Annotated in this window: 54 protein-coding genes (2 of these 54 only partly in view); 30 read left to right on the forward strand and 24 right to left on the reverse strand. The window is 59.1% G+C overall.

Annotated features, from left to right (window positions below):
* The 3 genes in view from rfbC to rfbF are tightly spaced (at most 18 nt apart) and all read right to left on the reverse strand, a layout consistent with a single transcriptional unit that may run on beyond the window.
* On the reverse strand, positions 1-529 hold the 5' portion of the coding sequence (gene rfbC / locus OK142_RS15700) for a dTDP-4-dehydrorhamnose 3,5-epimerase (RefSeq protein WP_498683766.1). 38 nt of this gene lie to the left of the window's left edge; 529 of the gene's 567 nt are visible here — the first part of the coding sequence; the start codon lies at positions 527-529; its stop codon lies off the left edge, out of view.
* An 18-nt stretch (positions 530-547) separates the two neighbouring features.
* The gene (locus OK142_RS15705) at positions 548-1,597 is read right to left on the reverse strand and encodes an NAD-dependent epimerase/dehydratase family protein (protein ID WP_498683925.1); all 1,050 of its coding nucleotides are present in this window, start codon (positions 1,595-1,597) and stop codon (positions 548-550) included.
* A 4-nt stretch (positions 1,598-1,601) separates the two neighbouring features.
* The gene (gene rfbF, locus OK142_RS15710; protein ID WP_498683768.1) at positions 1,602-2,372 is read right to left on the reverse strand and encodes a glucose-1-phosphate cytidylyltransferase; all 771 of its coding nucleotides are present in this window, start codon (positions 2,370-2,372) and stop codon (positions 1,602-1,604) included.
* A 740-nt stretch (positions 2,373-3,112) separates the two neighbouring features.
* Here rfbF and OK142_RS15715 point away from each other — a divergent pair.
* Positions 3,113-4,876: an ABC transporter ATP-binding protein gene (locus OK142_RS15715; protein ID WP_498683771.1), complete on the forward strand. Its 1,764-nt coding sequence runs from the start codon at positions 3,113-3,115 to the stop codon at positions 4,874-4,876.
* Positions 4,877-4,961: 85 nt separating this feature from the next.
* Here the strand turns inward: OK142_RS15715 and OK142_RS15720 are convergent, their stop codons facing one another.
* Positions 4,962-5,732, reverse strand: coding sequence for an IclR family transcriptional regulator (locus OK142_RS15720; protein WP_498683773.1), 771 nt, complete (start codon positions 5,730-5,732; stop codon positions 4,962-4,964).
* Between the two features lie 113 nt (positions 5,733-5,845).
* Positions 5,846-6,655, reverse strand: a complete 810-nt coding sequence (locus tag OK142_RS15725; RefSeq protein ID WP_498683774.1) for an ABC transporter ATP-binding protein — start codon at positions 6,653-6,655, stop codon at positions 5,846-5,848.
* A gap of 133 nt (positions 6,656-6,788) precedes the next feature.
* On the opposite strand from OK142_RS15725, the gene OK142_RS15730 reads away from it, so the two are divergent.
* From OK142_RS15730 to OK142_RS15755, 6 genes are all read left to right on the forward strand, one after another.
* Entirely contained in the window at positions 6,789-7,592 is an 804-nt protein-coding gene (locus OK142_RS15730) for an ABC transporter permease (RefSeq protein ID WP_498683775.1), read from the forward strand.
* 31 nt (positions 7,593-7,623) lie between these two features.
* The gene (locus tag OK142_RS15735; protein WP_498683776.1) at positions 7,624-8,613 is read left to right on the forward strand and encodes an ABC transporter substrate-binding protein; all 990 of its coding nucleotides are present in this window, start codon (positions 7,624-7,626) and stop codon (positions 8,611-8,613) included.
* 62 nt (positions 8,614-8,675) lie between these two features.
* On the forward strand, positions 8,676-9,425 hold the full coding sequence (locus OK142_RS15740) for an SDR family NAD(P)-dependent oxidoreductase (protein ID WP_498683778.1): 750 nt from the start codon (positions 8,676-8,678) through the stop codon (positions 9,423-9,425).
* Positions 9,426-9,433: 8 nt separating this feature from the next.
* Positions 9,434-10,120, forward strand: coding sequence for a hypothetical protein (locus OK142_RS15745; RefSeq protein ID WP_498683780.1), 687 nt, complete (start codon positions 9,434-9,436; stop codon positions 10,118-10,120).
* A 10-nt stretch (positions 10,121-10,130) separates the two neighbouring features.
* A complete protein-coding gene (locus OK142_RS15750; protein WP_498683781.1) occupies positions 10,131-10,979 on the forward strand; it encodes a fumarylacetoacetate hydrolase family protein in 849 nt (282 codons plus the stop codon).
* Positions 10,980-11,003: 24 nt separating this feature from the next.
* Complete coding sequence (locus OK142_RS15755) at positions 11,004-11,783, forward strand: 2-keto-4-pentenoate hydratase (RefSeq protein WP_498683784.1); 780 nt, start codon at positions 11,004-11,006, stop codon at positions 11,781-11,783.
* A 64-nt stretch (positions 11,784-11,847) separates the two neighbouring features.
* Here the strand turns inward: OK142_RS15755 and OK142_RS15760 are convergent, their stop codons facing one another.
* From OK142_RS15760 to OK142_RS15780, 5 genes are all read right to left on the reverse strand, one after another.
* Entirely contained in the window at positions 11,848-12,798 is a 951-nt protein-coding gene (locus tag OK142_RS15760) for a bile acid:sodium symporter family protein (protein WP_216332130.1), read from the reverse strand.
* A gap of 107 nt (positions 12,799-12,905) precedes the next feature.
* Entirely contained in the window at positions 12,906-13,862 is a 957-nt protein-coding gene (locus OK142_RS15765) for a hypothetical protein (RefSeq protein ID WP_498683786.1), read from the reverse strand.
* A gap of 99 nt (positions 13,863-13,961) precedes the next feature.
* On the reverse strand, positions 13,962-15,647 hold the full coding sequence (locus OK142_RS15770) for an ABC transporter permease (protein WP_498683788.1): 1,686 nt from the start codon (positions 15,645-15,647) through the stop codon (positions 13,962-13,964).
* Positions 15,644-16,729: an ABC transporter ATP-binding protein gene (locus OK142_RS15775; RefSeq protein WP_498683789.1), complete on the reverse strand. Its 1,086-nt coding sequence runs from the start codon at positions 16,727-16,729 to the stop codon at positions 15,644-15,646. The genes OK142_RS15770 and OK142_RS15775 overlap by 4 nt, the downstream gene beginning before the upstream one ends.
* Positions 16,730-16,841: 112 nt before the next feature.
* Positions 16,842-17,834 (reverse strand): ABC transporter substrate-binding protein, encoded by a 993-nt coding sequence (locus OK142_RS15780; protein WP_498683791.1) that lies wholly within the window; start codon positions 17,832-17,834, stop codon positions 16,842-16,844.
* Positions 17,835-18,125: 291 nt separating this feature from the next.
* Here OK142_RS15780 and OK142_RS15785 point away from each other — a divergent pair, with 291 nt between their 5' ends.
* Positions 18,126-19,259 carry an ROK family transcriptional regulator gene (locus OK142_RS15785; protein ID WP_498683792.1) on the forward strand — a complete coding sequence of 378 codons (1,134 nt, stop codon included), beginning with the start codon at positions 18,126-18,128 and terminating at the stop codon, positions 19,257-19,259.
* A 153-nt stretch (positions 19,260-19,412) separates the two neighbouring features.
* On the opposite strand, the gene OK142_RS15790 is transcribed toward OK142_RS15785, so the two are convergent.
* Positions 19,413-20,693, reverse strand: a complete 1,281-nt coding sequence (locus tag OK142_RS15790; RefSeq protein ID WP_498683794.1) for an ABC transporter substrate-binding protein — start codon at positions 20,691-20,693, stop codon at positions 19,413-19,415.
* A gap of 196 nt (positions 20,694-20,889) precedes the next feature.
* On the opposite strand from OK142_RS15790, the gene OK142_RS15795 reads away from it, so the two are divergent.
* The 6 genes from OK142_RS15795 to OK142_RS15820 are packed head-to-tail and all read left to right on the forward strand — an operon-like array spanning position 20,890 to position 29,033.
* Positions 20,890-23,412 (forward strand): hypothetical protein, encoded by a 2,523-nt coding sequence (locus tag OK142_RS15795; protein ID WP_498683796.1) that lies wholly within the window; start codon positions 20,890-20,892, stop codon positions 23,410-23,412.
* A gap of 13 nt (positions 23,413-23,425) precedes the next feature.
* Positions 23,426-24,520: a beta-galactosidase BglB gene (bglB, locus tag OK142_RS15800; RefSeq protein ID WP_498683798.1), complete on the forward strand. Its 1,095-nt coding sequence runs from the start codon at positions 23,426-23,428 to the stop codon at positions 24,518-24,520.
* The gene (gene pglB, locus OK142_RS15805) at positions 24,517-25,869 is read left to right on the forward strand and encodes a polygalacturonase PglB (RefSeq protein WP_498683800.1); all 1,353 of its coding nucleotides are present in this window, start codon (positions 24,517-24,519) and stop codon (positions 25,867-25,869) included. Before bglB ends, pglB begins: the two co-directional genes overlap by 4 nt.
* A complete protein-coding gene (locus tag OK142_RS15810) occupies positions 25,869-26,975 on the forward strand; it encodes an ABC transporter ATP-binding protein (protein WP_498683802.1) in 1,107 nt (368 codons plus the stop codon). Before pglB ends, OK142_RS15810 begins: the two co-directional genes overlap by 1 nt.
* Position 26,976: 1 nt before the next feature.
* Positions 26,977-27,972, forward strand: a complete 996-nt coding sequence (locus OK142_RS15815) for a carbohydrate ABC transporter permease (protein WP_003499272.1) — start codon at positions 26,977-26,979, stop codon at positions 27,970-27,972.
* A gap of 2 nt (positions 27,973-27,974) precedes the next feature.
* A complete protein-coding gene (locus OK142_RS15820; protein WP_137039676.1) occupies positions 27,975-29,033 on the forward strand; it encodes a carbohydrate ABC transporter permease in 1,059 nt (352 codons plus the stop codon).
* A 240-nt stretch (positions 29,034-29,273) separates the two neighbouring features.
* On the opposite strand, the gene OK142_RS15825 is transcribed toward OK142_RS15820, so the two are convergent.
* The 9 genes from OK142_RS15825 to OK142_RS15865 form a co-directional block, all read right to left on the reverse strand.
* Positions 29,274-30,320: a LacI family DNA-binding transcriptional regulator gene (locus tag OK142_RS15825; protein ID WP_498683805.1), complete on the reverse strand. Its 1,047-nt coding sequence runs from the start codon at positions 30,318-30,320 to the stop codon at positions 29,274-29,276.
* 219 nt (positions 30,321-30,539) lie between these two features.
* Positions 30,540-31,325, reverse strand: a complete 786-nt coding sequence (locus OK142_RS15830) for a TIM barrel protein (RefSeq protein ID WP_498683807.1) — start codon at positions 31,323-31,325, stop codon at positions 30,540-30,542.
* Between the two features lie 7 nt (positions 31,326-31,332).
* On the reverse strand, positions 31,333-32,343 hold the full coding sequence (locus OK142_RS15835; RefSeq protein ID WP_498683808.1) for a Gfo/Idh/MocA family protein: 1,011 nt from the start codon (positions 32,341-32,343) through the stop codon (positions 31,333-31,335).
* Between the two features lie 10 nt (positions 32,344-32,353).
* Positions 32,354-33,253 (reverse strand): sugar phosphate isomerase/epimerase family protein, encoded by a 900-nt coding sequence (locus tag OK142_RS15840; RefSeq protein WP_498683809.1) that lies wholly within the window; start codon positions 33,251-33,253, stop codon positions 32,354-32,356.
* Between the two features lie 141 nt (positions 33,254-33,394).
* The gene (locus tag OK142_RS15845; RefSeq protein WP_498683811.1) at positions 33,395-34,336 is read right to left on the reverse strand and encodes a sugar ABC transporter substrate-binding protein; all 942 of its coding nucleotides are present in this window, start codon (positions 34,334-34,336) and stop codon (positions 33,395-33,397) included.
* A 281-nt stretch (positions 34,337-34,617) separates the two neighbouring features.
* Positions 34,618-35,646: a LacI family DNA-binding transcriptional regulator gene (locus OK142_RS15850; protein ID WP_498683814.1), complete on the reverse strand. Its 1,029-nt coding sequence runs from the start codon at positions 35,644-35,646 to the stop codon at positions 34,618-34,620.
* Positions 35,647-36,056: 410 nt separating this feature from the next.
* On the reverse strand, positions 36,057-37,262 hold the full coding sequence (gene pcaF, locus OK142_RS15855; RefSeq protein WP_498683816.1) for a 3-oxoadipyl-CoA thiolase: 1,206 nt from the start codon (positions 37,260-37,262) through the stop codon (positions 36,057-36,059).
* A gap of 10 nt (positions 37,263-37,272) precedes the next feature.
* Positions 37,273-37,968 carry a CoA transferase subunit B gene (locus OK142_RS15860; RefSeq protein WP_082184838.1) on the reverse strand — a complete coding sequence of 232 codons (696 nt, stop codon included), beginning with the start codon at positions 37,966-37,968 and terminating at the stop codon, positions 37,273-37,275.
* Positions 37,965-38,672: a 3-oxoacid CoA-transferase subunit A gene (locus tag OK142_RS15865; RefSeq protein WP_498683818.1), complete on the reverse strand. Its 708-nt coding sequence runs from the start codon at positions 38,670-38,672 to the stop codon at positions 37,965-37,967. Before OK142_RS15865 ends, OK142_RS15860 begins: the two co-directional genes overlap by 4 nt.
* A 138-nt stretch (positions 38,673-38,810) precedes the next feature.
* Between OK142_RS15865 and OK142_RS15870 the strand changes: the two genes are divergently transcribed.
* Complete coding sequence (locus tag OK142_RS15870; protein ID WP_498683819.1) at positions 38,811-39,572, forward strand: IclR family transcriptional regulator; 762 nt, start codon at positions 38,811-38,813, stop codon at positions 39,570-39,572.
* Here the strand turns inward: OK142_RS15870 and OK142_RS15875 are convergent.
* Positions 39,542-40,465 carry a helix-turn-helix domain-containing protein gene (locus tag OK142_RS15875; RefSeq protein ID WP_498683820.1) on the reverse strand — a complete coding sequence of 308 codons (924 nt, stop codon included), beginning with the start codon at positions 40,463-40,465 and terminating at the stop codon, positions 39,542-39,544. The two genes, OK142_RS15870 and OK142_RS15875, sit on opposite strands and share 31 nt — an antisense overlap.
* 121 nt (positions 40,466-40,586) lie before the next feature.
* Here OK142_RS15875 and pobA point away from each other — a divergent pair, with 121 nt between their 5' ends.
* Positions 40,587-41,759 (forward strand): 4-hydroxybenzoate 3-monooxygenase, encoded by a 1,173-nt coding sequence (pobA, locus tag OK142_RS15880; protein ID WP_498683822.1) that lies wholly within the window; start codon positions 40,587-40,589, stop codon positions 41,757-41,759.
* A gap of 220 nt (positions 41,760-41,979) precedes the next feature.
* Here pobA and pcaQ read toward each other — a convergent pair whose 3' ends face one another.
* Complete coding sequence (gene pcaQ / locus OK142_RS15885) at positions 41,980-42,921, reverse strand: pca operon transcription factor PcaQ (RefSeq protein WP_313610260.1); 942 nt, start codon at positions 42,919-42,921, stop codon at positions 41,980-41,982.
* A 94-nt stretch (positions 42,922-43,015) separates the two neighbouring features.
* Here pcaQ and pcaD point away from each other — a divergent pair, with 94 nt between their 5' ends.
* From pcaD to aroQ, 11 genes are all read left to right on the forward strand, one after another.
* Complete coding sequence (gene pcaD, locus OK142_RS15890) at positions 43,016-43,813, forward strand: 3-oxoadipate enol-lactonase (protein ID WP_313610258.1); 798 nt, start codon at positions 43,016-43,018, stop codon at positions 43,811-43,813.
* A 3-nt stretch (positions 43,814-43,816) separates the two neighbouring features.
* On the forward strand, positions 43,817-44,251 hold the full coding sequence (gene pcaC / locus OK142_RS15895; RefSeq protein WP_498683824.1) for a 4-carboxymuconolactone decarboxylase: 435 nt from the start codon (positions 43,817-43,819) through the stop codon (positions 44,249-44,251).
* Positions 44,248-44,988: a protocatechuate 3,4-dioxygenase subunit beta gene (gene pcaH, locus OK142_RS15900; protein WP_082184844.1), complete on the forward strand. Its 741-nt coding sequence runs from the start codon at positions 44,248-44,250 to the stop codon at positions 44,986-44,988. The genes pcaC and pcaH overlap by 4 nt, the downstream gene beginning before the upstream one ends.
* Positions 44,989-44,990: 2 nt before the next feature.
* A complete protein-coding gene (pcaG, locus tag OK142_RS15905) occupies positions 44,991-45,611 on the forward strand; it encodes a protocatechuate 3,4-dioxygenase subunit alpha (RefSeq protein WP_498683826.1) in 621 nt (206 codons plus the stop codon).
* An 18-nt stretch (positions 45,612-45,629) separates the two neighbouring features.
* Positions 45,630-46,691: a 3-carboxy-cis,cis-muconate cycloisomerase gene (locus tag OK142_RS15910; protein ID WP_498683828.1), complete on the forward strand. Its 1,062-nt coding sequence runs from the start codon at positions 45,630-45,632 to the stop codon at positions 46,689-46,691.
* 366 nt (positions 46,692-47,057) lie between these two features.
* A complete protein-coding gene (locus tag OK142_RS15915) occupies positions 47,058-47,726 on the forward strand; it encodes an amino acid ABC transporter permease (RefSeq protein ID WP_082184847.1) in 669 nt (222 codons plus the stop codon).
* Between the two features lie 10 nt (positions 47,727-47,736).
* Positions 47,737-48,387 (forward strand): amino acid ABC transporter permease, encoded by a 651-nt coding sequence (locus OK142_RS15920; protein WP_498683830.1) that lies wholly within the window; start codon positions 47,737-47,739, stop codon positions 48,385-48,387.
* A 42-nt stretch (positions 48,388-48,429) separates the two neighbouring features.
* The gene (locus OK142_RS15925; protein ID WP_137039661.1) at positions 48,430-49,269 is read left to right on the forward strand and encodes a transporter substrate-binding domain-containing protein; all 840 of its coding nucleotides are present in this window, start codon (positions 48,430-48,432) and stop codon (positions 49,267-49,269) included.
* Between the two features lie 13 nt (positions 49,270-49,282).
* Complete coding sequence (locus OK142_RS15930; protein ID WP_137039660.1) at positions 49,283-50,044, forward strand: amino acid ABC transporter ATP-binding protein; 762 nt, start codon at positions 49,283-49,285, stop codon at positions 50,042-50,044.
* Positions 50,045-50,205: 161 nt separating this feature from the next.
* A complete protein-coding gene (locus tag OK142_RS15935; RefSeq protein WP_498683832.1) occupies positions 50,206-51,075 on the forward strand; it encodes a shikimate dehydrogenase in 870 nt (289 codons plus the stop codon).
* The gene (gene aroQ / locus OK142_RS15940) at positions 51,072-51,515 is read left to right on the forward strand and encodes a type II 3-dehydroquinate dehydratase (protein WP_498683833.1); all 444 of its coding nucleotides are present in this window, start codon (positions 51,072-51,074) and stop codon (positions 51,513-51,515) included. The genes OK142_RS15935 and aroQ overlap by 4 nt, the downstream gene beginning before the upstream one ends.
* Here the strand turns inward: aroQ and OK142_RS15945 are convergent.
* Positions 51,490-52,182, reverse strand: coding sequence for a TetR/AcrR family transcriptional regulator (locus tag OK142_RS15945; RefSeq protein ID WP_003499210.1), 693 nt, complete (start codon positions 52,180-52,182; stop codon positions 51,490-51,492). The two genes, aroQ and OK142_RS15945, sit on opposite strands and share 26 nt — an antisense overlap.
* Positions 52,183-52,303: 121 nt before the next feature.
* On the opposite strand from OK142_RS15945, the gene OK142_RS15950 reads away from it, so the two are divergent.
* The gene (locus tag OK142_RS15950; RefSeq protein WP_498683835.1) at positions 52,304-54,205 is read left to right on the forward strand and encodes a bifunctional sugar phosphate isomerase/epimerase/4-hydroxyphenylpyruvate dioxygenase family protein; all 1,902 of its coding nucleotides are present in this window, start codon (positions 52,304-52,306) and stop codon (positions 54,203-54,205) included.
* Between the two features lie 2 nt (positions 54,206-54,207).
* Here the strand turns inward: OK142_RS15950 and OK142_RS15955 are convergent, their stop codons facing one another.
* Positions 54,208-54,501 (reverse strand): putative quinol monooxygenase, encoded by a 294-nt coding sequence (locus OK142_RS15955; protein WP_082184852.1) that lies wholly within the window; start codon positions 54,499-54,501, stop codon positions 54,208-54,210.
* Positions 54,502-55,084: 583 nt separating this feature from the next.
* Here OK142_RS15955 and OK142_RS15960 point away from each other — a divergent pair.
* Positions 55,085-56,905, forward strand: a complete 1,821-nt coding sequence (locus OK142_RS15960) for an ABC transporter ATP-binding protein (protein ID WP_498683836.1) — start codon at positions 55,085-55,087, stop codon at positions 56,903-56,905.
* 43 nt (positions 56,906-56,948) lie between these two features.
* A protein-coding gene (locus tag OK142_RS15965) for an ABC transporter substrate-binding protein (RefSeq protein WP_082184854.1) crosses the window boundary here: on the forward strand, positions 56,949-56,961 show its 5' portion. Its footprint extends 1,523 nt past the window's final position; only the first 13 of its 1,536 coding nucleotides appear in the window; the start codon lies at positions 56,949-56,951; its stop codon lies off the right edge, out of view.

A 56,961-nucleotide genomic window follows, 5' to 3' on the forward strand; every position in this document is an offset into this window, starting at 1 on the left:
CGGCGTTGAAATCAGGCCAAGCTTTATCTTTTTCGGATATTTCAACCGGTTCTATCGGCCATTCTATTCCTATCGCAGGATCATTGTATCGCACACCTCGCTCGCACTCAGGTGCATAAAAATCGCTGACGAGATATAGAGCTTCAGTGTCATCGGTAAGTGTGATGAATGCGTGCGCAAAACCTCTCGGTACATACATCATCAACCGGTTTTCGGCCGACAACTCCGCACCAAACCATTTACCGAACGTTGGCGACCCGGCTCTCAAATCGACGATAACGTCGTAGAGAGCACCACGAATGGCACGTACAATCTTAACTTCACCCGACGGAGGAAGTTGGTAATGCAACCCACGAAGGGTGCCTTTCTTAGAGCTTAGAGAATTGTTGATTTGAACGAAGCGAGTCTCCAAACCTTCAGCCGCAAACTCTTTCTCGCAAAAGAATCGTGCAAAAAAACCGCGGTCATCACCCCTTTTTTCAAGCTCGATAACTCGTGCCCCATCCAGTGGAGTTTTATGAAAAATCATTTTTAAATCTCCAATGTCTCAGGCGCGCTGCCAACGCAGGTCTTTTCCAAGCCGGCCAGACTCGATGTGACGTTCGAGGGTCTTGAGCCGAATGAATGGAGAATTCCGAAAATCACGGTCACGGAACCCCATTCGTGTCAGGTTAACAATAAGCCGCTCAATCGACTTATCGAGAGAGACTTGCGGAATAAAATCGGGCGCCAACGACTTGAAAAGCGTAAAATCTACTTTGTAGGAGCGCTTGTCAGGCGGGGCATTCGTGTTGATACTGACTTTTGTTCCAGACACCTGCCTTGCGACAGCCTCTGCAAGATCGCGAACCTGATAGTTGTTCTCATCTCTTCCCGCATTAACAGCGAGAAATTGTCCACCGTTAGAGGCTTGCCTTACAACTGCCCAAGAAATAGCACGCGCCATATCCTCGACGTCTATCAGCGGTCGCCACGGAGAACCATCACTAAGCACCGTAATTTCGCCAGACGTAAGCGCTCCCGCGACAAAGTCGTTGAGGACAAGATCAAGACGAATTCGGTCAGAGGCACCGCACGCCGTTGCGAAACGAAGACTCGTCGTGGTCATTCCCTTCAAATCAGTTTGCTTCAGGCGTTCCTCGGTTCCAATTTTAGAACGCGCGTAAGCAGTAAGCGGATTTGTAGGGTCGGTCTCTTTTCGCGCGCCGCCCTCAGCGAAACCATACATGCTGCAGCTAGATGCGAAGACAAAATTCTTGACGCCAGCTTCGGCGGCAAGCTCAGCGATCCTTACACTTGCGTTCTGATTAATATCCTCGGTCACTTGCTCGAACTGATTACCCATCGGATCATTAGATACCGCGGCCAAGTGAACGACTGCATCCACTCCCTCAAGGGTTTCCGGAGGAAATTCGCGGACATCACCAAAAAACTGCCGATCGAGCATCACTTCTGGAAGGTCTTCCGCACCGGTAAGCGATTGCCCGAAATAACCGGCATCAAAGCCAATCAGCTGTACCCCAGGCACATTCTTTTTCAGGAACCGGGACAATACCGGGCCGACATAACCCATGTTTCCAGTAATAAGAATCTTCATCACATCACCACTTTTTCCAGGGAGCTTTGTTCTCAACCCAAAGTTTCTCAAGCATGTTTTTTTCGCGCAGCGTATCCATAGGCTGCCAGAATCCCTGATGCTCAAACGCCATCAGTTCACCGTCTTTGGCAATATTCATAAGAGGCTCCGCCTCCCACGAGGTCGAATCGCCGGCGATGTAGTCAATCGCTTTTGGAGACAGAACAAAGAAGCCACCATTGATAAGCCCCACTTCGCCCTTGGGCTTCTCTAGAAAGCTCCGAACGGCACCATCCTCAATCTGCAGAGCGCCGTAGCGACCAGGCGGTGTCACAGCGGTCACCGTCGCGAGCTTGCCGTGCTCCTTGTGAAAGGCGATACCCTTTGAAATATCAATATCCGACACCCCGTCACCATAAGTGAAACAGAAGGAGTCTTCGTCGCGAAGATAAGGAGCAACACGTTTCAAACGACCACCAGTCATTGTATCGTCGCCGGTATCTATCAAAGTCACCTTCCAAGGCTCCGCCTTGCGATCATGCACCTCCATTGAGTTCGAGGTCATATCGAAAGTAACATCTGACATATGCAGGAAATAGTTCGCGAAATACTCTTTAATCACATAACCTTTATACCCACAGCAGATGATAAATTCATTCACGCCGTGGGAGGCATAAATCTTCATAATATGCCAAAGGATCGGCTTGCCGCCGATTTCTACCATCGGCTTGGGTCGCAAATGCGTCTCTTCCGATATTCTGGTTCCTAGTCCACCAGCCAAAATAACAGCCTTCATGGAGATCACACCTCGATTATTTGCACTACAATCAGCTAGATGCAGTATCCGGGATAAAATGGCAAGCCTCAGCATCCACCAGTTGATGATGAGATGCGACTTCTCCGACTTTAAGATGAATTGAGTGATTAGAGACTTTCCCGGCACGCAAAATTAACTCGGCGCACTGACACACCTGCCTATTTTTAACCTATCAAAATACGAAGCCAATCAATTGATATAAATAAATAAAATTTCTCCCACGTTACGCCGTACCGAACTTGGAGAAGCGCTAAAGCGTTCGAAAAACGGGCCCATTATTCGTTGGTCTTGATATGTAGAGCGCAGGCAAACCCAAAAGTTTCCGCGTAATCAGGCTTGGAAGCTAACGAATCGCAACAGGACATCATGCCAGACAAATTTTCGCCGCATGCTGGCTCTGAGAGAGGTCGCACCTTTCTAAGACACAATAATTTCCATGCAAGTTTACTTTTTCCGTGCCATATGTCGAGTGACCTTGGCCGCCCAGCGAAAGCGCCATGGCCGAAGCGAATGTTGACAGTTCCGGGCTGTAACATTATTTGCTTCGCTCAATATGAGGTTTGTTGCACCCTTGGACGGAAATTCCCCATGTTGATTGCAAACTTCTGACATAGTGAGGGGTGTGTCTCGCGACGAGTTCCAAACAGTTGCTCGTGAATTTAATGTCAACCTTGCGCCCAACCCATTATGGATGTCGAGACTAAAATAAGGATGTTTCGGTGATCGGATCGTTTTTGTCGCCAAACGACAAGAAGTTGCTGACGCGACTTTTTAAAGAAAACTTTAAAAAGCACGTTGGCTGGTATTCTGCAGCAATTGCGGCAATGGTTATCGTTGCGGGGATGACGTCACTTAGCGCCTGGATCATGCGCGATATCGTAAATAGTGTCTACCTGAAGCAGGGTTTTGACGTTGTTCTCGAGATCGCTTTTGCGGTCGCCGCTATTTTTATTATCAAGGGCCTCGCTACCTTTGTACAAAGCTATTATCTCAGTAAAGCAGGCAATAGCATTGTTGCAGAGCAGCAACGCAAAATTTACGATCGGCTTTTGAAACAGGGAGTCTCCTTCTTTCAGAACCTGCCGTCCTCGGAGTTACTTATCCGGGTCACCTACAACGCGCAGTCTGCCCGAAATGTGATCGATACTATTGTCACCTCTTTCGTCCGTGATCTTTTTTCCTTGCTCGGCCTGATCATCGTAATGTTTGCACAGAATTTCCTTCTGAGTGCTATTTCCATGATCATCGGCCCCATCGCGATCTTCAGCGTCCGATTAGTGTTGCGTCGTGTGAGAAAGATAATGGAGGCGGAACTCGCGTCACTTGGCGAAATCGTCAATGTCGTGCAAGAAACAAGCATCGGCGTTCGCGTCATCAAGGCTTTCTCGCTTGAAAAGCTGATGCGTCAGCGTATGAACAAGGCGGTTTCTGATGTGGAGCAACGGTCGAACGGCATCGCCAAGCTGGAAGCAGCAACCAGCCCGATCATGGAAACACTATCCGGTCTCGCCATTGCGGTCGTTATCGCCGTGTCGGGTTACACCGTTCTCGAAAAAGGCGGCTCACCAGGTGACCTGATGGCATTTATCACCGCCCTGCTTCTTGCCTACGAACCGGCAAAACGTCTGGCACGTATGCGAGTCCAGATCGAAGGTGGCATGATTGGTGTGCGAATGATGTTTGAGGTGCTTGACGCCCCGCTCACGCTCACTGAAAAAAACGACGCCCTGCCTCTTCCCAAGGCAAGCGGCAATGTGGAACTAAAGAACGTCGCCTTCGAATATGTTTCTGGCCAACCGGTTTTGAAGGACGTCAGCGTTCTTTTCGAGGGTGGGAAGATGACTGCGCTGGTCGGGCCTTCTGGCAGTGGCAAATCGACCATCATCAATCTCATGATGCGCCTCTACGATCCGCAAAACGGTTCTGTTGAAATCAACGGAATGGATTTGCGTGACGTTTCCTTCGCCAGCCTACGCGAACATGTTTCTTACGTCGGCCAGGAGACCTTCCTTTTCTCAGGAACGGTGAAGCATAATATCTCCGTAGGCCGCGACAACGCCACCGATGAGGAAATCATTGCTGCGGCAAAAGCAGCCAACGCGCATGATTTCATCATGAAAATGCCTGATGGGTATGACAGCAAGCTTGGCGAAAACGGCTCAGGTCTATCTGGTGGTCAGAGGCAGCGCGTTGCCATCGCCCGTGCGATGCTCAGAGACGCGGACATATTGATTCTCGACGAAGCAACGAGTGCGCTCGATTCGGAATCCGAAGCGCTTGTCCGAGATGCGCTTGAGCGGTTGACGTTCAACAAGACATCGATTGTCATTGCTCACCGGCTTTCCACGATCAACCGCGCCGACAAGATTGTCGTTATGGATAATGGTCAGGTTGTTGAGCAGGGAAGCCGTCGCGAGCTGCTCGCAACCGATGGTCTCTACAAGCGCTTGCACAGCATCCAGTTCGATGCGGACGTAGCCTAGTTAAACAACGGATCGAGCGGCCTTGCCGCCCGATTCTTATTAGACAGCCTCGCGATATTTGATACCTTCGGCCAGTTAGTGCCGATTACCAAGCGATTTCCATATCGCTCGCTGACCTCATCAGAAGCGGCAGAATTGCCGCCACCCGTTCATCGGTCAGCCGGGTCAGCGGCGCGGCAACGCTCATGGTGCCGACGACTTCCTTTCCCTGACGGATAGCAACCGCGATTGCCCCTACCCCCTCCTCGGCCTCACCAACCGCGCGGCCGTAACCGAGGCGGGCGACAGCATCCAGTTCCCTGCTGAGTGCCTCGATGGTGTTGATCGCGTTGGCGGCCTGCTGGCCGGGTTGACCGAGTCCCGCCTCAAGCGCGATCCTCAGCGCCCTCTCCCTTTCGAGGCTTGCCAGCCAAATCTTGCCGTTCGCCGTAGCATAGGGAACGATGCCGGCGCTCATATCCGGCTCAAACACCAGACCGGAACGACGGCCGCGGGCTGAACCGACCCAGACAAGCGTGTTGTTCTGCACGGCAGTCAGGCGAACCAGTTCGCGGGTGCGCTCCGCCAGATCGTTGAGGATCGGCTGGCGCAGATCCGATACCTGCAGGCGCGCCAGCTGTTTCTGGCCCACCAGCGCCATGCGCATGGTCAGCGCGTAACAATCGCTTTCCGGGCTCTGCCACGCCCAGCCGTTTTCGATGAGTGATGTCAGGATGCGGTGGCACGCACTTTTGGGAATATCGAGTTGGTGTGCGACATCGGATAGCTTTAGCGGCTCCTCCGCAAGGGCGAGAAGCTCCAGCATAGCGATCGTCCGCTCGACACCGCCGCTTGGTATATTGATCGTCCTGTCCATCTCACTCTCCGGTCGAAGGTGCACGGCCTTTATCGGGATGGAACCCGGGGCGATGCGAAAATAGGTTGTTGCGGCGTCTCTTGCTTCAACGGAAAACAAGAGACGCCGCCGGCTCAGGCATGGCGCTGCAGAATGCCGCGCGAAAGGAATATCTCGGTGATCTCTTCGGATTTTTCGATAAATTCCGGCTCACGTCGCGCTGCCAGTCCGCGTGGACGCGGCATGTCGATCTCCAGTACTTTCTCGATCCGGCCCGGCCGCGGTGTCATGACAATGACGCGGTCCGCCAGAAGAACCGCCTCGTCGATGGAATGGGTGATGAACACCACCGTCATGCGGTTCTTCAGCCAGAGCGCCTCAAGGTCGATACGCATCTGTTCGCGCGTCAGCGCATCCAGCGCACCGAAAGGCTCATCCATCAGCAGCAGCCTTGGCTGAAGCAGAAGCGCCCGCGCAATGGAGGCGCGCTGCTTCATGCCGCCCGACAATTCGTGCGGATATCGGTCGGCAAAGTCCTTCAAGCCGACGGATTCAAGAAGCGCCAGGGCGTGGGGCCTCAATTCCTCCCGGTTCCGCCCGGTCATTTCGGCTGGGAACAGCACATTGTCGATAATCGTTCGCCAGGCCAGAAGCACGTGATTCTGGAAAACGATGCTCATGCCGGGCGGTGGGTCGTTTGAAACGTCACCAAAGACGGAAATCTGGCCGGTGCTGGCGTGCGAAAGCCGCGAGATCAGCCGCATCATCGTTGATTTTCCGCAGCCGGAGGGGCCAACAATCGCCACGAACTCCCCGTCGCCAATCGTCAGATCGAGCTTTTCCAGCGCCACGACCGGCGCATCCGGGTGCCCGAAATATTTGCTGACGCCCTCCAGCAGCACGCCGGGCTCATAGACCGTCCGTTCGTTTTTCTTCTGCAACATGCACTCCTCCCGCTGCATTCCAATTCTATTGTCCTGCCTGAATTACCACTTGACGAAACATCAGTCCATATGGAACATTGTTCCAGAAATTAAAAATTGTCCGCTGAACGGTCGGGCAATTTCGGGAGGAAACATGTTTTCGAAAGTCATGGGGGCCGTCAAAGGCCAAGCCCACACGATTGGCAGTCTCGTGGGCGCTGGGATCGTGTGGGAGATCGCGGTCCGGGCGCTCAAGGTGCCGGAATATATTCTGCCGGCCCCGAGCCGAGTGTTTGCAGATCTTTACAGCAATATGCCCGTCGTATTTACGGCATCGCTCTACACGCTGCAGCCTATGGTGCTAGGCTTCCTTGTCGCGGTGGTCATGGGAACGCTGCTAGCACTTCTCGTGGTCTATTCGCGCGCTTTCGAAGCGATTTTCTACCCGCTGCTCGTGATCCTTCAGATCATCCCGAAGATCGCCATCGCGCCGCTCTTCATCATCTGGGTCGGTTTCGGCCTGCCCTCCAAAATCCTGCTGGTCTTCCTGCTTTCCTTTTTCCCGATCGTCGTCAATTCCATCGTCGCCTTCAAATCCATCGAGCCTGACGTCTACGATCTCGCCAAAAGCTATCGCGCCGGGCGGCTCAAGATTTTCTGGAAAGTGGAACTGCCCGGCGCCCTGCCCTCGCTTTTTGCCGGGTTCAAGGTTGCCGCTGCGCTCTCGGCCACGGCAGCCGTGGTGGCGGAGTTCGTCGCTTCCGATAACGGGCTCGGCTACCTGCTGCTGAACTATAACGGCAACATGAATACCAGCATGACCTTTGCTGTCATCATCGTGCTGAGCCTGCTCGGCCTGCTTCTCTACGGCATCGTGGAACTGATCGAGCGTTTCGCCATCCCTTGGCATGTCTCCCAGCGCCGGGATGATTTCACCGTGGGCAAGAGCGCAACCTGAACCGGGAATTTAATTAAAAAGGGAGGATAAAATGTTCAATCCAATGAAAAAAACACTGGCGGGCAGCGTGGTTGCCCTCGCCGTCAGTCTGGCGGGCGTGCAGTCGGCCGCGGCCGAGGACAAGGTGACGCTGCGGCTCAATTTCCTTTTGAGCGGCGTCCACACCATCTTTTATTACGGCGCCGAGAAGGGCTTTTACAACGATGCTGGCATCGATCTGCAGATCGGCGAAGGCCAAGGTTCGGCACGCACCGTACAGTCGGTCGCAACCGGCGGCGACATGTTCGGTATTGCCGATGGCGGCAGCGTGATAGCCGGTGCCTCGAAGGGCGCACCGGTCAAATCCGTGCTTGGCCTGCTCAACACTTCGCCCTATGCGATGACGTTCCGGGCGGATTCCGGCGTGAATTCCATCAAGGATGTGGAAGGAAAGACGGTTGCGGCCAGCGCTGGCGAGGCATCGCTCGCCCTCCTGCCCGCCATCTGGAAGAAAAACGGCGTGGACGCCTCCAAGGTCAACATTCTGAACCTGGATGGCCCCGGCAAGATCATCGCCATCATGCAGGATCGTGCGGCGGGCATTCTCGGCGGGCTTGAAAATCAGGTGGTAGTTCTCAATTCGAAGGGGCTGCAACAGAAGGTGTTTGCCTTTGCGGAACTCGGCGTCAACACGCAGGGCCTGACGATCATCACCAATACGAAGCTGATCGAAAGCAATGAAGACCTCGTCAAGCGCTTCGTCGCGGCATCGCTGAAATCCATCGAAGCGGCGAAGGCCGATCCAGATGCGGCGGTTGCAGCAGCGGTGAAGGAAAAGCCGACCGGCGATCCGAAACTCCTCAAGGAGCAGCTCGAAATCTCGCTCAAGCTTCTGCCGTCCCCGTCCGCTCCCTCCGCCCCGCTGGGCGAAATGGCAGCCTCCGACTGGCAGCAGACGCTCGACCTGATGAAGGAATATCAGGACATCAAGACCGACATGCCGGCAGATGCCTTCTTCACCAACGGCCTCATCGCCAAGTAAGCGCAGACGCTCCCTGTCCGGCGGATGCCGCCGGGCTGGGATGCGGAACAATGGTTTAAAACATGTCCACATATTATGATTTAGAGGGCAAGGTGGCGGTTGTCACCGGCGCCGCGGGCGGCTTCGGCACCGCCATCAGTCAGCGCCTTCGCGATTGCGGGGCAACGGTCGTTCATTGGGATCTGCCGGCTTCCGTAAAACAGGGCCACTTCGCGGGTCTTGCGTCATCCGGCGTCGACATCACCGAACAGCAAAGCATCGACGTGGCTGCTGCCGAACTGCGCAGCCAATTCGGCAGGCTCGATATTCTCGTCAACAATGCCGGCATCGTCGGCAACATCGCGCCGCTCTGGGAAATCCCGGTGGAGGAATTCCGCAAGATTATCGACGTCAATCTCTTCGGTTCGTTTCTGGTCTGCCGCGCCCTCGTGCCGCTGATGATCGAGACGGCGAAGACGAGCCGCTCCGGCCGCATCGTCAATGTCGCTTCCATCCAGGCGAAAGAGGGCATGCATCAGGCGGCCGCCTACAGCGCCGCCAAGGCCGGGCTGGTGGCACTGACGAAAAGCCTCGGCAAGGAACTGGCAACATCGGACATCCTCGTCAATGCCATCACACCCGCCGCTTCCATGACGGCGATGAGCATCGATGCGCCAAAGGAACGGCTCGACGACATTCTCTCCCGCATCCCGATGCGACGTTTTCTCGAACCCGCCGAGGTCGCCAACATGGTGGCCTGGCTCTCTTCTTCCGAATGCAGTTTTTCGACCGGCGCGGTTTTTGACCTGTCCGGCGGTCGCGCAACATATTGAGGTAACCTATGTCTCTTTTGGGAAAGGCCGTCGTCGCCATCTGGAACGACATCTTGCCGGAAGGCCGCGAAAACTTTATCGAATGGCACAATCGCGAGCATATTCCGGAACGCGTGGCGATCCCCGGTTTCCTCCGTGGACGCCGTTATGTCGCCGAACAGGGCACACCGGAATATTTCACGCTTTACGAGGCGGCTGATGCACAGGTGCTGGTAGGGCAGCCCTATCTGGAGCGGCTGAACAGCCCCACGCCCTGGACGAAAAAAACTACCGCCGACTTTCGCAACACGACGCGCGGCGTGTGCAACACCGAATATTCGCATGCATGTGGTGACGGCGGTTTCATCGCCACCTTCCGGTTCGATGCCGCCGATGAGCGGAAGACAGAGCTGCAATCGGCGCTATCCGAAGCACTGACCGAGATCGGTAAACTGAACGGCGTCAGCGGCGTGCATCTGTGCATCGCGGACAATGGCGCAAGCAGCCTTGAAACCGCCGAGCGCAAAGGACGGCAGGTGGGCGTACCCAACTGGATCATCCTGATCGAAGGCGGCTCGGCCCTTTCCGTCACAAACGCCAGCGACGCATTGGCACAGAAACTGTCGAAACAGGACCTCACGGGGGCAGTGGAAAGCGGGCTTTACCGGCTCGAATTCTCGCTTGGCGAAAACGCCCTTCAGCAATCGGCCGCATAAGGAAAACAACATGAAACTTCTCCGTTATGGCCCAGCCGGTCATGAAAAGCCGGCAGCAATAGATGCCGAAGGCAATATCCGCGATCTCTCGTCCGTTATCACCGACATCACCGGTCAGACGCTTTCCCGCCGTTCCCTGGACGATCTCCGGAAAATCGATCTCTCGTCGCTTCCCATCGTCTCACCCGATGTCAGGATCGGCGCTTGTGTCGGCGCAGTCGGAAATTTCGTGGCGGTCGGCCTGAACTACAGCGACCACGCACTGGAAACCAACACGCCTATTCCGGAAGAGCCGGTGCTGTTCAACAAGCACACCTCCTGCATTTCCGGCCCGAATGACCCGATTGTGCTTCTGAAGGATTCGGAAAAGACCGACTGGGAGGTGGAAATCGCCTTCGTCATCGGCGAACCCGCCTACAACGTCAGCGAAGAGGAAGCGCTTTCCGTTGTCGCCGGTTATTGCGTCTGCCACGACGTTTCCGAACGCACCTTCCAGACCGAGCGCGGCGGCCAGTGGACCAAGGGCAAAAGCGGCCCGAGCTTCGGACCACTCGGCCCATGGCTTGTCACCCCGGATGAAATCGACGACGTGCAAAACCTCGGGCTGTGGCTCGATGTCAACGGCCAGCGCATGCAGACCGGATCGACCGCAAAGATGATCTTCCCGATCGTCACGCTCATCTCCTATATCAGCCGTTTCATGCGCCTCATGCCCGGAGACGTGGTCACGACCGGCACGCCGCCCGGCGTCGGCCTTGGAATGAAGCCGCCGGTCTTTCTAAAAGCTGGAGACGTTGTTGAACTCGGCATTGATGGCCTTGGCAAACAGCGCCAAATCGTGACAGCATTCCGCAAATAAACGGCGGCAAGGACGATGACGGGAATGGTGGCGATCGAAAGACTGGCCCAGGGCCTTGTAAAAGCGAGCCAGCACGGCACGACGATTCCTCTGGCAACGCTTGAGGCGGATGGCGCCGTTCCAGGTAGTTTCGCAGAGGCCATGGCTGTTCAGCGCGCTTTCGTGGAAGCCTCGGGGAAAACCGTCGAGGGCTGGAAGCTGGCGATCCGGCCGGATGGCGAGGCGATAGGCGCACCGATGCTGGATTGTTACCGGGTCGATGCGGATAATATCGCCGATGTTCCCGCAAAGGGCATTGAAGGCCTCGAGGTGGAAATCTGCTTCACGCTTGCGTCCGATATTCCCGCTTCAAAGGGAACTCCGCTGAGCAGAGCCGATATAATGCGGCATATAGACAGGGTTCACCTCGGTGCCGAACTTCTCGGTTACCGGCTGACCGAGAAAAATCAGGTTCCTTTCCCCCTTTTCCTGGCGGACCGTCTCGCCAATCACAGCTTTGTTCTCGGGCCGGAGATTGATGCGGCGATCGTTGATACCTTCGGACAGAGTGTCGGCGCACCGCCGCATCTCACGGTGACCGAAGGCGAAAACGTCCTTTTCGATGTGGTGGTGAAACACCCCAATATCGATCCGCTCGCCCCGCTCGTCGCTTTCGCCAATTCTCCCCTCAACAGGGATGGAACGCTGAAACGCGGGCAGATCATCACCACCGGCAGCCTTTGTGGCGCGATAGCAACCAGCCTTGCCGCCCACACCTATATCGACATGAAATCGATCGGGGCTTTCACACTTTCATATTCGTGATTGTCCGGAACAACCTGTTCCGGACCACTTGCTACTACCATCGGTAAATCTTGTGCCGGCGAGCTTATCCAGCCCTCGTCTCGGCATTAACATCCACGCGCCCCGAAAACCAGTTGGCCAAAAGCGCGCCCGAAATATTGTGCCAGACGCTGAAAATGGCGCTCGGAACAGCAGCAAGCGGCGAAAAATATGCCGTTGCAAGCGCTGCACCTAGACCGGAATTCTGCATTCCCACCTCGATGGCGATTGCCTTGCGCTTGGCGAGAGAGAGGCCTGTCGCCTTTGCCGCGAAATAGCCAAGCAGATAACCGAGGCCATTATGGAGAACCACGACAGCAAATATCATCAGGCCGGACTGGACGATCGCGCCCTTCGATGCACCGACGACAGCGGAAACAATCAAAACGATGCCCGTGACGCTGACAAGCGGTAACGCTGGCACTGCGGCCTTGACGACGCCCGGCAACAGCTTCTGCAAGGCGGCACCCAGGGCCAGCGGCACCAGCACGACCTTGACGATGCTCAGGAACATTGCCCAGCCATCGACCGGCAGGAACTGGCTGGCGAACATCCAGACAAGGAATGGCGTCACCAGGGGAGCAGCAAGCGTCGTCACCGAGGTACAGGCAACAGACAAAGCGACATCACCCTTCGACAAATATGTCATGACATTGGACGATGTGCCCCCCGGGCAGCAGCCAACCAGAATAACGCCTGCCGCCACTTCCGGCGGCATCGGAATGAGCAGGGTCAGCAGGACCGCGAGCAGCGGCATGATGAGGAACTGCCCGAGCACACCGATGGTAACATCGACCGGGCGCCTCACGACTTCACGAAAATCATCCACCGACAGGGTCAGTCCCATGCCGAACATGATGATCGACAAAAGCGTGACGATCCACGGCCCGATCTGCTTGAACGTGTCAGGGAAAAAGAAGCCGAGGACAGCAAACAGGATAACCCAGCCGGCAAATGTCTTGCCGACAAAAGTCGAGATGGTTGCCAAAAATTTCATGTCCTCACTCCAAAAGTTAAAAGCCGTCGCGATCTCTAGTTGAAGGGCCTCATGTGTCAAGGCCCTGCCCGGCCCTCGAAGACCTGTATGGAATCGACTAGCTGTCTTTACCCAACATTCAGGCAGACAACCGTCCTGTCATCGCTGAATTCGGTGGTTGTCGAGCCCTTGACCGACGGATAATCGTTGAGCTTGTGAAAATCCGCCGCCTCGACGCGGGCAAATTCCGCTTCCCAGTCGGCGACATCGGTTCCCTTCGGTAGCGATAAATAGCCGTCGGAAAAGATTTCAAGGCTCACAATCGTGTCCTTGGCAATGCAAAGATCAACAGTCCCATCCTCCATGACCGTTCCGCCATTGACCGAGGCATAACCCAATACGTGTCCCTGCCGGTTTGCGAATTGCGGCTGGACGCGAATTCCTCCCATCAGGAATTCCTCGACCGCCTGGATGTCGTTCTCAAGACCGCTCATGCCGGCTGCGGTAATGACAACATTCTCCGCCTCCTGCGCGGTCATGATGCCGTTTTCAACGGCGGAGCGAAGGCCGGAAAAGATGGTCGCACGCGTGCGTGCCTCGGCCGCATCACCATCCCTGAGAGCAGCAAAAAGCTGTTTGAAGACAAGGATGCGCGCCGATGTACTCACCTTGTCTATCAGCTTTGCATGCTGCAGCAGTCGGGTGCCATTGATGCGCACCCCGGAATCACCGGCTAGAAGCAGGCGAAAGCTGTCGCCGATGTCGGCCACGATTGCGAGCGTTGTGGAGGGTGGATGGTTGGCATTGATGCGCTCCGCCTCCTTCTTCAGAATATCGCTGATGTTTTGAAAAAGCTCCGGAGCGGGAAGCTTTTCCAGCGCGCCGTCGAGGCTCATCTTCGCCACGGCATTTGCGGCGGCAAGGGCTGCAATACGGCCCGAGCTCAGGCCGCCGTAACTTCTACCGGTCGGGTCGGTCGCACCGTCGAATACGGCCAGAACCCTGCCCGGTATGAGAAGTGCCACATCGTCCCCGGGCGTTGCGGCGTTCTTGTATTTCGATTGCGAAAAGCTCGCGATATTCATCGTCCGGGATTCCTTATGGAGGGAGACTGGGCAGAGGGAGGCCGGCGGCGACACACATGTCGCCGCTGCTGCAGTCTTTGGTGAGGGGGTGGTGTGGTTTCAGACGAAAGAGGCTTCTTTGTCTTCCGAAAGGCGAAATACGACGAAGACGCAAAGCCCGGTACTGACCAGAAGGACGGTGGAAAGCGCCGCAGCCGTGCCGAACTCGCCGTCAATCACCTGAACATAGATGAGAACCGGCATGGTGATCGTCCGCGCCGTGTAGAGGATCAATGTCGAGGACAACTCGTTGATAGCCGTTATGAAGCTCATCAGCGAGCCGATGATGAGACCGGGCAGCATCAGCGGCACCGTCACCGACATGAAGGTCTTTGCCGGCGAAGCCCCGAGATTGACCGCAGCCTCTTCGATGGATGGCTTGATCTGCCTCAGGATCGATGTCGTGGAGCGGACGCCGTAGGGCAGCCGGCGGATAAACACCAGGAGAATGATGATGAGCGCTGTTCCCGTGATGTCGAAGGGCGGATAGCGGAATGTCGTGACGTAGCCAATCGCCATGACGACGCCGGGGATCAGGTAAGGCACCATCAGCAGGAGATCGAGCGAGCCGGAGACCGCATTGTCCCGTCGCACCACGATGAAGGACAGCAGGCCGGAAACGATCGCAATCAGTACCACGGCAGCCAGTGCAAACATGAAACTATTGGCAATCGCCTGGGGTGAATCGCGGAGGATGCGGGCGTAACTGTCCAACCCGAAACCACCCGTGAAGACGGGACCGCTGGTTGCGAGGAACGAGGTGTAGATGACCGTGAGCGACGGCAGCATGGCGATGAAGACGACCAGATAGCAGAAGCCGTGCACGATGAAAGACTTCAACGGGCGCATGGACTGCTTTACCGGCCGGTTGGTCAGCGAACTGGCATAGCGACGCTTGGCAAGAATGTGCCGCTGCAACAGAAGTGCCGCCATGGAAATCGCAATCATCACCATGGAAATCGTCACCGCCATGGTCGGCGTACCGGCCATTTCGGAGGTGTATTGCGCATAGGCGATGGTCGACAGCGTTCTGATGCCCTTGCCGAGGATTGCCGGCGTTCCGAAGTCGGCGATGGACAGCACGAAGCAGATGATCGCGCCGGTGCTGACTGCCGGAAAGACCAGCGGCAAGGTGATCTTGCGGAAACGTTCGAACGCCGTGCAGCCAAGGTTTTCCGCCGCATCCTCATAGGACTTGTTGATGGTGTTTAGCGCGTTTTCCGTCATCAGAAAGATGTAGGGGAAGAACTTGAGGCTGAAAACCATCACGATGCCCGGGATCCCGTAGATCGTCGGCAGTGAAATGCCGGCGAAGGACAGGAGATTGGTGACCGCGCCGTTGGCGCCGAACAGCATGATCCAGGCGTAAGCGCCGATGAACGGCGGTGCGCAGAGAACCAGCACCGCGAAGGTGGCGATGAAAGTGCGTCCCTTGATACGGTAACGGGACGTGCAAAAGGCAAGCGGAATACCGAGAAGGCAGGCCCCCAGCATGCCGAGCACACCGATGACAAGCGTGTTCCACAATGCCACGGTGTAGAAACGCCGCGTCAGCACTTGCACATAGTTGCCGAAGCCGAAAGCACCGGTTTTGGCATCGAAGAAGCTGATGAAGAACACGCTGAAAATCGGCAGGATCAGGAAGATCGCCAGCAGGATAACGGCGAATACCGTCACGCTTGTCCAGAAACCCGGCAGTCTCAGGCGGAAACCGCCGGGAGTTGCAGTCGCAGTCATATCGGTCATGACAGGCGCTCCCCGGTTGTGCCTTCGCCGAACAGCTTCGCATCGGCCGTGCGCCAGGAAAAAGTGGTCTTCTGGTTGGGCTGAAGCGCGATGATCTCCGGCGATGGCTTGGTGATCGCCTCGATCTCCTCACCCGACGACAGCACGGCGGCAACGTTCATCTCACGACCGGTGAAGCTGACCTGCCTTATGGTCACAGGCAGTTCGATGCGTTCATGACCATCGATCGCGGAGGGACCGACGGCAATAGCCTCGGGGCGGATGGCGGCGACGATCTTCCGCTCCTGGGAAATCGCATCTGCCTGCGGCAGTGCCACCTTGTGGCCGGAAATGGATGTCTGCCCGCCCGCGCGGTCAAGCGTCAGGAAGTTGTTTGCTCCCACGAAGGACGCGACGAAGCGGTTGGCAGGATTGTTATAGACTTCCCAGGGTGGTGCAGCCTGCTGAATGACGCCGCCATACATGACGCAAACCAGATCGGACATGGCAAGCGCCTCCTCCTGATCATGCGTGACATAGACGGTAGTAATGTTCATCGCCTGCTGGATCTCACGCAGTTCCCGCCGCAGATCCACGCGAAGTTTGGCGTCGAGGTTGGACAGCGGTTCGTCCATCAACAACACTTTCGGGTTGATGACGAGTGCGCGCGCGAGACCGACACGCTGCTGCTGGCCGCCGGAGAGTTCGTGCGGCATACGCTTGGCGTATGGAGCAAGCTGCACGACATCGAGAATCTTGCCGACCCGTTCGCGGATCTCGGCTGAAGACGCCTTGCGCTGTTTCAGACCGAAGGCAATGTTGTCAAATACCGAAATATGCGGAAACACCGCATAGTCCTGAAAGACCATGCCGACATCGCGCTTATGGGCGGGCACATGTTCGATCGCCTGTCTTTCGATGCTGATACTGCCGCTATCCTGCTGATGAAAACCGGCAATCGTGCGCAGAAGGGTCGTCTTGCCGCAACCGCTGGGTCCAAGAAGCGTGAAAAACGATCCGGAAGGAATGGAGATATTGATGTCGGAGAGGGCAACGACATCCCGGTAACTTTTCTTGATGCTGGTAATTTCTACGGCGGCCATGTGCTGCTCCATGACAAATCCTGCGCGGCACACGACCACGGGGACGGAACGAAAATGCGGATGTGAATGAGATAATGTGGGGACGGCGGACTGCACCGCCCCCGGCAACGTCTTACTGAACGTCGAGCAGGATCTCGTTCCACTTTTCCATCAGGCGCGAGCGGTTATCCGCAGCCCACTTGAAGTCGTATTTCGCATCCGGAACATCGGACAGGGGAACAAGGGCCGCATTGGCCGGAACATCGGTTCTGACCGAGCGACGACCGGCTTTCACCACGACTTCCTGCGCTTCCTTGGAAACGATGAAATCGATGAAGGCCTTGCCGTTTTCAGCGTTCGGCGCACCCTTCACGAGCGCCATGCCGTCAGGCGCGATTGCCGTACCCTCTTTCGGATAAACGATCTCTACCGGGGCGCTGCCGAGCTTGTAGCGCAGGGCGGCATCTTCGAGCGTAATGCCGACCGCCTGCTCGCCATCATTGACGAAACGTGGAACTGCGCCTGAAGAGGTGGAAAGAACGGAGTTGCCGAGAATGCCGGTATAGACTTCCCAGCCCTTCTCCTCGCTGTCAAAATCCTGCAACACCGTCGCCATCTGGATATAGGCCGAGCCGGACTGATCGGCTCTGGCCGAGGAAATCAGGCCCTTATATTCAGGCTTTGCAAGATCGGCCCAGGAGGTCGGAACCGGCGCGCCTTTCAGCGCCTCCTTGTTGACGATGAAGGCGGTAACGACAGCCGTAAAGGGCACCCAGTTGGCGCTTGGTGTAAAGGCAGCGTTGATCGATGCGGCCTCGACAGGCTTGTAAGGCTCGAAAAGGTCTGCGGAAAAGTCGATGACCGTGCCATCGACGCTCCAGATCACGTCGCCGGCCGCCTTGCCGCTCTCCGCCTTGATGCGGTTCATCAGCTCACCGGATCCGGCTTTGACAAGCTCGACCCTGGTGCCGGTTTTCTTTTCAAACATGGGCAGCAACTCATCCATGAGCTGCTGTGGTGCGGCAGAATAGACAACGACTGTGCCTTCCGCGTGAGCGAAGGCCGCGCTGGCAAGGAAGGTTGCGCCGGCAAAAAGGCGCGCGAAAATAGTGCATGATTGACGCATAAGGGGGCTCCGTTTTTTGTTCCCTGACAGACGAGGCCCTGCGACATGATTTCTTATTGATTTTGCCTGTCGCCACCTGCTGTCTGTCATTTATTTTCTTTACGTAAATTAATTAGTCAAGCCGGAATTTATTTTGAAAACGAAAATAAAATATCCAACTGAAAAACCAGAATATTTTATGATCGACATGCACACCCACCCACTCCCGATGGCAGCTTCTACGGGAAAACAAGGTGTACAATCGCGCGATTTGCGCTAATCATCCGGCGTAACTTCTCGTGGGAGACTTGTTTGATCGACCTCGGCTACAACGAACGGCGCCTGCTCGAAATTTTGCGCGGCAAGGGAGGCATGTCGCGCATCGAACTGGCGCGCGAGATGGATGTTTCCGCACCGACCCTCACCCGCCTGACGGCAAACCTTCTGGAATCCGGCCTCATCGTCGAAGCGGAGGAAGCGCGCAATGACGGCAAACGGGGAAAACCATCCACCGCCATCGAAATCAATCCGAACGGGCTGTTCACACTTGGGGTCTACTTCAATCCAGACGATCTGCGTGTCTGCCTGGCCGATCTCAACGGCACGATAAGGCAGGAAATCAGGTCCGAGCTCGAAGGGCACAGTTTCGAGCACATCATGGAGATGGCCGAGGCCGCCGCCCGGCAGGTGCTTGAAAAAGCAAAGATCAAGAAGAAGGATGTGCTCGGCTGCGGCATCAGCTTTCCCGGCCACTTCAAACGGGATCGCGGCCATGTCTTCCGTATCAAGCAGTTCGAAAGCTGGCGCGACATCGACGTCGACAAGGACTTCCAGCCCTATTTCGATTTCCCGGTCTTTCATGAAAATGACGGCAATACCGTCATACTTTCAGAGCTGTATTACGGTGCGGGTCGAAATATCCGCAATTTCGCGATGATCTGGCTGACATACGGCATCGGCGGCGCACTGGTCGTGCAGCGCCATCTCTATCGCGGCACAAACGGCAATGCCGGCGAATTTGGCGGCCTGTTTCCGAAGTCCCATCCACGCCCCTCGGGCCAGGACCTGTGCGACACGCTGGCCGCCAGCGGAATAGGCATAAAGCGACTGAAAGACATCGACGAGAGCTATTGCGACCATCCCGCCGTGGCTTCGTGGCTGGAACGGGCAACGGATCAGCTTCGTCTGCTTTCACTGACAGTCGCCCGAACGATGGACCCCGGCGCCATCATATTTGGCGGATCGCTTCCCGACTGGGTTCTTGAGCACATCGTGCAGCGCATCGGCTCGCTGGAAATGCTCGGCGAGGATTTTTTCGTCGAGCCCCCGGAAATACGCAAATCGATGATGAGCGACCTGCCGCATCTCGGCGCCGCCAGCATCCCGATCTACCGTGCCACGACACCCAGCTATTATTCAGGAAGGGCGCTGAAGGGGTGGGCTTGACCCACCACCTATTCGACCACCACGGACGATACAGAGCCGGTATAGACTGGCCTCACATACCCGTCCTGAAAGAAGCGGCAGATATGCCCGGCGACCTGCTCCGGGCATATCGTTGATCGTTGCGTCACTCCGCCCAAGCGGATGGCCGGCTGGTCATTTCTTGACCGCGACGGCCTCGTTGATCTTGGCGACATCATCCGCCAGAACCTTGTAGGTCTGGTCGAGCGTCAATTCACCGACGATGAGCTGGCTCATGCGTTGGACGATCTGCTGATACATGGCGCTGCCGCCCTTGGCGCGTTCGAAGTCTCGGGCGGCCTGGGGCACGTTCTTCTTGTTGTCGAGGAAGACCTTCATTGCAGCCTTGGCGTCTTCGCTCTTCAGCTTGTATTGCGGATCGACGATCTCGGCACCCGTCAGGACGACATAGTTCTCGGCGATTTCCCGCTGCACCTTTTCGGAGCCGAGGAATTCGACGAAATGCGCCACATCTTCAGGATATTTGGTGCGCTTGAAGCCGACAATGGCGGTGCCGCCGGGCATGGCGTAGCATCCGGCATCGCCGCAAGGTGCGTTGATTGCGGTCCATTCGAAGGCGTCACCGATCTTGTTCTGGAACGGATTGACCATCCAGTTGCCGGCCAGATAGGTCACGACGTTGCCGTTGACGAACTCGTCACCCATGTTCTTGTACTGCGAACCGCCCGCAGCACCCCACATTTCCTTGGGGAAGCTGCCGTTCTGCGTCCATGAAAAGATATCGGCGATGTATTTTTTCGCCGCATCGTCGGGGAAGCTGAACTTGCCGTCCTTCACATAGGTCGCGCCATAGGCGAAGGCGCCACCGGAGAAGCGGTGGCCGGAGCGGTCCATGGTAAAGGGGATCTGCACACCGGTCGCCTTGGCGACGCGGGCGGATGCCTCGACAATTTCACTGAACTTCGCGGTCGGGGCTGGCAAGGGCTCACCCGCCTGCTCGAACAGCGTTTTGTTGACGAAGGGCAGGTTGAGCGTCTGCGACGCCATGTAACCATTGATCGACTTCGGGTCATTGACGCCAGGCAGGCGCAGCTGCTCGAGGCTGGAGCCGTGCAACTTTGCGAAGCCATCCGCATCCTTCATGTAGGGGCGCATGTCGAGATAATAGGGCGCAAGCTGCCAGTCGGTGATCTTGGCGATATCAGGGCCCTCGCCCACCGCCAGCTGCACCGGCAGCTGCTTGGACACGGCATCATAGCCAGAAGACACGAAGTTGATCTTCACGCCGGGATTGGCCGCCTCGAACTCCTTGCTGAGTTCCGACATGCGCTGCACATAACCCTGGTCGTCATCCGTAAAAAGGAACGTGATCGTTCTGGTCTCTGCCTGCGCGGCCGAAAGACCCGCGATAGACGCCATCACGAGGGCGCTGACGCCCGAAAACAATTTCACCATACTCATCCTCCCAATGAAAACTTTTTCACTAAATCGAATGGAAGCTCCTCTTCTTAATTCGATTTATCCTGTTTTGCGGCTTGACAGAATAAACGTCAAGCTGTTTATTTTGGCTAAATCGCACAAATCAACGCAGAAACGCGAAAAACTGATTTGTGAAAATAATTTCATAAAGATCGAAGGGAGGCGATCCATTATGACTGATGGACCATTTGCGGCGGCCGCGTCTCAGCCGACATATACCGTCGCTGACGGCGAAACGGTGACCGCCTGGATCGTCTCCAATCTGTTGGAGACATCGTTTCCGGGCGTGCCTGCGCCGGCAGAAGACCGGGTCAATTACCGTTTCATCAACGGCTTCGTGGATGTGGGCGACCTGCCCTGCCGCAGGGCCTTCCAGCAGACGATGATCGGACGCGACATCACGCCTGACACTGCCTTTACGGTGTCCCATCTCAACCTGCCCGGCTCCAACCGCCGCGTCGAATTCACCGGTTTCTGGCATGTCCCCACCCATGTTCAGCGTTGGCTGAAGGGCACGTTCCGCAGCGACGCCGCAAGACAGGCGCATTTCAGGCTGCGTACCTGCGGCGGCGTGCGCATCTGGGTCGGCGGTGTCGAGCAGGTTCGTTTTGAGCCCTTCATCCGCAATGTCGAAGCGAGCCGCGATATCACACTCGACCTCAAGGCCGGTGACAACGAGGTGCTGCTGCTGTGCGAAGACCTGGCGGAACGGGACATCATCTGGTTCTTCGAGCTCGAGCTTATTGACGCCACGCCGCTGACTGTCGTCCTGCCCGTGCCGCTCGACCGGGAGGAAACGAAGCGTCTTGCCGCACTGGTGCGCGATGTTCGCCCGGCGCGCGACGTCTTTGCCGGCGCAGCCCTTGAGCTGGTCTTCGGGGCAGCACCGACGAGTGACCTGGCCGTCCACATCGCGGTCAAAAGCCACGGTCATGAACGCGCCGCCCTTGCCGAGGTGGATACCGTGCTCAAAGCCGGGCAATCCACCCTCGTGGTCCCCGAAACCACGGGCATTTCGGACGGATATCATGGTGTCAGGATCACCATGGGTTCGGGCGCCGGAACGGTGACACGCCTCATCGACGCAGCCTTCATGCACGATTTGGCGCCACAACCGGCCGCCGCCGATATTGCAGGGCGAAAGAAGGCGGCGCTGTCCTTCAGCGCCCGCTTCGGCGCATGGCGCATCGGCCGCGCGCTGGCGATGATCGCAACCGGCAGCGATGACATGGAGACGATTTCCGGCATCGTCGACGCAACGCTGCGGTCCATCGACCGGCGGGAGGACTGCTCCGATTTCGTGCTGGTGCCGCTTCTCTGGCTGGTGCGCGCCTATGGTGACCGGCTTCCCCCTCAGGTACTTGAGCGGATCAACACCTCGATCCTCTCCTATCGCTACTGGGTGGATGAACCCGGCAACGATGTCATGTGGTTCTGGAGCGAAAACCACGTTCTGTGCTTCCACACCAGCCAGCTGCTCGCGGGGGGCTATCTGCCGGACGCCACCTTCACCGCCTCCGGGCGCACCGGCCGGGAGCAGGCGGCGCTGGCCGCGACCCGGCTGCAGCGCTGGTTCGACAGCGTCGAGGCGCATGGTCTCGCCGAATGGAACTCGGCCGCCTATTACCCGGTGGATTTCATCGGCCTCCTCGCCATCGAACATTGGGCGGGCCCGGAACTCGCAGCGCGCGCGCGCCACCAGCTCGATCTGATTTTCGAGATGATCGCGCTGCACACACTTGGCGGCGTTCCCTCCGGCTCACAGGGAAGAGCCTATGACAAGGAGCTGCGCGCCGGGCCGCTGACGGAACTGGCGCCGTTTGCGCAGGTCGCCTTCGGTCAGGGCTGGCTCAACAATGGCGTCGCCTCGTTGCCGATGTTCTGCTGCGGTGACTATGTGCCACCGCCGCATCTTTCCGCCCTTTCGCAGCTGGCGAGCGGCCGCATGGTCGAGGCGCGTTACGCGCAGGGTCTTGAACCCGGCAAGCTCGTCCTCTTCAAGAACGAGGCGGCCCAGCTTTCGACCGTGGTGGACCACAAGACGGGCCGTAAAGGCCACCAGCAGCATGTCATGGACATCAAGCTGGGCAGCCATCCGATGGCGCGGTTGTGGGTCAACCATCCGGGCGAAGACGATCCATGGGGAACGCAGCGCCCTTCCTACTGGGCGGGCAGCGGCATCCTGCCGCGCGTGGCGCAGCACCGCGATCTGGCAATGATGATCTTCGACACGGACGGTCACCGCAACGACTGGACCCACGCCTATCTCGGGCGCGACGGGCTGGACGAGGTGCTGACGGAAGGTAACTGGCTCATCACCCGCTCGGGCCGCGGCTTTGCAGCACTTCATGCGACAAACGGTTTTGAGACCATCACCACCGGCGCGACAGCCGGGCGCGAGATCCGGTCCGCCGGTCGCCGCGCAGGCTGGATCGGCGTCATCGGATGCGGCGACGCAGAGGCCTTCGCCCGCTTCCAAGCAAAAATTCTCGCCACGCAGGTCAGGTTCGATGCCGACAAACGTCTGTTGTCTGCCACGCCGCCGGGCGGCCCCGACATTGGCCTCACCTGGGACGGCGCATTCACCATTGGCGGGCAGGCCATGGCCTTCGACCACGAGCAGCCCCAACCGGAAATCACTTTCGACAGTGCCGATCCCACGTCGGACGGCACAGCACAACCATTCTACTCCTAAGCGGAATTGACAGATGAACCAGCCAAGCATGGAAAAAGACACTCTCAGGACGACGATCGACAATGTCGCCGCCGCCTTCAGCCGCCTCAAGGGCATTCAGGAAGGCCTGGCGAGCGGCAGTTCCGACGGCAAGATCCAGTTCGACGAATGGGATTGGGAAGTAGGTGTCGGCCTTTACGGCTTCCTGCGCCGCGCGCTGGCCGCCAACGACGAAAAGGCGCTCGATGACCTCGTGACATGGTATAGCTGGCAGATCGAGCGTGGCCTGCCGCCGCGCCAGATCAACAGCTCCGCCCCCATGCTGCCGCTTGTCATCCTGACGGAACATGTCGACCGGCCGGATTTCCGGGCGCTGGTGGAGGACTGGGCCGACTGGCTGGTGCATGAATTGCCGAAAACCGAGGATGGCGGCTTCCAGCACGTCGTCAAGGAGCGGCTGAACGAGGGCGAACTCTGGGACGACACGCTGTTCATGGCATGCCTGTTCCTCGCCCGCGCCGGTGTCGTCTGCAAACGCCAGGACTGGATCGACGAGGCGGTCTACCAGTTCATGGTGCATACGCGCTACCTCTCCGATCGCGTCACCGGCCTGTGGTATCATGGTTGGACCTTCAATGGACGCCACAACTTCGCCGACGCTTTCTGGGCGCGCGGCAATTCCTGGATCACCGTCGCGATCCCCGAACTCTTCGAACTCGTGCCGACACTCTCTGAAAAGGACAGGCGTTTCCTCGCCAACGTGCTGGCAAGTCAGGTGCGGTCGCTGCGGAAATACCAGCGCGACGACGGCATGTTCCACACACTTCTCGACGATCCGACCTCACCGGTGGAAACGTCAGCCACGGCGGGCATCGCCTATGGCATACTGCGCGGCATCGAGGCCGGCATTCTCGGCGAAGAAAACCGGCCGCATGCGGAACGCGCGTTGAAGGCGGTACTGGGCAATATCGACGATGAAGGCGTCGTCCACGGTGTTTCCGACGGCACGCCCATGGGCCACAATCTCGACTTCTACCGCCGCATTCCCAATCTGCCGACGCCCTACGGGCAGGCGCTGACGATGCTGTTGCTGATCGACGTGTTCCTGAAAAGGCCGCAGGTATCATGAGCGCGCAATCAGATATCACCATCACGGCCGATGGCAGTGATGCCACGGCCGACATCCAGCGGGCGATCGATACGGTCTCGGCAGCCGGCGGCGGTCGCGTGTCGCTTTCGGCCGGTCGCCATGTCAGCGGCGGCCTGGTGCTCAAGAACGGCGTGGAACTGCATCTTGCGGAAGGCGCGGTGCTTGCGCTTGCCCCCGACTATGAGGCCTATGCCCATACAACGGTTTCGGTGATCGCCGAGGAGTCCAACCGTGGCATGATCATCGCCAAGGGGGCGAGTGATATCGCCGTCACCGGCCCCGGCCGCATCGAGGCCGGCGGCGAGAACTTCATCACAGGCGATGACGAGGCCATGGGAACCTATATCCCGGCCGCAAGGCGACCGCGCGTAATGGTGCTGGAGTCCTGCCGCAACGTGCGCCTCGAAAACCTCTCCGTCAGTGGTTCGCCGATGTGGACGCTGCACATAGTCGATTGCGAAGACCTTCATTTCCGCAATCTGCGCATCGAAAACGACCGCCGCCTGCCCAACACCGACGGCATCGTGCTTGATGCCTGCCGGCGTGCGCTGATCGAGGATTGCTTCATCTCCACCGCCGATGACGGCATCTGCCTGAAGACCAGCGCCGGGCCGGACGGCAAAGCGGTCGGTGTCTGCGATGACATCACAGTTCGCCGCTGCACCGTTTCCAGCGTCAGCTGCGCCCTGAAACTCGGCACGGAATCCTTCGGCGATTTCACCAATGTGGTGTTCGAGGATTGCAAGATCGTCGAGTCCAATCGCGGCATCGGCCTGTTTTCCCGCGATGGCGGTGCCATGCGCAATATCCGCTTTTCACGGATCGAGACCGAATGCCACGAAACGCCGGGCGGCTTCTGGGGCTCCGGCGAGGCTGTGACCGTCACAGTCGTCGACCGCCGCCCCGAGCGTCAGGCCGGCAGCGTCGACAATCTGGTCGTTGAAGACTTGAGCGGTTCGATGGAAGGCGCGGTCAATCTCGTCGCCACATCGAAGGCCGGTATCCACAATGTCAGGCTGGAGCGCATCACGCTGTCGCAGCAGCCCGGCAAGCTCGGAACCGGTCTGCAATATGATCTGCGCCCCACCAATGCCGATATTGCTCCAAGCCCCGATGCCGCCGGCCGCGCCAATGCCTGGACGCGGGATGCCGAAGGCAGGATCGTCGGAATGGAGGATTATCCCGGTGGAATGCCGGCGGTCTATCTTGCCGGCGTGGAAGGATTTGCGGCACGCGATGTCGCCATTAAAAGAACGACGCCCTTGCCCGAGGGCTGGAATAAACAAGAGATCGTCGCGATGACGAACTTGTCCGAAGGGAGCAGGTGATGGGAAGTCTGAAACTGGAAAATCTCAACAAGGCATTCGGCGCCGTTCATGTGCTGCATGATATCGATCTTCAGATCGAGAACGGCGAGTTCGTCGTTTTCGTCGGCCCCTCGGGCTGCGGAAAGTCGACGCTGCTGCGCATCATCGCCGGCCTTGAGGATGTCACGTCAGGCACCATCGGCATTGGCGGGCGCGATGTCAGCGCGCTGTCGCCGGCCGAGCGCAAGATCGCCATGGTCTTTCAGTCCTACGCACTTTATCCGCATATGAGCGTGCGCAAGAACCTTGCCTTCGGTCTGGAAAACCTGCGTTTCAAGCGGGCGGAAATCGAAAGCCGCATCAACGAGGCGGCGCGGATGCTCGCCATCGAACCCTATCTCGACCGCAAGCCGAAACAGCTTTCCGGTGGCCAGCGTCAGCGCGTCGCCATCGGCCGCGCCATCGTGCGCGAGCCTGACATCTTCCTGTTCGACGAGCCGCTGTCGAACCTCGATGCGGCGCTGCGCGTCCAGACCCGCGCCGAAATCACCCGCCTGCACCGCGATATCAAGACGACGATGATCTATGTTACCCACGATCAGGTGGAAGCCATGACCATGGCCGACAAGATCGTGGTGCTGCGGGCCGGGCGTATCGAACAGGTGGGCAGCCCGCTTGAGCTTTTCGACAATCCACGCAATCTCTTCGTCGCGGGCTTCCTCGGCTCGCCGCGCATGAACATGCTGAAGGGCACCATCACCAAGGGCGAGGACGGCAGCATCGCCATCGACGCCGGCTACGGCGTCTCCCTGCCCTGCCTCGTCGATCCGGCAGCCGTTACCCCCGGACAGGCGGTTCTGGCGGGCATTCGCCCTTCGCATTTTACCATCACGGACAATGCCGGCCTGCCCTTCGAGGTGCAATATCACGAAAGCCTCGGCACCGAGACCTATCTCTACGGCAATATTCAGGGCCAGAAAGACCAGATCATCGTGCACCAGGCTGGCCATTTCGCGCCCGATTCCGGCTCGGTTCTGACGATCATGCCGGCGCGCGAACGGGTGCATCTCTTCGACCCCGCCACTGAACTGGCGCTACCGCGTCTCACCAGCCAGGGGAGAGGCTAGCATGGCCAGCCCGAAAATCGCGAGACTGTCCGACCGCGCGCTCGATGCCGTGATGGCCATCGTCGAGGTGCCGCTCAACCTCATCGAGCGGCTGATCGGCAAAAAGCGCATGCCCTATCTGTTCCTGATGCCGAACCTCGTCCTGTTCGGCATCTTCACCTTCCTGCCGATTGCGATCGCCGTCGGTTACGCCTTTACCGGTGGCACCGAACTCCTGATCAGCGACCGCCCCTTTGTCGGTCTTGAGAATTTCGGCAAGCTGCTCGATTGCCAGAGCTATATGGACCCCGGCAGCTGCCGGGAATCTCTGTTCTGGACCGCGATCTGGAACACGCTGTGGTTTGTCGGCTTCAACGTCGTTGCCACGCTGTTCGTCGCACTGGTCACGGCCCTCATTCTCAACCGGGCGATTGCCGCGCGCGGCTTCTTCCGCGCCATGTTCTTTTATCCCGTCCTGCTGTCGCCTGTTGTCATCGGCCTCATCTGGAAATGGTTCCTCGACCGCAACGGCCTGCTGAACGCCTTTCTGCAGATGCTCGGCGTGCCGCCGGAAATCTTCCTGCTGGATGTCGGCTGGTCGCGCTTCTTCGTCGTCGTCGTGTCGGTCTGGTTCCACATGGGTTTTTACACGCTCATCCTGCTGGCCGGCCTTCAGGCCATCCCCAAGGACCTCTATGAAGCCGCCGCAATCGATGCCGCCTCACCACGGCGCACCCTGTTTCGCATCACCCTGCCGCTGCTTGGCCCCAACCTGCTGGTCGTTTTGATCCTTCTGATGATCCGTTCCGTGCAAATCTTTGATGAAGCGTGGGTTTTGACCAATGGCGGCGGGCCGGGCACGGCCAATACATTCGTGGTGCAATATATCTACCAGATGGCATTCGGCAGCGATCTAAGGCTCTTCGGCCTCGCCTCGGCCGCATCGGTTCTCATGGGCCTTGTGCTTCTGGCGCTGACGCTCGTGCAATTGCGCCTCGGCAAAAAAATGGAGTCCTGATCATGTCCGGCAATCTCAACGCAGCCGCGTTCCTGACGCGCACCCGCCGCCCCGGCAGGATCGGTCTTACCGATGTCCTGTCCTGGGTCTGGCTCATCGGCGGCACGCTGGCGGTGCTCATCCCCGTGGTGTGGGCCGCCATGTCCTCGCTGAAGCCCGAAGCCGAGATCACACGATTTCCGCCGAGCCTGCTGCCACGCGCCGCCGTGCAGGTGGAGGTGCAGGGTTACGACAGGCCGCTCAGCCTGTGGAAAGCCACCATCGATGATGTGGAGCGGGAAATGGCCATGGTTCGCCGCGTCGGCCTGAAAGCGCAGATGGTGGATCCGGCCAATCCCGGCCCGCCGGTCAGCGTCGACACGCGGGAAATATCACCCGTTCAGAAACTGACGATCGCAACCGAGAACTTCACCGATCCGCTCACCCGCTTCAGCTTCCTGACCTTCCTCAAGAACTCGGTCTTCGTCACCTTCGTCGCGACAGTTCTGACGCTGATCGTCAACGCCATGGCCGCCTTCGCGCTCTCGAAATACCGCTTTCGCGGCGAAAAGGCGATTTTTGTGCTGATCATCTCCACCCTGATGATCCCGCTCACCGTCGTCATGGTGCCGGCCTATCTGGTCATCGTCGGCGTCGGCCTCGTGGACAATCTCTGGGGCGTCATCATCCCGACGGTCGCGACGCCGACCGGCGTGTTTCTGCTCCGGCAATATATGCTGACCATTCCCGACGAGCTGATCGAGGCCGCGCGTGTCGATGCGGCCAGCGAATTCCGTATCTTCTGGCGCATCATCCTGCCGCTGACAGCACCGGCGCTCGCGGTTCTCGCCATCTTCTCGGTGCTCTGGCGCTGGAACGACTTCCTCTGGCCGCTGATCGTTCTCAGCAGCCGTGAAAACTTCACGCTGCAGGTGGGGCTGAACGCCTTCCAGGGCGAGTTCTCGGTGCAATGGCACTATATCCTCGCCATGACCTTCCTCAGCCTGGCGCCAGTCACCGTCGTATTCCTGTTCCTGCAGCGTTACATCACGACGGGAATTGCTGGGACCGGGATGAAGTGACGGCGGTGCGTGGGGCGCTTTGCCTTACAGCCCATCAACGGTTGCCGACATTGTAGGGCGCCACCCTCACCCCGTCATACCGGCCTTGAGCCGGTATCCAGCCGGCCCAAGTCCTTGGGCTGAACGGACCCTCTCCGCCGCGCAGACGCGCGTCGGCTGGATTCCGGCTCAAGGCCGGAATGACGGGTGGAAATTTAGCTGTCCAAAGACATTCTGCCACCAGACTGAGCGGCAAGGCAGCTACTTCGGCGGCGGCGCGATGCTGCCTCTCAGCACAAGGCGACAGCCGAGTTCCAGCCTGTGCGCAGGCCGGGTTGGATCGGCGGCGACAAGCCGCTGCTCCAGCAGGGAAAGTGCCGCACCGCCAAGCCTGTCGGCGGGCAATTGAATGGTGCTGAGCGGCGGTGCGCTGAAGGCAGCCGGCATGATGTCGTCGAAACCCAGCACGGATACGTCATCGGGCACCCGGATTCCGGCTTCCGTCAGGGCTTTCAGGCAGCCAAGCGCCAGATTGTCGGCAGCGCAGAAAATCGCCGTGGCGTTTCTGAGCGGACGCTCCTCGGTCAGCAAACGACGAATGGCGGCTTCTCCCCATTCCGGCTCATAGCTTTCCACCTCGACCACCATGTCGGCGGGCACCGGAAATCCAGCTGCCAGAAACGCGTCACTATAGCCATCGTAACGGCGGCGGATCGTCGTGCGGCCCTTCCAGGTGATGTGCAGAATATTGCGATGACCGAGGGAAAGCAGGTGCTCGATGCCGAGACGCGCGCCAAAACGGTTTTCCGCCGTCACCGTATCGACGATCATGGCCGGGTCCTCGCCGTTGATCAGCACCACCGGTCTGCCAAGCGCCGAAAGCGCCTCAACCAGTTGCGGCCTGTCATCGTTCAGGACCACGATACCATCAACATTGTCGGCATCCGCCGCCCCAGCCACAGCAACAGGATCAAGCCTGCTCGTCGTGCTGACATAAGGAACGATGCGAATACCACGCCGCTCGCATTCACGCCGGAAGCCGTTCAGCATCGTCCAGCTGACCATGTTGAGATCGCTCTGCGGCGCAGCGTCATTGGTCATGGCGAGAAGCACGACGCGCAAGGTGGCGATGGTCGCCTTCTGCCGGCGGCTTTCAAGATAACCAAGCGCCCGCGCCGCCTCCAGCACCCGCTCGCGAACCTGCGTGGTCAAGGTTGCCGTGCCGTTGATGGCGTGCGAAGCCGTGCTCAGCGAAACATTCGCCTCCCGCGCCACATCCTTAAGCGTCGTTTTCCTGTCTATTTTCATATAAGGGAAATTCAACCACTCTTCTAAGGATAGGGCGGGCAAGAAACCGGCGCAAAGCAGTTGATTTCAAGAATACCCGAGCCTGATTGATGCTCTGTTTTATCGCTGGAAGACTACAGCATCATCCGTAAAAGCGGAATTGATTTCTCTGTGTTTTTTGCCGACCGTTTGTCTTTAAGTGGCAGCGCCGCCCGCGGTTCACCGCGAACGGCAAGGCGGTCATAACGCCTGGGAGATATGCCCGATGCTATCCTTGACGGCAACCACCGGGTCTTCCAGCTCGTGAACTTCCGTCGCGAAAGGCTCGAAGCTATAGGGGCCATCATATCCCGCCGCTTCAAGCGTCCTTATCTGCGCGATATTCTCCAACCGGTCGCCACCATCCACCAGAACACGGTGGGCGTCCAGCATGTCGGCGACGGAGACGGTCGGATCAACCACGCCTGAAATGTGAACGAGGCCCGTGCGTTCCGGGAAGAACTCCGTTTCTCCCGCAAGATGATGGTGGAAGGTGTCGTGCACCAGCCTGTAGACATCACCGCCGCCTGCCGCGTCGATGGCCTTGATGGCCTCCGCCTTGGTGCGCAGCGACGAGACCGGGAAGCCGAGCGGTTCGACAAGGCCGGTCAGCCCGCGTTCCTCAAGGATCGGCTTCATGGCCTTCAGCGCGGCCACGAGATCATCGAATGAGACTGCCGTGCCGTCGTTAAGCGGGCACATGACGAGCGCCTTCGCGCCGCTTGCCGCGGCATAATCAGCCATGGCAACGGCCCGCGCGGGCAGGTCGCCCGACCAGACGTTGAAGGGATAAAGCGCGTTGATCGAGATGATCGTCACGCCCGCCTTTTCGGCCGCCGCTTTCACGGCCGCCGGGTCCACCGTGCCGACGATATCAGGCAGATCGTTACGGATTTCGACTTCGGTCAGGCCGAGATTGCGGGCTGTCGCGAAGAAGTCTTCGAGGGAGAGTTTTGGCGCGGTGATGTGATTGATGGCAAAACGCATGAGATCCTCACTGATAAAGGGCGGGACGCGCGGGAAGGTCGATGGCGACCGCAGCACCCCCGGTTTCCTGCGCGGCGACGCAGGCGTCGGAGGTGATGGCGGCGACGTAGCCGTCCCAGGAGTTAGGTCCCGATGCCGTCCCCTTCGCCGCCGCATGGATGAAATCCTGCAACTCCACATCATAGCTGGCGATGAAGCGGTCTTTCCAGTCGGTGAGGATATCGTTCTGCAGCTTGGCGCCAAGCCGCGTCTGGACGGACATGGGTTCCGGCAGGCTGGCAATGCCGTCTTCTCCGACCACCTGGCACTGGATATCATAACCATAATGGCAGTTTACGAAAATCTCGACGTCGATGATCGTGCCCTTGGCGGTCTCCAGAATGACGATCTGCGGGTCCTTCAGCCTTGCATGGCTTCTCGCCGCCGAACGGGGGAAGAGAACGCGCGCCGAAACATAGTCATCGTTTAGCAGCCAGCGCAGAACGTCGATCTCGTGGATCATCGTGTCGTGGATCGCCATCGGAGTGACATATTGTTCCGGAACGGTTGGATTACGATGAGCGGCGTGCACCATGATCGGCGCGCCGATCTTGGTATCGACAGCCTGTTTCAGCGCCACATAACCGGCGTCATAACGGCGCATGAAGCCGACCTGAACCAGCTGCTTGCCCTGCGCCACCTCGGCGTCAACGATGCGTTTTGCCCCTTCCGCCGTTGTCGCCAGCGGCTTTTCGCAGAAGCAGGGCTTTCCGGCCGCAATGGCGGCCAGCACATATTGCTCATGCGTCGCACCCCAGGAGGTGACCAGCACCGCATCCACATCCGGCGATGCGATCAGTTCCTCGCCGGCAGTGAAGATGACGGCATCCGGGGCGATATCGTTCCTCACCGCCTCGGCGGATGCGGGGTTGACGTCACTCAGCGCCACGACCTTTGCGCCTCCGAGGACCTTGTTTATGCGGCGGGCATGGTCACGGCCAATCGCGCCGGTGCCGATGACACCAATTCTCACAGTCATGGGAAAAACCTCACTTGCGGTATTTTTCGATGTAGTTGTTGATCTCGGCACACATGAACTTGCCCGATTCATCAGGCCTGTCCTCCCAGGCGAAGACGCAGGAGGTCATGATGCCGTCGAAGCCGATTTCCGCGAGCGTGCCGAAGAAATCGTCCCACGGCACCTCGCCCTGGCCTATGTTCAAGTGCTGGTGCACCCGCGCCTGCGTGCCGGGCGGGTTGAGAATGTAACGAAGCCCGGAGCTGGCCTTGTGGTTGAAAGTATCACCCACATGCACATGGGCGAGCACATCCTTCGCCTCGCGCAGCATCGCCTTGGTGTCATCACCGAAATAGAAGGTATGCGGCGCGCAATAGAGGAACTTCACATTCTTCGAATTGACGGTGCGGATGATGTCGAGCGCCGGTTGCAACGTCTCGCACCAGTCTTCCGGATGCGGCTCGACATGCAGATTGATATTTTCGCGCTCGAAGATCGGCACCAATTCCTCCATGGAGCGCCACCAGGCATCCTCGCAGGCCTCGATCATCGAGCCGGTGTGGCAGCAATAACATGACCCCTTGTCGGGATGCGGGCCACGGCCGAATTCGGAGTTCATCGTGTCGACCTCCAGTTCAACGGCGATCTCGATGGCGCGTTTCCAGTGTTTCACCGCCGCCTGGCGTTCGGTCTCGTCATTGGAGGCCCAGCGATACATCGGCAGCAGCGAGGCGATCTTGACGTTTTCAGCCGCCAGCGCCTTCTTGAACGAGCGGATCCTTTCGGGAAACACGCGTGGCGCCTTGAACCATTCGAGGAAATCGGCGCGCGGGCTGAGCTCGATCCAGTCGTAGCCGAGTTCGCGCACCTTGGCGGGAAGAGCTTCGAGGCTGAGATGGCGGTGCATGAACGGGTCGATGGCGATGCGCATTTACACTTCCTTGTCGTCGGTATCTGTTGAGCTCGTTATGGAAAGGGTGGGCCGCGGTCCGGGAGAAGAGACCGCGGCCTTTGGCCGGCTTTTTCACGAGCGGCCCTGGTTTATTGCCGGCATTCCCAGTGAATGCGGGCCTCAGTTCTTCGCTTGATAATCCTTAAGGTTGGCGGGCGTGACGAGCTCGAAGGGCACGAAGACCTTCTTGTCGATCGTCTCCCCCTTTGCGAGTTTCAGCGCTGCATCCACCGCGCCCTTGCCCTGACCGGCGGCATTCTGGAACACGCTGACATCCAGTTCGCCCGCTGCCATCGCGGCAAGTGCGTCCTGCGTCGCGTCGATACCCGCAATGATGACGCCATCCATCGGCCTGCCGGCCGCCTTCAGCGACTGGATCGCGCCGATCGCCATCTCGTCATTGTTGGAAATCACCGCGTCGAACTCAACGCCGGCCGAGAGCCAGTTGGTCATCAGGTCCGACCCCTGCGTGCGCGACCAGTTGGCGGATTGTTCTTCGACGAGCTTGATGAAGCTGCAATCCGGCGTGGCGACGACATCCTTGATATCCTGCGTGCGCATGCGGGCCGCCTGGTTGGAAAGTTCGCCCATCATCACCACGGCCCTGGCTTCCGTCTTGCCAGCAGCCTTCAAAAGCCGGCATACTTCCTGCGTCTGCAAGGTTCCCGACTGTTTTTCATCGGAAGCGACGAAGGCCTGCTTGTCCGGCAGGCTATCGAGATTGACCGGCTGGCGATTGACGTAAACCAGCGGAATGCCGGCCTTGGCGGCCGCCTGCGAAAGCGCCACGGTCGCATCCGTATCCACGGGATTGACGATGATGGCGTCGACGCCCGCGGCAACGAAATTCTGCACCTGGCTCAATTGTTTGCCGACATCGTTCTGGGCATCCTCGATCTGCAGCGAGACGCCATTCATGTCCTTGGAATAGTCGATCATGCCGTTGCGCAGCACGGTCAGGAAATTGTCGTCGAACAGGGCCATCGAAACGCCGATGGTCTGGGCCGACGCCGTGGTCGCCAGCAAGGTGGCCAAAGCCGCAATCGCAAAATGTCTTTTCATGTCGTCCTCCTCCGAAACTCTTGAAAAACACCGGCCACAAGGCTCTGCGCGCACCGCACCACAGCCGATCGCCGGCAAAGGAATACCGGTCGCCGAAGATGGAGATCTGCGGCGTTTGGCAACCTTGAAACATCATTATTGTCGTGGATCAGCCTCCTGCCCGCTCCACATGCCGGCAACATGGTCCTAGTCCGGGGCCGGCGTCAACGCGTCTTCGAGGGGCAAAACCATCATAGTTGATAGAAAGAGACGTTGCATTTATGATGGAATCTATCAAACCATCAAAGGCTTTCAGGAACCCACAGATGGGCGGGCACAAATCTCTGCCCCGGCGTTTCCGCCATGCCGTGTTCGATGGTGTGAACCATGGTTGCAACGAGGTCCGCGCATAATTCGCGAAGCGGTGTCTGGAACACGCCGGTAATGCGCCGTTCCAGCAAGGCCTGCCGGGATTCCGGCGTCAACTCGTTGACGAGGCAGACGATGGTTTCCTGGCGGTTTTCCTGCTGCAGGGCCTCGATCACGCCTTCCATGCCGCCGCCGATGCAATAGATGCCGACGAGATCCTGGTGTTTGGCGATGGTGTCCATGACCAGCTCATAGGTCAGCCGCCGCGTTTCCAGCGTGATCAGCGCGTCCATCACCTCGAACTCTGGCGCGTATTCCCTGATATAGCTGCGAAAACCGGTTTCCCGCAGCGAATGGCCGTGGAAACGGTGGCCGCCGAGCAACAGAAGCACCTTGCCCTTGCTGCGCGCCAGCCGCGAGATCATCCAGGCCGCCGTGCGTCCGACCTTCATGTTATTTGCGCCAAGGTAAGCTTCCCGCACGCCCTGCGCGAAGTCGGAAAGCAGCGAAAAGGTGGGAATACCCTTCGCCTTCAAAGCCTCAACGGCGGCCGTGACATCATGATGATCAGGCCCGGTGGCGGCAACCGCATGGACGCGGCCTTTCATGCCGGTGAGAAGCGCGGCAAGCTCGCTCGGCTCGCCAGACTGCGCGAATTCAATGCGCAGGTTCAGATGGCGATCCCTGACGTTGCGCACAGCAAGCTCCAGCTCATCGGCAAATGTCTGGTAAAAGGAGTGCCGTTCTTTCCGCAGAATGATGCCGAGATTGTAGGACGGCAGATCGGCCATCATGCGCTGGCGGATGATGTTGGTGGCATGAAAGCCGATCTTTTCCGCCGCCTCAAACACCCGCCGCGAGGTTTCCTCCCGCACCGGCAGGCGACCGTTCAGCACACGGTCAACGGTTGCGACGCTGACGCCGGCGGTTGTCGCAACATCTGTGATGGTCGGACGTTTCATGGGGGCACCCTTAGTGCGGAAAGATTTCTTTCATATCTCGCAAAACATGTCACGAATGATGATGGAATCCAACATGTGCCGGAGGATTTCGTCAGGGAAGACTTTGGACGTGAATGTCAGGCGGGCGCAGCATTTGCGAAATCGGCTTTTTTAGAATGCCGTTGCTGCCCTCATCTCTGTGCCTGTCACAGAGATGAGGGCAGCCCAAGTCTTTGGGCTGAAAAGGCCCCTCTCGCCGCGCAGACGCGCGTCGGCTGGATTCCTGTGACAAGCACAGGAATGAGGGAGTTGGGATGGACCCAATGCGAGAAAGTCCTGCGTGGAGTTCTTGAGCACCTGCCGACATAGGTGAAGACGTGGCGGCAGCGGCATTCGAACCGTTGTCACGATGGCCGAATGCCGCCGACCTATCAGACCCGCTCCAGCGCCACGGCGATGCCCTGCCCGACGCCGATGCACATGGTGGAAAGCGCATAACGCTTGCCGGTCAGCGAAAGCTCCAGCGCTGCGGTGCCGGCAATGCGGGCACCGGACATGCCGAGCGGATGGCCGAGTGCAATCGCGCCGCCGTTCGCATTCACCCGCGCATCGTCATCGGCAATGCCTAGTTGGCGAAGCGTTGCGAGACCCTGGCTGGCGAAAGCTTCGTTCAGCTCGATCACGTCAAGCTGTTCCTGTTTCAGACCAAGCCGCGCCAGGAGCTTGGCCGAGGCTGGAGCCGGGCCGATGCCCATCACGCGCGGCGGAACGCCGGCAGTTGCCCCGCCGAGAATGCGGGCAATCGGCGTCAGGCCGTATTTCTTCGCGGCTTCAGCCGAAGCGATGATGAGAGCAGCCGCCCCGTCATTGACGCCCGATGCATTGCCCGCCGTCACGGTCGCGCCATCGCGCTTGTTCACCGGCTTCAGCTTTGCCAGCGATTCGAGGCTGGTGGCGCGCGGATGTTCGTCTTTCGACACCAACAGCGGATCGCCCTTGCGCTGCGGGATCGTCACGGGGACGATTTCCCTGTCGAGGCGGCCATTTGCCTGCGCGTCGGCAGCCTTTTGCTGGCTGCGAACGGCAAAGGCGTCCTGATCCTCTCGGGAGACCTGATAGTCAACGGCGACGTTATCGCCGGTCTCCGGCATCGAATCGACGCCATATTGCGCCTTCATCAGCGGGTTGACGAAACGCCAGCCGATGGTGGTGTCGTAGATTTCGGCATTGCGCGAAAAGGCGCTTTCCGCCTTCGGCAGGACGAAGGGTGCACGGCTCATGCTTTCGACGCCGCCGGCAATCATCAGCTCCGCCTCGCCCGATTTGATGGCGCGGGCAGCGGCAATGACGGAATCCATGCCCGAGCCACATAGCCGGTTGATGGTGGTTCCGGTGACAGAAACCGGCAGGCCGGCCAGCAGCAGCGACATGCGCGCGACGTTGCGGTTATCCTCGCCCGCCTGATTGGCGCAGCCGAAGATCACGTCCTCGACTGCCTCCCAATCGACGGAGGGGTTGCGCTCGACAAGCGCCTTCAGCGGCACCGCGCCGAGGTCATCGGCCCGCACGGAGGAAAGCGCGCCGCCAAAACGGCCAATCGGCGTGCGGATATAGTCGCAGATGAATGCATCGGTCATCGGTTTTTCCTCACAGTTCCGGGGCGACAAGATCGGCGACTTCGCCATCGATATGGAGAGGCGCGCCGGTCATGGCCTGCAATTCATCGAAGCTCATCGCCGCCAGTTTTTCGCGCAGCACAAAGCGGCCATCCACCACGTCGATCACCGCATGGCTGGTATAGATGCGGGTGATGCAGCCGACGCCGGTCAGCGGAAAGGCGCATTTTTCAACGAGCTTAGGTTCGCCGTTCTTGGTCACATGTTCGGTGATGACGAAAACCTGCTTTGCGCCATGCACCAGATCCATGGCGCCGCCGACGGCCGGCACGCCCTTGGAGCCGACGCGCCAATTGGCGAGATCGCCGTTCTGCGCCACCTGATAAGCCCCAAGGATCGCCACATCCAGATGCCCGCCGCGCACCATGGCGAAGCTGTCGGCATGGTGGAAGAAGGAAGCGCCGGGTTTCAGCGTCACGGCTTTCTTGCCGGCATTGATGAGGTTCCAGTCTTCCTCGCCTTCCGGCGGCGCCTCACCGAAATTCAGGATGCCGTTTTCGGTGTGGAAAATGGCCTGACGGCCGGGCGGCTGGTACCGCGCCACCATTTCGGGAAAGCCGATGCCGAGATTGACGTAAGCGCCGTCCTCAATGTCCTGCGCCGCGCGCCAGGCGATCTGGGCGTTGGAAAGCTTGATGTCTTCGCGTGTGTCGATGGTCTGGGTCATGCGTAGGCTACTCCCGCGCGAATGAGAACTTCTTCCTGCTGCGGATCGGGGATTTCCACGACGCCGTTGACGAAGATGCCGGGGGTGACGACATGCTCGGGGTCGATCTCACCGGCAGCGACGATCTTCGAAACCTGGGCGATGGTGGTTTTCGCGGCCATGCACATCAGCGGGTTAAAATTGCGGCCCGCCTTGTTGTAGGTGAGGTTGCCATAGGTATCGCCGAGCTCGGCCTTGACGATGGCGAAATCCGCCTTCAACCAGCGTTCCTGCACGTAAGAGCGGCCGTCGAACTCGGCGATGGGCTTGCCATTGGCAAGCTCGGTGCCGAAGGCGGTCGGGGTGTAAAACGCCGGAATGCCGGCACCGCCGGCACGGATACGCTCGGCGAGCGTGCCCTGCGGCACAAGTTCCAGCTCAATCTCGCCAGCCAGATATCTGTCGGTGAAGGCGCGCGGATCGGATGAACGCGGGAACGAGCAGATCATCTTCCTGACCATGCCCGCATCGATCATCGCGGCGATGCCGATGCGGCCATTACCCGCATTGTTGTTGATCACCGTCAGGTTCTTCGGGCACTTGTCGATCAGCGCGTGGATCAGCTCGATGGGCGCGCCGGAGCCGCCAAAACCGCCGATCATCACCGTCGCGCCATCGCCGATGCCTGAAATGGCATCAGTCGCGCTGTTGATTGTCTTGTCCATATCACTCCTCCATCCAGCCGAACGGATGGGACCGCCAAGGCTGCGTGGCCCCAGAGGTAAATCCGAAACCGGCTCGACGGCAAGGATTTTGTGCGCTATATGATTTTTGTTCGTATATCGCACAAACGGAGCCGCGACATGGCCGTCAATGAAAGAGACATGATGGGCGGTCTCGCCAAGGGATTGAAGGTCATCGAGGCTTTCAGCGCCGAGCGTCCGCGCCTCTCCATTTCCGATGCGGCTGACATCGCGGGCCTTGACCGCGCCACCACGCGGCGCTGCCTGCTGACACTTTCGGAACTCGGATACGCCGCCTATGACGGCAAGTTCTTCACCGTGACACCCAAGGTTCTGCGGCTCGGCACCGGCTGCCTCGCCACCATGCCGCTGCCGCGCATCGTCCAGCCGCTGCTGGATCGTCTGTCGGAAGAGATCGGCCAGAGCACCTCCGTCTCCATTCTGGATGAAACTGAAATCGTCTATGTGGCGCGCGCCGCCCAGCAGCGGGTCATGTCCATCGCGCTCATGCCCGGTTCGCGCCTGCCCGCCTACTGCACGTCGATGGGCCGCGTTCTGCTCTCGGTTCAAACGCCGGAGCGGCAGCGCGAGGTTCTGGAAAACTCGAGGCTAGTGGCGCGCACGGAAAAGACGATCATTGCCGTGGATGCCCTGCTTGCCGAAATCGAGGCGACCGGCAATCGCGGTTATGCCCTGATTGATCAGGAGGTGGAGGTCGGCCTCCGTTCCATCGCCGTGCCGGTAAAAACCGTGCGCGGGCAGACGGTCGCAGCGCTCAATGTCGGGCTTGCCGCCTCCGTCGCCTCGATGGACGATCTGGTGGAACGTTATCTGCCAGCACTTCTCGCCGTTCAGCGGGAGCTGGGAAGAATGCTTGTCTGAGGCAGCATCTGCCGCATGCCGGAATCCCCCATTTTCCGCTGCTCCGCAAGCCGCCAGGCGCGGGGCGTCATGCCGGTTTCCCGCTTGAAAAAGCGATTGAAATAGGCCGGATCGGCGAAACCGAGACCTTCCGCGATCATCTGCACGGTGGAGACCGTAAAGATCAGCTCCTGCTGGGCGATCTCGATCTGGCGCCTGGCGACGAGCCGTTGCAGGCTGAGGCCACAAACGGAACGGACGAGGCGGTTGAGATGCGTCTCGGAAAGGCCGAGCTTCTGCGCATAAAACTCCGCCTTGCGCGGCTCGCGAATATGCCGGGCGATCAGCGACAGCAATAATTCGAAGCGCCGCTCCGCAAGCCCTTCACCAGAGCTTTCCATCAGGGGCCGCATCGCCCGCGCCAGAAGCGTGACGACGGAGGCCAGCTGGCCTTCGATCATGGCGTCGCGGCCGATTTCGCGAGCCTCATATTCCCCGGAAATATGTTCGAAGCCGCTGCGCAGCCGATCGCCATCCGTGAAGCCCTGTAATGGCAACAGGACCGGCTGCTGGAAATTTCGGAGCAGCAGCGCCTGCACGGATGCGGGAAGGGCACCGGGCAGCACCGTGACGATCACCCCGCCAATATCACGCGAAAACCGAAAGCCGTGTTCGAAACCCGGCGGCACGACAATGGCCACCGGCGGGCGGATGGCCTCGATGCGGCCGTCCAGCAGCGCATCGCCCTCGCCGCCCCAAATGTACAAGATTTGCAGAAACGCCGAATGGCGATGAAGACCGATTTCGAAACGATGCAGGCTGCTTCGCGAAAAAAGCGTCTCGCAATGAAAGCGGAAATCAGTGCCTTGTGCCGCCTCCTCGCCATATAATCCTTCATTGGCCGCAACCCGCATATCACCACGCCTTCCCTCACCATGGTCGAATTGTGCAATTTACAGATCAGAAAGTCCATTGAGCTTGTGAGCCGCCTTGGTCAATTTGCTGTTGGGAGATCATTTTAGGAGGAAACAAACCATGCGCACGAAAGTCGTTATCATCGGCTCCGGCCCCTCGGGTCTGCTTCTTGGCCAGCTGCTTGCCAATGAGGGCATCGACACCGTCATTCTCGACCGCGCCGGCAAGGATTATATCCTCGGCCGCGTCCGCGCCGGTGTGCTGGAAGAAGACACGGTGCACCTTCTGGAAAAGGTTGGCGCTGATAAACGCCTGCACAGGGAGGGCCTGCCGCATGATGGTTTTTCGCTGACCTTCGACGGGCGAGACCACCGTGTGGACCTCTTCGACCTGACCGGCGGCAAACGCGTGATGGTCTACGGCCAGACGGAGGTGACGCATGACCTGATGGATGTGCGCGAAAAGGCCGGGCTCTCGACGATCTATGAGGCAGCGAATGTCGAGCCGCATGATTTCGATGGCGCCAGCCCCTATGTCACCTATGAGAAAGACGGCGTAACCCACCGGATCGATTGTGATTTTATTGCCGGCTGCGATGGTTTCCACGGCGTCAGCCGCAAATCGGTGCCTGAGGGCGCGATCAAGGAATTCGAGAAGGTCTATCCTTTCGGCTGGCTCGGCATTCTGGCGGAAGTGCCGCCCGTCAGCCACGAACTCATCTATGCCAACCATCCGCGCGGTTTTGCACTCTGTTCCATGCGCTCGCACACCCGCAGCCGTTATTACCTGCAATGTTCGCTGGAAGACCGGCCGGAGGACTGGAGCGACGAACGGTTCTGGGATGAAATCCGCCGCCGCCTGCCGGAGAACCATGCCGATGCCCTGGTAACGGGACCCTCGTTTGAAAAATCCATCGCGCCGCTTCGGTCCTTTGTCTGCGAACCGATGCGTTTCGGGCGGCTGTTTCTGGCCGGCGATGCCGCCCATATCGTGCCGCCGACAGGCGCAAAGGGCCTCAACCTTGCCGCCAGCGACGTGCATTATCTGAGCGAAGCGCTGATCGAATTTTACGGCGAAGGGTCAGAGGCGGGCATCGATTCCTATTCGCAGAAGGCGCTCTCCCGTGTGTGGAAGGCCGTCCGTTTTTCCTGGTGGATGACGACGATGATGCATCGTTTCCCAGATACCGGCGACTTCGGCCAGCGCATTCAGGAAGCGGAACTGGATTATCTCGTCCACTCCCGTGCCGCTTCCACAGCACTTGCGGAAAATTATGTCGGGCTTCCTTATTAGGAGACCCAGGCCGACAAAGCCGCATAAGACAGGGCAGCTTGTTAATCTGTAGCATTTCCGTCTCCGTCACCCCGGACCTGATCCGGGGTCCAGCGCGATCAACTCCTTGATCGCGGAAGACTCTTTTCACGGCGCAGACGCGCCGTGGCTGGATTCCGGCTCAAGGCCGGAATGACGGAGAGGGATTGCTCGGACTTTGTCATCAGCCTTTGCTTGCTTCTCAGGAGGCCGCCTCCGATTTCGGGTCCAGCAACTCACTCGCGGTCTCGCGGATGGCCTGCATCAGCAGCGACAGCGGCAATGACGGCTGGGTATCGGCCCTGACCGTCAGACCGACCGGGCCGCTGGTATCACCGGTATCAACCGGCAGGATCGCCAGAATGCCATCAGCCACATCGGCCGCGATCACACCTTCCGAAATGATCCAGACGGCATCGCTGGTGCGCAGATACGCCCGGCCGAAAGCATCCGATACCGTCTCGATGCGGATCGGCAGGGCCGGCACGCCATTGGCGATCAGGAACTGCTCAACGATGGGGCCGATGACGGATTGCCGTGTCGGCATCAGCACGGGAAACTCGTGAAGCCGGTCGAAAATCGAAACGCCTTGAGCGAGCAGCGGGTGGCCGGCGCGCACCACGAAACGCACTTTTTCGGAATAGAGGTGCTCGAAGGAAAAGCCCGTCATTTTCTGCGGCGCGGCCAGACGTCCGACAACGAGGTCCAGATCGCCGACACGTAACTGCTCCAGAAGCACGGCGTTTTCACCGGTGACGATCTTGACCGGGCTGCCGGTCTTTTCCGCGAGAAACCCCGCCATCGCCTTCGGCATGATCCGGACGGAAACAGTCGGCAGGGCGCCGACCCTGACGGGAGGACCGGCGCGCGCCGCCTCCTGCGAAACCGAATCGACCGCCTGCCGTAGCGCCGTCATCGTCGCGCCCGCATGGCGCAGGAATACCTCGCCATAACGGCTGATGCGGATGCCGCGTCCCTCGCGGTCGAACAGCGAGACACCGAGAATATCTTCCAGCTCACGGATCGTCTTCGTCACCGCCGGCTGGCTGACATGCAGGATTTCCGAGGCGCGGATGACGCTTTTCTGGCGCGCCACCTCCACGAAGGTTTGCAGGTGCCGGAACTTTATACGTTGATCGACCATCGCTCATATAATCCATGGGTTATGATTTTCATCGATAATGTCATTTTACTTAACCGGAACGCGCTTGCAATATCCTTGGCAGGAGGAGCACATCATGCATTTTCTGCGCTGTGGCGAAAACGCGATCCATTACCGTGCGCACGGATTGGAAAGCGGCAAGCCGGTCATCGCCTTCATCAATTCGCTTGGCACCGACTTCCGCATCTGGGATGCGGTGATCGAAACGCTTGGCGATGATTATGCCTTCATCCTGCACGACAAGCGCGGCCACGGGCTTTCCGATGTCGGGCACGCGCCCTATTCGATATATGATCATGCCGGCGACCTGATCGACCTGCTCGATCATCTCGGCGTCAAGAGTGCGATCATCTGGGGATTGTCGGTCGGTGGTCTGATCGCCCAGGGTGTTTATGCCCGACGCCCCGATCTCGTCCGTGCCCTCGTGCTCAGCAACACTGCCCACAGGATCGGCACGGCCGAGATGTGGAATGCCCGCATCGACAAGATCGCCGCTGACGGCCTTGCCTCGCTGGTCGATCCTGTCATGGAGCGCTGGTTCACACCCGCCTTCCGCCGGCCGGATAATGCCGACTATAACGGCGCGCGTAACATGCTGTCGCAACAGCCGGAAGCCGGTTACAGCGGCACCTGCGCCGCCATTCGTGATGCGGATTTCACGAAAGAGGCAGGCCGCATCGCTGTTCCGACACTGTGTGTGGCGGGTGATGAGGACGGCTCGACCCCGCCCGCGCTGGTCAAGTCGCTGGCGGACCTCATTCCCGCCAGCCGCTTCGTCACCATCGGCAGCTGCGGCCATATCCCCTGCCTTGAACAGCCGCTCGCCTACACACAGGCGGCCTCAATTTTTCTGAAGACCTTGCCGGAGCACTGACAGATGGCGGAAAATATCGACAAGAACGACAGATTTGAGCAGGGCATGAAAACCCGCCGCGCCGTGCTCGGCGATGCCCATGTGGATCGCGCGCAGACGGTGACGACCGGGTTCGACCAGCCTTTCCAGCAGCTCATCACCGAAGCGGCGTGGGGCTCGGTATGGTCCGGCAACCACTGGACGAAGCGCGAGCGTTCGATGGTCACCATCGCCCTGCTTGCCGCGCTGGGCCAGGATGAAGAGCTTGCCATGCATGTGCGCGCCACCGTCAATACCGGCGCAACCGAGGCGGATATTCGCGAGGCGCTGCTGCATGTGGCGATCTATGCCGGCGTGCCCGCCGCCAACCACGCTTTCAAGATCGCCAAGCTTGCCCTTACCAGCATGAAAGCCGATAGTTCCCCTGATAATTCTGACGATGGGGAGGAGACGAAATGAGCAATCAAGCGCCCGAGACAGGGCCGTTCTTCGCACGCGACCGTGATATTCACCCGCTACCCTATTCGCCGGGTTACAAGACATCGATCCTGCGCTCGCCGCAGCGTGCGCTGATTTCGCTTGAAGGCACAAAAAGCGAGATCACCGGCCCCGTCTTCGGGCATGGCATGCTGAACGAGCTGGATAATGATCTCATCCTCAATTACGCCCGCCCCGGCGAAATGCCTGTTGGCCCGCGCCTCCTCGTGCATGGCCGGGTGCTGGACGAGCGCGGCCGCGGTGTGGATGGCGCGCTGGTGGAATTCTGGCAGGCCAATGCCGGCGGGCGTTACCGCCACAAGAAGGAAAGCTACCTCGCCGCCATCGATCCGAATTTCGGCGGCGTCGGCCGCACGATCACCGATGAGAACGGCTATTACTGGTTCAAGACCATCCAGCCCGGCGCTTACCCCTGGCCGAACGGCGTCAATGACTGGCGCCCGGCCCATATCCATTTCTCGGTCTTCGGCCATGGCTTTGCCCAGCGTCTCATCACCCAGATGTATTTCGAGGGCGATCCGCTGATCTGGAAATGTCCGATCGTCAAAACCATTCCGGACGAGGATGCGATCAGGAGACTCATTGCGCCGCTGGACATGAATGCGACGCTGCCCATGGACATGCTGGCCTATAAATTCGATATCGTTTTGCGCGGTCGCCGCTCGACCCTTTTCGAAAACCGCAAGGAAGGCAACTGATCATGGTCCAGTCCCTCGGTTATCTCAAGGAAACCGCCTCGCAGACGGCGGGCCCCTATGTGCATATCGGCTGCACTCCCAATTTCGTCGGCATCGAAGGCGTATTCGAAAAGGATCTCGGCTCCGGTGCGCTCTATAACGACAAGGCCCGCGGCGAGCGCATCAGCGTGCGCGGCACGGTTTATGACGGCGCTGGCATGCCGCTGAAGGATGCGCTCATCGAGATCTGGCAGGCGGATAAGGACGGTTATTACAACAGCCCGAGCGAAACGCGCGGCAAGGCCGATCCGAATTTCATCGGCTGGGGCCGATCGCCGGGCGACATGGACACCGGCGAATTCATTTTCGAAACGATCAGGCCCGGCACGGTGCCGTTCCGGGATGGCCGGCCGATGGCGCCGCACATCACCTTCTGGATCGTCGCGCGCGGCATCAATATCGGCCTGCAGACCCGCATGTATTTTCCCGAGGAAGAGACGGCCAATGCGGCCGACCCGGTTCTTGCCCGCGTCGAGCAGAAAAGCCGCATCGCCACGCTTGTTGCCAGGAAGGAAGAGGGAAACATCTATCGTTTCGATATTCGCCTTCAGGGCGAAGGCGAGACGGTGTTTTTCGATATCTGAGCGAAAGCGAAACCTGAAATGAGCCTTTCCCCCTTCGAACATTCGTTTCTCTCCGGCCTTTTCGGCGACAGCGAGATCGTTGAGCTGTTTTCAGCGAGAGCGGATATCGACGCCATGGTCCGTTTCGAAACGGCCTTGGCGCAGGCGGAAGCGCAGGCAGGCGTCATTCGGGAAGAGGCTGCGGAGGCGATCGTCTTGGGGCTTGCCGACTTTGCCGCCGATATGACCGCACTTCGCCACGGCGTTGCGAAAGACGGTGTGGTCGTGCCGGAGCTGATCCGGCAGATGCGGGCGGCGGTGGCAGGGCATTCAGCAGACAAGGTGCATTTCGGCGCGACCAGCCAGGATGTCATCGATACCAGCCTGATGCTGCGGCTGAAGATGGCGGCGGAAATCATCGCTACCCGCCTTGGCCACCTCATCGATACGCTCGGGGACCTTGCCTCCCGCGACGGCCATAACCGGCTGACGGGCTATACCCGCATGCAGGCCGCCATCGACATTACCGTTGCCGATCGGGCGGCGAGCTGGACCAATCCGCTCGAGCGACATCTGCTGCGGCTCGAAACCTTTGCGCAGAATGGCTTTGCCCTCCAGTTCGGCGGCGCGGCCGGCACGCTGGAAAAGCTCGGCGACAATGCGGGCGCGGTCCGCGCCGATCTCGCAAAACGGCTTGGCCTTGCCGACAGACCGCAATGGCACAGCCAGCGGGACGGTATCGCCGAATTTGCCAATCTGCTGTCACTCGTCACGGGAACGCTCGGCAAGTTCGGGCAGGACATTGCGCTCATGGCCGAACTCGGCACGCAGATCCGCCTCTCCGGCGGCGGCGGTTCGTCGGCCATGCCGCACAAGCAGAATCCGGTCAATGCGGAAACGCTGGTGACGCTTTCGCGCTTCAACGCCGTGCAGATTTCGGCACTGCACCAGTCCCTCATCCACGAACAGGAACGGTCCGGTGCGGGGTGGATGCTGGAATGGCTGTCGCTTCCGCAAATGGTGACGGCAACGGGAGCCTCGCTGCTGATCGCCGAACGGCTCGCCGGGCAGATTGACAGGCTGGGAGCTGACGAAAACTAGCCGGAAGGCCGGATGGTTTTTACTAGAAGACAGTTTCTCGGACGTTTTCGTGGCGGAGCCGAGGCAGCGTCGCCGCGCGTCTAAATTGCTTGCGCTGTTTCGCTTTAGCTATTGATATAAAACAACTTTCTTAAAAGAAGAAAACGAAGAAAAAACCGCTTTGAAGCCGTTTTTAACCGGACACGGCGCTTGACACAAAAATGAACTAACTGGTACAAACATTCACGTTAAAGCCTGCCGGGAAAGAAGAATAAGAGCTTCCGTGGCGGGACGAGACAAATGGAGGGCTTTGGGGCCACAGGGTTTCCAAGGCGATGCGAACAAGGCGAAACGCCTGTTCGGACCCGAATGGGTTTGGGAGGAAGAATGTCTTACAGTCTCGATTTTTCGGCGGTCATAGACCGCCTGCCCGAGCTGCTTTTGGCCTGTCTTGCGACGATCGGCCTTGCTATTGCCGGCATGTCGCTCGCAACCGTCATCGGGGTTCTCGGTGTCGTTGCCCGCCGCTCGCGGTACAAGCTGCTGCGCGGCCTGGTCATCGGCTTTGTCGAGGCCATCCGCAACACGCCGTTTCTGGTGCAGATATTCTTCATTTTCTTCGCGCTGCCGCAGATCGGCATCAAGCTCAACCCCACCGTCACCGCCATCATTGCGCTGGCTCTGAACGGCGGCGCCTATGCCATTGAAATCATTCGTGGCGGCGTGGATTCCATTCCCAAGGGCCAGGTGGAAGCGGGCCTCGCGCTCGGCCTGCACCGGTCGCAGATATTCCGCCATATCATTCTGAAGCCGGCGCTGCGCGCGGTTTATCCGTCGCTGACCAGCCAGTTCATCATGCTGACGCTGACCACCTCGGTCTGCACCTCGATTGCCGCTTATGAGCTGACCTCAGTGGCCCAGAAGATCGAGGCGGACACTTTCCGGTCGTTTGAGGTCTATTTCTCGATCACGCTGCTTTATCTGGTCATTTCCTCGCTGATGATGGGCATCTTCTCGCTCGTCTCCCGCGCGTCGTTCAGCTATCCGGTCAAGTGAGGAAAAGACAATGGAAACCATCGGTCCCAACCAACTCTTCTTCCTGCTGCAAGGCCTGAAATGGACGCTTGCGCTGACCGTGATCGGCTTCATCGGCGGCGGCGTCTTCGGCCTTTGCGTGGCGCTTGCCCGCGTTGCCGATAATGCCATGATCCAGCGCGCGAGCACCGGCTATATCGCCGTCTTCCAGGGCACACCGCTCCTGATGCAGCTTTTCGTCGTTTATTACGGCGTGGCGCTCGCGGGCCTCAATGTCGACGCCTGGATTGCTGTCGCCATCGCCTTCACCCTGCATGCCAGCGCCTTTCTCGGTGAAATCTGGCGGGGCGGCATCCAGGCTGTGCCGAAGGGCCAGACGGAAGCCGCCAATGCGCTCGGCCTGCATTATGTCTCGCGCATGAAGGATGTGATCCTGCCGCAGGCCTTCAAGATTTCGCTGCCCGCCACCATCGGTTTTCTGGTGCAGCTCATCAAGGGCACCTCGCTTGCGGCCATCGTCGGCTTCGTTGAGCTGTCCCGCGCCGGCCAGATCGTCTCCAACCAGACATTCCGCCCGCTCACCGTCTTCGCCGTCGTCGGCATCATGTATTTCCTGATCTGCTGGCCGCTTTCCCTGTGGGGCGCCGGCGTCGAGAAGCGGCTGCAGGCCGCATCCCGCTAAACGTCACTACCATCTCATCAGCTTTGTAAGGAGGAGCAAAAGATGAAAGCCAGGACTATGAAATTCTCACGTCGCACCCTGCTCGCGCTTGCCGCGGCAACGGTTGCCCTGCCCTTTGTCGCGCCGGTCGATGCTTTCGCCGGCACGGTGGAAGAGGCCAAGGCCAAGGGCAAGGTCGTCATCGGCATTCAAGGCGACAATTCGCCCTGGGGCTTCGTCAATTCGAGCGGCGTGCAGGACGGTCTCGATGCCGATATCGGCAAGGCCTTTGCCGATTATCTCGGCGTCAAGGCGGAGTTCGTGCCGCTTGCCGTGGCAAACCGCATTCCGGCTCTTCTGACCGGCAAGGTGGACCTGCTTTTCGCAACCATGGGCATGACCGCCGAGCGCGCCAAGACCATCCAGTACTCCAAGCCCTATGCCGGCAACGTTCTCTCCGTCTACGGACCAAAAGACAAGAAGATCGCCGGCTATGACGATCTGACCGGCGTTGCCGTTGGCGTGCCGAAGTCGAGCGCCATGGATACGTCGATCACGGCAGGTGCGGGCTCGAAGGCCAATATCCTGCGCTTTGATGATGACGCCGCCAATATTCAGGCGCTCATCTCCGGCCAGGTCGAAGTTGTTGGCGGCAACCAGTTTTATGGCGACCGCCTGAACAAGGCGGCCGAGGGCAAATACGAGCCGAAGTTCGATCTGACGACGCTTTATAACGGCGCCGGCACCCGTCCGGGTGAAAAGGACTGGAACGAGACCGTCAACGCCTTCCTCGACAAGATCAAGTCCGACGGTCAGCTGACCAAAATCTACGACAAGTGGATGAAGCGCGAAGTTCCGGCCTTCCCGGACAGCCTGCCTGACATCCCGTTCACCGTGAAGTAAGCAGGAGGTTTCCATGCCGCAATCCGCCACTGCCGAGGTTCCGCTTATCGCCCTTCAAGGGGTTGGAAAGTGGTATGGAGCCTTCCATGCGCTTAAGAATGTCAACATGACGGTTCGCAAGGGTGAGAAAATCGTCCTTTGCGGCCCGTCGGGTTCGGGAAAATCCACCCTGATCCGCTGCATCAACCATCTGGAGGAAATCCAGGAGGGCAAGATCACGGTTGAAGGGACCACGCTTTCGGATTCCAGCCGCGCCATTGATGCGGTTCGCCGCGAGGTGGGCATGGTGTTCCAGAGCTTCAATCTCTTCCCCCACAAGACCATCATGGAAAACTGCACGCTGGCGCCCATGCGCGTGAAGGGCCTGTCGAAAGCAGATGCGGAGGCGACGGCGCGCAAATATCTCGAGCGCGTGCGCATTCTCAATCAGGCCGATAAATATCCAGCCCAGCTTTCCGGCGGACAGCAGCAGCGCGCGGCGATTGCCCGGGCGCTCTGCATGGAGCCGAAAGCCATGCTGTTCGATGAGCCGACTTCGGCGCTCGATCCGGAAATGGTGAAGGAAGTGCTCGACACCATGATCGGCCTTGCCCGCGATGGCATGACGATGATCTGCGTCACCCATGAAATGGGTTTTGCCCGGCAGGTGGCCGACCGCGTGGTCTTCATGTCGGAAGGCGAAATCATCGAGGAAGGCCCGCCGGAAGAATTCTTCAGCGACCCCAAGCACCAGCGTACCCGCACCTTCCTCGGCGAGATTCTCGCCCACCACTGAGGTTTCATATCTGCCCTCAGACCTGTGGCGACCTCTCTGCATACACCACGTCATCCTCGGGTTTAACCCGAGGACGAGGCGACGAAGGAGAGGTTTCAAAACCTCGCCAGCAACCCGAAGGCAGGCGGAGCCCGCCCCGAACCGACGAACGACACCGGATCATGACAGAAGCAAACTCCTTCAAGGTCGGCCTGATTGGCGCCGACATACAGCTTTCCAAGTCGCCGGCGCTGCACATGCGCGAGGGTGCCGCCCACGGACTCGACTATTCCTATGAGCTTGTCGACGTGACCGCCCGAAAACTGCCGGCAAGCGCTCTTCCCGATCTGCTCCATGAGCTGGAAGCGCGCGGCTTTGCCGGCACCAACATCACCCATCCCTTCAAGCAGGCGGTCATTGCCCATCTGGATGAATTGTCTGACGATGCCCGCATGCTCGGCGCGGTCAACACCGTCGTCTTCCGGGACGGCCGTCGCATCGGTCACAATACCGACTGGTACGGTTTTTACGAGAGCTTCGTGCGCGGCTTGCCGGATGCGAAGCGGGATCGCGCGCTGCTCGTCGGCGCGGGTGGGGCGGGCGTTGCGGTAGCCCATGCCGCGCTGAAGCTCGACATCGCCCGCCTCGACATCTTCGACCGCGAGTTTGAACGGGCCGAACGACTGGCTCTGGAGCTCAATGCCCGTTTCGGCGAAGGCCGCGCCTTTGCCGTTCAAGATCCGGCTGCCTCCCTGCCCTTCGCCGATGGCATCATCCATGCGACGCCGATGGGCATGCCCGCCCATCCCGGCATGCCAGTATCAGCTGATCTCATCGAGCAGCGGCACTGGGTGGCCGATATCGTCTATATGCCTCTTGTCACAGAACTTCTGGCGACGGCGGCGAAAAAGGGCTGTCGCACCCTGCCCGGCGGCGGCATGACCGTGTTCCAGGCCGTCGGCGCGTTCCGCCTCTTCTGCGGCCGCGAGCCGGATGCGGAACGCATGACGGCGCATTTCACCGAACTTTGCATGGCGGAGGGTGTAGCATGAGCCTTTTCACCATCCTCAATGGCCCTAACCTCAATCTGCTCGGCCAGCGCCAGCCGGAAATCTACGGCCATGAAACCATGGCCGATGTGGAAGCCAACTGCCGTGGGATAACGGCTGCCGCCGGCCATGAGCTGTTCTTTGCCCAAAGCAACCGAGAATATGAGCTAATCGACTGGATTCACGCAGCGCGGGGCAAATCATCGGGCATCGTCATCAATCCCGGTGCCTTTACCCATACGTCGGTGGCGATCCTCGACGCGCTCAACGCCTTCGAAGCGCCTGTCATCGAGGTTCATATTTCCAACATCCACAAACGCGAGGTCTTCCGCCATCATTCCTACGTCTCGACGCGCGCCGAAGGCGTGATTGCCGGTCTCGGCATCGAAGGTTACGAGGTGGCGCTGCGCCATCTCATCAACCGTCTTTCCCGATCTTCGTGATATGGTCGGGCGTCAGCACATAACGCAACACCATGTCGCTGACATGCCGCGACAATGTTTCCTGCCCCTTATCGGTAAACAGGCCGTCGCCGAAGATGAACGAGAAGGTCGCGACGTTCGAGACGTTGAAGAAGGACAGCGCACTGATCTGCCAGTGCAGTTCCAGCGCGTCGATGCCGTTACGGAAGATGCCGCGCTTCTGGCCGCGCAGCAGCACGCCTTCCAGCGCATCGATGGCCGGCCGGTTGAGCTGGCGGATCGTTTCGGACGTTTGCATGTGACGCCCGTGATGGATGTTCTCGATCATCACCATTCTTATGAAAGCCGGATTGCGGCGGTGATGGTCGAAGGTGAACCGACAGAGCTTGTCGAGTGCAGCAATCGGCTCAAGGTCGTCCAGTTCCAGGTCGCTCTCGCCGCCACGCACCTTGGCGTAAGCTTCCTCAAGAACGCGCTGGTAAAGCCCTTCCTTGTCGGCAAAATAATAATAGATCATCCGCTTGGAGGTGCGCGTGCGAGCCGCGATCTCATCGATGCGCGCGCCAGACAGTCCGTTTTGCGAAAACTCCTCCATCGCGACCGAAAGAATGTCGCGACGCACCCCTTCCGGATCGCGCTTCGCCTGTCGGATTTCGCCGGTGCCGTTCGAAGTTGCGCTTTTTGCCATGATCCATCCATTCGCAGGGCGGGCGGCTTGCGGCCGCACCCTTACTATTAACCAATCAGTACATAACGCTGAAAAGGAACGCAATATGGCCAGCGACAACAGAGGCAAACAGAGCATGCCAATGCGGACATCCATCGCGACCGTGTCCATCAGCGGCGAATTCCCCGAAAAACTGGCGGCCATCGCCAGGGCCGGTTTCAGCGGCGTGGAGATTTTCGAAAACGATTTCCTGACCTATGACGCTTCCCCACGCGAGGTAAAGGCGCTTGTCGCCGATCACGGGCTGGATATCACCCTTTTCCAGCCTTTCCGCGATTTTGAAGGCATGCCGGAGCCGCACCGCGCCCGCGCCTTCGAAAGGGCTGAACGGAAATTCGACATCATGGGCGAACTCGGCACCGATCTGATGCTGATCTGCTCCAACGTGTCGCCCGTATCGCTCGGCGGCATCGACCGCGCCGCCGCCGATTTCCATCAACTTGGGGAACTTGCGGCAAAACACGGCGTACGTGTCGGTTACGAGGCGCTAGCCTGGGGCCGCCACATCAGCGACCACCGTGACGCATGGGAAGTGGTTCGCCGCGCCGATCACGCCAATGTCGGCATCATTCTCGACAGTTTCCACACGCTGTCGCGCAAGATAGATCCCAACTCGATCCGCTCCATTCCCGGCGACAAGATTTTCATCGTGCAGCTGGCCGATGCGCCGCTGATCGACATGGACCTGCTCTACTGGAGCCGTCACTTCCGCAATATGCCGGGTGAAGGCGACCTGCCGGTGGTGGATTTCATGCGCGCTGTCGCCGCGACCGGTTATAGCGGCCCGCTGTCGCTCGAAATCTTCAACGACCAGTTTCGCGGCGGCTCGGCCCGCCTGCTTGCCGAAGACGGCCACCGCTCGCTCATCAACCTTATGGACCAGGTGCGCCGGCTTGAACCCGATATCCGCATCGAAGTGCCCGCCATGCCCGAACGGGTCGAGACGCAAGGGGTGGAGTTCGTCGAATTCACCACGGCACCTGAGGAAAAGGCCAATCTGGAGACCTTGCTCGCCACGCTCGGCTTTGAAAAAACCGCAAGGCACCGCAATCGCGACGTCGATCTTTATACGCAGGGCGATATTCGCATCGTCATCAATACCGGCGGCACCGGCGACAGTTTCGCCGGCGCGTCCTATTCCATCCATGGCACCAACGCCTATGCTTTCGGCCTGAAGGTGAATGATGCGCAAGCAGCCCTTGCGCGGGCGGAAGCGCTCGGCGCACCGACCTTTGCAGAGCCGCGAAAATCGGGCGAGGTCGCCGTTCCCGCCATCCAGGGCGTGGGCAACGGCGTCATCTATTTCCTCGACGGTTCGCCGGCACTCGCTTCCATATGGGACAAGGAATTCACGCCGACGGAAGGTCAGGCCGGGAAGGGCGATGCCCAGCTGACACGCATCGATCACCTTGCGCAAACAACGCATTACGATGAAATGCTGACCTGGCTTCTGTTCTATACATCGCTGTTTTCGACACGCCGCACGCCGATGGTCGATGTGGTCGATCCGGGCGGCCTGATACGCAGCCAGGCGATCGAAAGCGTGCCGTCGCCGCATTTCCGCCTGACCATGAACGGCGCCGACAATCGCAAGACCTTCGCCGGCAAATTTCTGGCCGAAGGTTTCGGCACCAGCATCCAGCACATCGCCTTCGCCACCGATGATATCTTCGCCACCGCGAAAGCGATGCAGGCGCGCGGTTTTCATGCCCTGCCGATCTCGCGCAATTATTACGACGATCTGGAGGCCCGCTTCGGGCTGGCACCGGAATTCTCCGATGCGCTGCGGGAAGCGAGCATCCTCTATGACCGTGACGACAATGGCGAGTATTTCCAGATCTACAGCCGCACCTTCGGCGAGGGTTTCTTTTTCGAAATCATCGAAAGGCGCGGCGCCTATGCCGGTTATGGCGCCATGAACGCCCCCTTCCGCATCGCCGCGCAACGGCGTCTGGCGCCTCCGGTCGGCATGCCGAAGGAATAAGCCTACTCAAGCGTCGTTATATTATAGTCACGCGGAATGGCGGATGTCGCAGCAAACCATTCGGACGCGCGCGTTCGCTGCTGATGAAAATCAAAGGCGGCGCGATCCACAAAAAGCTCTTCCACGCTCCAGATCAGCGGGTCGTCGGTCTGAGACACGTCAAAGGAAATACAGCCCGGCTCAGCCCTGGTCAGGCGGAGGTGGTCGGGAAGATGGGTTTTCACACATTGAACATCCTCCACCGATGCGCAACGCAGGAAGCCGGATAGCCTGACCGCACCCGTTCTATTCGTCATATATTCTGTATCCTTTATTCACCCTGTAACACGAGCAGCGGTACAATCGCCTACAATTGCGACATCGCGACAAAATTTGCCCGCTTATCCTTCCTCCGTCATCCTCGGCTTGACCCAAGGATACATCGACTTCAACGGGTTATGGATCCTCGGGTCAAGCCCGAGGATGACGTCGAATATATCGGAGCCGTTATCGATCTCCGACACCTCGCTCAAAATAAATGCACTTGCGCATTTGTAGAGCAGTACACAAAAATTGTTCAACACTCTGGACATGATTGTCCGGTTTTGTTAGCTTTTTTGTAAAACAAGGGTGGGGAATACAAGTTCATGCGCATCATCGATTCTGAGGCCGACGCCGTGCATTTTGCTGGCACCGATGAGGTTGCCTGTGGCGCTTGGTCGGCAGCGGCAGACGCGCATCGCGCTGATGGCGCGGCCTGAAACACCATGGACTTTGTTTTAACACTCCCATCCTCCGGTACGGCGTTTTATACTGCGCGCCTGCCCCGCACCCCTGCCCCTTCACTATTTCAGATGGCCGCGCCGGCATTGCCGCGCATGCCGAGCCGGAGACGCTGATATGACTGCCGCAAACCGCAACGCCCTCCTCTCGGTCGAAAGTCTGAGCGTTGAGTTCGGCGACAGCCGCGTCGTGGACGATATTTCCTTCACCGTGGAAGCCGGCAGGACGGTGGCGATCGTCGGCGAGTCCGGATCGGGCAAGTCGGTCACCTCGCTCTCGACAATGCGTCTTGCGGACATGATGGGCGCGAATTACCCGGCAGGTCGCATCCTGTTCGAAGGCAGGGACCTGCTGAAGGCCTCGCAGAAGGAGATGCGATCGATCCGCGGCAAGGAGATCGCCATGATCTTCCAGGAGCCGATGACATCGCTGAACCCGGTCTTCACCATCGGTGACCAGATCTGCGAAGTGCTTGTTCTGCACGAGAAAATGGGCAAGGCGGCAGCCATGGCCGAAGCGAAGACGCTGCTCGACATGGTACGGTTGCCCGATGCGGCCGAGCTGTTGCACCGTTATCCGCACCAGCTTTCCGGCGGCATGCGCCAGCGCGTGATGATCGCCATGGCGCTCGCCTGTCGGCCGAAGCTCTTGATCGCCGACGAACCGACAACGGCGCTTGACGTCACCATTCAGGCGCAGATCCTCAACATCATGCGCGACCTGCAAAAGAAGCTCGGCATGGGCATGGTCTTCATCACCCATGATATGGGCGTGGTGGCGGAAATGGCCGATGACGTCGTCGTCATGTGGAAGGGCAAGAAGGTCGAGGAAGGTCCGGTCAAGGATATCTTCGCCAATCCGCAGCACCCCTATACGCGGGCGCTGCTCTCCGCCGTTCCACGTCTCGGCAGCATGACCGGCGAAGAGTTTCCCAAGCGCCTGCCGCTCACCGTGCTGCAGGATGGCCAGCCGGTCGTGGTTGGCGAGGAACGGGTGCAGAACACCGCGAAGTATGACGAGAAGCCGCTGCTTTCGGTCCGCGACCTGTTCGTTCGTTTCGATATTCGCAAGAACCTGTTCGGCAAGGCGACGCACCGTTGCAGCGCCGTGCAGAAGGTCAGCTTCGACATCCACGCCGGCGAGACGCTGGCGCTGGTCGGTGAATCCGGTTCGGGCAAATCCACCATCGGCCGCACCATCCAGCAGCTGCAATCGGCGGTGTCGGGCGAGATATCCTTCAACGGCCGCAGCTATTCCGAGATGTCGGCGGCGGAACGTTTCCGCATGCGGCAGGAAGTGCAATATATCTTCCAGGACCCCTTCGCCTCGCTCGATCCGCGCAAGACGGTCGGCTTCTCGATTGCCGAGCCGATCAACACCCATGGTTTGATCAATGATCAGAAGGCCGTAAGGCGGCGCGTGCATGAACTGCTGGAACGTGTGGGCCTGAGTTCAGAACATGCGTCGCGGTATCCGCACGAATTTTCGGGCGGCCAGCGGCAGCGCGTCTGCATTGCCCGCGCGCTCGCCTCCGATCCGAAGCTCATCATCGCCGACGAAGCGCTGTCGGCGCTTGATGTCTCCATCCAGGCGCAGATCATCAATCTGTTCATGGACCTGCAGGCGGAACGGGGTCTCGCTTACCTGTTCATCAGCCATGACATGGCGGTGGTGGAAAAGATGAGCCACCGTGTCGCCGTGCTTTATCTCGGCCAGATCATGGAAATGGGCAGCCGCCAGCAGGTCTTCGAAACGCCGACGCATGATTATACGCGCCGCCTGCTTTCCGCAGTGCCGGTTGCCGATCCCCTGATCGAGCGCCGCATCGCCATGATCGAGGGCGAAATTCCCAATCCCGTGCGCCGCGTCGGTGATGAGCCCGCCATTCTCGCCCATGAGGAAATCAATCCAGGCCACTTCATCGCGAAGAGCGCCTGAATAACCGCGAAAAAATCGCAACCATCTGAAGAGGAACAGGTAGATGACAAAGATCA

It is taken from the genome of Agrobacterium sp. BT-220-3 (genome assembly GCF_025910175.1).
GTDB lineage: Bacteria > Pseudomonadota > Alphaproteobacteria > Rhizobiales > Rhizobiaceae > Agrobacterium > Agrobacterium oryzihabitans.

Bases quoted from the DNA above. Each gene is read 5' to 3' on its own strand.
- OK142_RS15705 (WP_498683925.1), bottom strand. From the start codon at position 1,597: ATGAAGATTCTTATTACTGGAAACATGGGTTATGTCGGCCCGGTATTG.
- rfbF (WP_498683768.1), bottom strand. From the start codon at position 2,372: ATGAAGGCTGTTATTTTGGCTGGTGGACTAGGAACCAGAATATCGGAA.
- OK142_RS15720 (WP_498683773.1), bottom strand. From the start codon at position 5,732: ATGGACAGGACGATCAATATACCAAGCGGCGGTGTCGAGCGGACGATC.
- OK142_RS15725 (WP_498683774.1), bottom strand. From the start codon at position 6,655: ATGTTGCAGAAGAAAAACGAACGGACGGTCTATGAGCCCGGCGTGCTG.
- OK142_RS15730 (WP_498683775.1), top strand. From the start codon at position 6,789: ATGTTTTCGAAAGTCATGGGGGCCGTCAAAGGCCAAGCCCACACGATT.
- OK142_RS15735 (WP_498683776.1), top strand. From the start codon at position 7,624: ATGTTCAATCCAATGAAAAAAACACTGGCGGGCAGCGTGGTTGCCCTC.
- OK142_RS15740 (WP_498683778.1), top strand. From the start codon at position 8,676: ATGTCCACATATTATGATTTAGAGGGCAAGGTGGCGGTTGTCACCGGC.
- OK142_RS15745 (WP_498683780.1), top strand. From the start codon at position 9,434: ATGTCTCTTTTGGGAAAGGCCGTCGTCGCCATCTGGAACGACATCTTG.
- OK142_RS15750 (WP_498683781.1), top strand. From the start codon at position 10,131: ATGAAACTTCTCCGTTATGGCCCAGCCGGTCATGAAAAGCCGGCAGCA.
- OK142_RS15755 (WP_498683784.1), top strand. From the start codon at position 11,004: ATGGTGGCGATCGAAAGACTGGCCCAGGGCCTTGTAAAAGCGAGCCAG.
- OK142_RS15760 (WP_216332130.1), bottom strand. From the start codon at position 12,798: ATGAAATTTTTGGCAACCATCTCGACTTTTGTCGGCAAGACATTTGCC.
- OK142_RS15765 (WP_498683786.1), bottom strand. From the start codon at position 13,862: ATGAATATCGCGAGCTTTTCGCAATCGAAATACAAGAACGCCGCAACG.
- OK142_RS15770 (WP_498683788.1), bottom strand. From the start codon at position 15,647: ATGACCGATATGACTGCGACTGCAACTCCCGGCGGTTTCCGCCTGAGA.
- OK142_RS15775 (WP_498683789.1), bottom strand. From the start codon at position 16,729: ATGGCCGCCGTAGAAATTACCAGCATCAAGAAAAGTTACCGGGATGTC.
- OK142_RS15780 (WP_498683791.1), bottom strand. From the start codon at position 17,834: ATGCGTCAATCATGCACTATTTTCGCGCGCCTTTTTGCCGGCGCAACC.
- OK142_RS15790 (WP_498683794.1), bottom strand. From the start codon at position 20,693: ATGGTGAAATTGTTTTCGGGCGTCAGCGCCCTCGTGATGGCGTCTATC.
- OK142_RS15795 (WP_498683796.1), top strand. From the start codon at position 20,890: ATGACTGATGGACCATTTGCGGCGGCCGCGTCTCAGCCGACATATACC.
- bglB (WP_498683798.1), top strand. From the start codon at position 23,426: ATGAACCAGCCAAGCATGGAAAAAGACACTCTCAGGACGACGATCGAC.
- pglB (WP_498683800.1), top strand. From the start codon at position 24,517: ATGAGCGCGCAATCAGATATCACCATCACGGCCGATGGCAGTGATGCC.
- OK142_RS15810 (WP_498683802.1), top strand. From the start codon at position 25,869: ATGGGAAGTCTGAAACTGGAAAATCTCAACAAGGCATTCGGCGCCGTT.
- OK142_RS15815 (WP_003499272.1), top strand. From the start codon at position 26,977: ATGGCCAGCCCGAAAATCGCGAGACTGTCCGACCGCGCGCTCGATGCC.
- OK142_RS15820 (WP_137039676.1), top strand. From the start codon at position 27,975: ATGTCCGGCAATCTCAACGCAGCCGCGTTCCTGACGCGCACCCGCCGC.
- OK142_RS15825 (WP_498683805.1), bottom strand. From the start codon at position 30,320: ATGAAAATAGACAGGAAAACGACGCTTAAGGATGTGGCGCGGGAGGCG.
- OK142_RS15830 (WP_498683807.1), bottom strand. From the start codon at position 31,325: ATGCGTTTTGCCATCAATCACATCACCGCGCCAAAACTCTCCCTCGAA.
- OK142_RS15835 (WP_498683808.1), bottom strand. From the start codon at position 32,343: ATGACTGTGAGAATTGGTGTCATCGGCACCGGCGCGATTGGCCGTGAC.
- OK142_RS15840 (WP_498683809.1), bottom strand. From the start codon at position 33,253: ATGCGCATCGCCATCGACCCGTTCATGCACCGCCATCTCAGCCTCGAA.
- OK142_RS15845 (WP_498683811.1), bottom strand. From the start codon at position 34,336: ATGAAAAGACATTTTGCGATTGCGGCTTTGGCCACCTTGCTGGCGACC.
- OK142_RS15850 (WP_498683814.1), bottom strand. From the start codon at position 35,646: ATGAAACGTCCGACCATCACAGATGTTGCGACAACCGCCGGCGTCAGC.
- pcaF (WP_498683816.1), bottom strand. From the start codon at position 37,262: ATGACCGATGCATTCATCTGCGACTATATCCGCACGCCGATTGGCCGT.
- OK142_RS15860 (WP_082184838.1), bottom strand. From the start codon at position 37,968: ATGACCCAGACCATCGACACACGCGAAGACATCAAGCTTTCCAACGCC.
- OK142_RS15865 (WP_498683818.1), bottom strand. From the start codon at position 38,672: ATGGACAAGACAATCAACAGCGCGACTGATGCCATTTCAGGCATCGGC.
- OK142_RS15870 (WP_498683819.1), top strand. From the start codon at position 38,811: ATGGCCGTCAATGAAAGAGACATGATGGGCGGTCTCGCCAAGGGATTG.
- OK142_RS15875 (WP_498683820.1), bottom strand. From the start codon at position 40,465: ATGCGGGTTGCGGCCAATGAAGGATTATATGGCGAGGAGGCGGCACAA.
- pobA (WP_498683822.1), top strand. From the start codon at position 40,587: ATGCGCACGAAAGTCGTTATCATCGGCTCCGGCCCCTCGGGTCTGCTT.
- pcaQ (WP_313610260.1), bottom strand. From the start codon at position 42,921: ATGGTCGATCAACGTATAAAGTTCCGGCACCTGCAAACCTTCGTGGAG.
- pcaD (WP_313610258.1), top strand. From the start codon at position 43,016: ATGCATTTTCTGCGCTGTGGCGAAAACGCGATCCATTACCGTGCGCAC.
- pcaC (WP_498683824.1), top strand. From the start codon at position 43,817: ATGGCGGAAAATATCGACAAGAACGACAGATTTGAGCAGGGCATGAAA.
- pcaH (WP_082184844.1), top strand. From the start codon at position 44,248: ATGAGCAATCAAGCGCCCGAGACAGGGCCGTTCTTCGCACGCGACCGT.
- pcaG (WP_498683826.1), top strand. From the start codon at position 44,991: ATGGTCCAGTCCCTCGGTTATCTCAAGGAAACCGCCTCGCAGACGGCG.
- OK142_RS15910 (WP_498683828.1), top strand. From the start codon at position 45,630: ATGAGCCTTTCCCCCTTCGAACATTCGTTTCTCTCCGGCCTTTTCGGC.
- OK142_RS15915 (WP_082184847.1), top strand. From the start codon at position 47,058: ATGTCTTACAGTCTCGATTTTTCGGCGGTCATAGACCGCCTGCCCGAG.
- OK142_RS15920 (WP_498683830.1), top strand. From the start codon at position 47,737: ATGGAAACCATCGGTCCCAACCAACTCTTCTTCCTGCTGCAAGGCCTG.
- OK142_RS15925 (WP_137039661.1), top strand. From the start codon at position 48,430: ATGAAAGCCAGGACTATGAAATTCTCACGTCGCACCCTGCTCGCGCTT.
- OK142_RS15930 (WP_137039660.1), top strand. From the start codon at position 49,283: ATGCCGCAATCCGCCACTGCCGAGGTTCCGCTTATCGCCCTTCAAGGG.
- OK142_RS15935 (WP_498683832.1), top strand. From the start codon at position 50,206: ATGACAGAAGCAAACTCCTTCAAGGTCGGCCTGATTGGCGCCGACATA.
- aroQ (WP_498683833.1), top strand. From the start codon at position 51,072: ATGAGCCTTTTCACCATCCTCAATGGCCCTAACCTCAATCTGCTCGGC.
- OK142_RS15945 (WP_003499210.1), bottom strand. From the start codon at position 52,182: ATGGCAAAAAGCGCAACTTCGAACGGCACCGGCGAAATCCGACAGGCG.
- OK142_RS15950 (WP_498683835.1), top strand. From the start codon at position 52,304: ATGCGGACATCCATCGCGACCGTGTCCATCAGCGGCGAATTCCCCGAA.
- OK142_RS15955 (WP_082184852.1), bottom strand. From the start codon at position 54,501: ATGACGAATAGAACGGGTGCGGTCAGGCTATCCGGCTTCCTGCGTTGC.
- OK142_RS15960 (WP_498683836.1), top strand. From the start codon at position 55,085: ATGACTGCCGCAAACCGCAACGCCCTCCTCTCGGTCGAAAGTCTGAGC.